This window comes from Rhizorhabdus phycosphaerae, assembly GCF_011044255.1.
GTDB classification, from domain to species: Bacteria; Pseudomonadota; Alphaproteobacteria; order Sphingomonadales; family Sphingomonadaceae; genus Rhizorhabdus; species Rhizorhabdus phycosphaerae.
In genome coordinates this window covers 56,453-111,354 of record NZ_CP049107.1, presented here as the reverse complement: position 1 = coordinate 111,354, position 54,902 = coordinate 56,453, and the positions used below count along the sequence as shown (strand labels likewise).

57 protein-coding genes and 2 other RNA genes (2 of these 59 running past the window's edge) are annotated in these 54,902 nt (G+C 66.0%); 22 read left to right on the top strand and 37 right to left on the bottom strand.

The features are described from left to right. Positions 1-132: the final stretch of a CCA tRNA nucleotidyltransferase gene (locus G6P88_RS00580; protein ID WP_165321351.1), read on the top strand. 1,074 nt of this gene lie to the left of the window's left edge; the window shows 132 of its 1,206 coding nt (coding positions 1,075-1,206); the start codon falls outside the window, past its left edge; its stop codon occupies positions 130-132. Here G6P88_RS00580 and G6P88_RS00575 read toward each other — a convergent pair. Beyond that, positions 108-1,862: a putative bifunctional diguanylate cyclase/phosphodiesterase gene (locus tag G6P88_RS00575; RefSeq protein ID WP_226946666.1), complete on the bottom strand. Its 1,755-nt coding sequence runs from the start codon at positions 1,860-1,862 to the stop codon at positions 108-110. The two genes, G6P88_RS00580 and G6P88_RS00575, sit on opposite strands and share 25 nt — an antisense overlap. Positions 1,863-1,940: 78 nt before the next feature. Beyond that, positions 1,941-4,211: a DNA topoisomerase IV subunit A gene (gene parC / locus G6P88_RS00570; RefSeq protein WP_165321349.1), complete on the bottom strand. Its 2,271-nt coding sequence runs from the start codon at positions 4,209-4,211 to the stop codon at positions 1,941-1,943. 188 nt (positions 4,212-4,399) lie between these two features. Here parC and G6P88_RS00565 point away from each other — a divergent pair, with 188 nt between their 5' ends. Both G6P88_RS00565 and G6P88_RS00560 read left to right on the top strand, forming a co-directional pair. Then, positions 4,400-6,328: a M61 family metallopeptidase gene (locus G6P88_RS00565; protein WP_165321348.1), complete on the top strand. Its 1,929-nt coding sequence runs from the start codon at positions 4,400-4,402 to the stop codon at positions 6,326-6,328. 182 nt (positions 6,329-6,510) lie between these two features. Next, on the top strand, positions 6,511-6,711 hold the full coding sequence (locus G6P88_RS00560; protein ID WP_165321347.1) for a hypothetical protein: 201 nt from the start codon (positions 6,511-6,513) through the stop codon (positions 6,709-6,711). A 71-nt stretch (positions 6,712-6,782) separates the two neighbouring features. Here G6P88_RS00560 and G6P88_RS00555 read toward each other — a convergent pair whose 3' ends face one another. From G6P88_RS00555 to purC, 3 genes are all read right to left on the bottom strand, one after another. Continuing rightward, positions 6,783-7,592, bottom strand: coding sequence for a ferredoxin--NADP reductase (locus tag G6P88_RS00555; RefSeq protein ID WP_165321346.1), 810 nt, complete (start codon positions 7,590-7,592; stop codon positions 6,783-6,785). 215 nt (positions 7,593-7,807) lie between these two features. Next, positions 7,808-8,479 carry an RBBP9/YdeN family alpha/beta hydrolase gene (locus G6P88_RS00550; protein ID WP_165321345.1) on the bottom strand — a complete coding sequence of 224 codons (672 nt, stop codon included), beginning with the start codon at positions 8,477-8,479 and terminating at the stop codon, positions 7,808-7,810. Between the two features lie 148 nt (positions 8,480-8,627). Continuing rightward, the gene (purC, locus tag G6P88_RS00545) at positions 8,628-9,404 is read right to left on the bottom strand and encodes a phosphoribosylaminoimidazolesuccinocarboxamide synthase (RefSeq protein ID WP_165321344.1); all 777 of its coding nucleotides are present in this window, start codon (positions 9,402-9,404) and stop codon (positions 8,628-8,630) included. A 202-nt stretch (positions 9,405-9,606) separates the two neighbouring features. Between purC and G6P88_RS00540 the strand changes: the two genes are divergently transcribed. From G6P88_RS00540 to argC, 7 genes are all read left to right on the top strand, one after another. Further along, positions 9,607-11,553 carry a potassium transporter Kup gene (locus G6P88_RS00540; RefSeq protein WP_165321343.1) on the top strand — a complete coding sequence of 649 codons (1,947 nt, stop codon included), beginning with the start codon at positions 9,607-9,609 and terminating at the stop codon, positions 11,551-11,553. 71 nt (positions 11,554-11,624) lie between these two features. Next, the gene (locus G6P88_RS00535) at positions 11,625-12,044 is read left to right on the top strand and encodes a PaaI family thioesterase (protein ID WP_165321342.1); all 420 of its coding nucleotides are present in this window, start codon (positions 11,625-11,627) and stop codon (positions 12,042-12,044) included. Then, positions 12,044-12,427 (top strand): PaaI family thioesterase, encoded by a 384-nt coding sequence (locus tag G6P88_RS00530; protein ID WP_165321341.1) that lies wholly within the window; start codon positions 12,044-12,046, stop codon positions 12,425-12,427. The genes G6P88_RS00535 and G6P88_RS00530 overlap by 1 nt, the downstream gene beginning before the upstream one ends. An 8-nt stretch (positions 12,428-12,435) precedes the next feature. Then, positions 12,436-13,824 carry a leucyl aminopeptidase family protein gene (locus tag G6P88_RS00525; protein WP_165321340.1) on the top strand — a complete coding sequence of 463 codons (1,389 nt, stop codon included), beginning with the start codon at positions 12,436-12,438 and terminating at the stop codon, positions 13,822-13,824. Between the two features lie 130 nt (positions 13,825-13,954). Next, positions 13,955-14,284: a MarR family winged helix-turn-helix transcriptional regulator gene (locus tag G6P88_RS00520; RefSeq protein WP_165321339.1), complete on the top strand. Its 330-nt coding sequence runs from the start codon at positions 13,955-13,957 to the stop codon at positions 14,282-14,284. Between the two features lie 73 nt (positions 14,285-14,357). Then, the gene (locus tag G6P88_RS00515) at positions 14,358-15,173 is read left to right on the top strand and encodes a C40 family peptidase (protein WP_226946665.1); all 816 of its coding nucleotides are present in this window, start codon (positions 14,358-14,360) and stop codon (positions 15,171-15,173) included. Continuing rightward, positions 15,170-16,111, top strand: coding sequence for an N-acetyl-gamma-glutamyl-phosphate reductase (argC, locus tag G6P88_RS00510; RefSeq protein WP_165321337.1), 942 nt, complete (start codon positions 15,170-15,172; stop codon positions 16,109-16,111). The genes G6P88_RS00515 and argC overlap by 4 nt, the downstream gene beginning before the upstream one ends. Positions 16,112-16,320: 209 nt before the next feature. Here argC and mltG read toward each other — a convergent pair whose 3' ends face one another. From mltG to G6P88_RS00480, 6 genes are all read right to left on the bottom strand, one after another. Next, positions 16,321-17,292, bottom strand: coding sequence for an endolytic transglycosylase MltG (gene mltG, locus G6P88_RS00505; RefSeq protein ID WP_165324809.1), 972 nt, complete (start codon positions 17,290-17,292; stop codon positions 16,321-16,323). A 31-nt stretch (positions 17,293-17,323) separates the two neighbouring features. Continuing rightward, positions 17,324-18,589 (bottom strand): beta-ketoacyl-ACP synthase II, encoded by a 1,266-nt coding sequence (gene fabF / locus G6P88_RS00500; RefSeq protein ID WP_165321336.1) that lies wholly within the window; start codon positions 18,587-18,589, stop codon positions 17,324-17,326. 135 nt (positions 18,590-18,724) lie between these two features. Next, positions 18,725-18,961: an acyl carrier protein gene (locus G6P88_RS00495; protein ID WP_165321335.1), complete on the bottom strand. Its 237-nt coding sequence runs from the start codon at positions 18,959-18,961 to the stop codon at positions 18,725-18,727. Positions 18,962-19,076: 115 nt separating this feature from the next. After that, complete coding sequence (fabG, locus tag G6P88_RS00490; protein WP_165321334.1) at positions 19,077-19,817, bottom strand: 3-oxoacyl-[acyl-carrier-protein] reductase; 741 nt, start codon at positions 19,815-19,817, stop codon at positions 19,077-19,079. Positions 19,818-19,932: 115 nt separating this feature from the next. Further along, complete coding sequence (gene fabD / locus G6P88_RS00485; RefSeq protein WP_165321333.1) at positions 19,933-20,868, bottom strand: ACP S-malonyltransferase; 936 nt, start codon at positions 20,866-20,868, stop codon at positions 19,933-19,935. 74 nt (positions 20,869-20,942) lie between these two features. Then, a complete protein-coding gene (locus G6P88_RS00480) occupies positions 20,943-21,635 on the bottom strand; it encodes a hypothetical protein (RefSeq protein WP_165321332.1) in 693 nt (230 codons plus the stop codon). Positions 21,636-21,874: 239 nt separating this feature from the next. Between G6P88_RS00480 and rpsF the strand changes: the two genes are divergently transcribed. The 3 genes from rpsF to rplI are packed head-to-tail and all read left to right on the top strand — an operon-like array spanning position 21,875 to position 23,140. Then, positions 21,875-22,282 (top strand): 30S ribosomal protein S6, encoded by a 408-nt coding sequence (gene rpsF, locus G6P88_RS00475; protein WP_165321331.1) that lies wholly within the window; start codon positions 21,875-21,877, stop codon positions 22,280-22,282. A gap of 15 nt (positions 22,283-22,297) precedes the next feature. Beyond that, complete coding sequence (rpsR, locus tag G6P88_RS00470; RefSeq protein ID WP_165321330.1) at positions 22,298-22,522, top strand: 30S ribosomal protein S18; 225 nt, start codon at positions 22,298-22,300, stop codon at positions 22,520-22,522. Between the two features lie 15 nt (positions 22,523-22,537). Beyond that, the gene (gene rplI / locus G6P88_RS00465; RefSeq protein WP_165321329.1) at positions 22,538-23,140 is read left to right on the top strand and encodes a 50S ribosomal protein L9; all 603 of its coding nucleotides are present in this window, start codon (positions 22,538-22,540) and stop codon (positions 23,138-23,140) included. Positions 23,141-23,249: 109 nt separating this feature from the next. Here rplI and G6P88_RS00460 read toward each other — a convergent pair whose 3' ends face one another. Further along, positions 23,250-23,690: a globin domain-containing protein gene (locus G6P88_RS00460; protein ID WP_165321328.1), complete on the bottom strand. Its 441-nt coding sequence runs from the start codon at positions 23,688-23,690 to the stop codon at positions 23,250-23,252. A gap of 94 nt (positions 23,691-23,784) precedes the next feature. Here G6P88_RS00460 and G6P88_RS00455 point away from each other — a divergent pair, with 94 nt between their 5' ends. Further along, positions 23,785-24,219: an Rrf2 family transcriptional regulator gene (locus G6P88_RS00455; RefSeq protein WP_165321327.1), complete on the top strand. Its 435-nt coding sequence runs from the start codon at positions 23,785-23,787 to the stop codon at positions 24,217-24,219. 15 nt (positions 24,220-24,234) lie between these two features. Here the strand turns inward: G6P88_RS00455 and thiD are convergent, their stop codons facing one another. The 5 genes from thiD to G6P88_RS00430 all read right to left on the bottom strand — a co-directional run bounded on the left by thiD (position 24,235) and on the right by G6P88_RS00430 (position 31,016). Then, positions 24,235-25,038 (bottom strand): bifunctional hydroxymethylpyrimidine kinase/phosphomethylpyrimidine kinase, encoded by an 804-nt coding sequence (gene thiD, locus G6P88_RS00450; protein ID WP_165321326.1) that lies wholly within the window; start codon positions 25,036-25,038, stop codon positions 24,235-24,237. A gap of 5 nt (positions 25,039-25,043) precedes the next feature. Beyond that, the gene (glmM, locus tag G6P88_RS00445) at positions 25,044-26,381 is read right to left on the bottom strand and encodes a phosphoglucosamine mutase (RefSeq protein ID WP_165321325.1); all 1,338 of its coding nucleotides are present in this window, start codon (positions 26,379-26,381) and stop codon (positions 25,044-25,046) included. A 138-nt stretch (positions 26,382-26,519) separates the two neighbouring features. Continuing rightward, entirely contained in the window at positions 26,520-27,833 is a 1,314-nt protein-coding gene (locus G6P88_RS00440) for an amidohydrolase family protein (protein ID WP_165321324.1), read from the bottom strand. Further along, positions 27,830-29,215, bottom strand: a complete 1,386-nt coding sequence (locus G6P88_RS00435; protein ID WP_165324808.1) for an amidohydrolase — start codon at positions 29,213-29,215, stop codon at positions 27,830-27,832. The genes G6P88_RS00440 and G6P88_RS00435 overlap by 4 nt, the downstream gene beginning before the upstream one ends. A gap of 19 nt (positions 29,216-29,234) precedes the next feature. After that, a complete protein-coding gene (locus tag G6P88_RS00430) occupies positions 29,235-31,016 on the bottom strand; it encodes a peptide MFS transporter (RefSeq protein ID WP_165321323.1) in 1,782 nt (593 codons plus the stop codon). Positions 31,017-31,289: 273 nt separating this feature from the next. Here G6P88_RS00430 and G6P88_RS00425 point away from each other — a divergent pair, with 273 nt between their 5' ends. From G6P88_RS00425 to G6P88_RS00415, 3 genes are read left to right on the top strand one after another with little or no spacing between them, the layout of a single operon-like run. Beyond that, the gene (locus G6P88_RS00425) at positions 31,290-31,871 is read left to right on the top strand and encodes a nitroreductase family protein (RefSeq protein WP_165321322.1); all 582 of its coding nucleotides are present in this window, start codon (positions 31,290-31,292) and stop codon (positions 31,869-31,871) included. A gap of 42 nt (positions 31,872-31,913) precedes the next feature. Next, entirely contained in the window at positions 31,914-32,261 is a 348-nt protein-coding gene (locus tag G6P88_RS00420; RefSeq protein WP_165321321.1) for a GntR family transcriptional regulator, read from the top strand. Between the two features lie 50 nt (positions 32,262-32,311). After that, positions 32,312-33,250 (top strand): L-threonylcarbamoyladenylate synthase, encoded by a 939-nt coding sequence (locus tag G6P88_RS00415; RefSeq protein ID WP_165321320.1) that lies wholly within the window; start codon positions 32,312-32,314, stop codon positions 33,248-33,250. 12 nt (positions 33,251-33,262) lie between these two features. On the opposite strand, the gene msrA is transcribed toward G6P88_RS00415, so the two are convergent. Next, complete coding sequence (gene msrA / locus G6P88_RS00410; RefSeq protein ID WP_165321319.1) at positions 33,263-33,808, bottom strand: peptide-methionine (S)-S-oxide reductase MsrA; 546 nt, start codon at positions 33,806-33,808, stop codon at positions 33,263-33,265. A 139-nt stretch (positions 33,809-33,947) separates the two neighbouring features. Here msrA and G6P88_RS00405 point away from each other — a divergent pair, with 139 nt between their 5' ends. Further along, positions 33,948-35,054 carry a mechanosensitive ion channel family protein gene (locus G6P88_RS00405; protein WP_165321318.1) on the top strand — a complete coding sequence of 369 codons (1,107 nt, stop codon included), beginning with the start codon at positions 33,948-33,950 and terminating at the stop codon, positions 35,052-35,054. Here G6P88_RS00405 and G6P88_RS00400 read toward each other — a convergent pair. The 12 genes from G6P88_RS00400 to G6P88_RS00345 form a co-directional block, all read right to left on the bottom strand. After that, positions 35,051-36,679, bottom strand: a complete 1,629-nt coding sequence (locus tag G6P88_RS00400; RefSeq protein ID WP_425594484.1) for a M28 family metallopeptidase — start codon at positions 36,677-36,679, stop codon at positions 35,051-35,053. The two genes, G6P88_RS00405 and G6P88_RS00400, sit on opposite strands and share 4 nt — an antisense overlap. Before the next feature lie 81 nt (positions 36,680-36,760). Beyond that, an RNA gene (gene rnpB / locus G6P88_RS00395) (RNase P RNA component class A) lies at positions 36,761-37,132 on the bottom strand. Positions 37,133-37,192: 60 nt separating this feature from the next. Continuing rightward, positions 37,193-37,426, bottom strand: a complete 234-nt coding sequence (locus G6P88_RS00390) for a hypothetical protein (protein WP_165321316.1) — start codon at positions 37,424-37,426, stop codon at positions 37,193-37,195. 75 nt (positions 37,427-37,501) lie between these two features. Then, entirely contained in the window at positions 37,502-38,203 is a 702-nt protein-coding gene (locus tag G6P88_RS00385; RefSeq protein ID WP_165321315.1) for an N-acetylmuramoyl-L-alanine amidase, read from the bottom strand. A 61-nt stretch (positions 38,204-38,264) separates the two neighbouring features. Next, entirely contained in the window at positions 38,265-39,116 is an 852-nt protein-coding gene (locus G6P88_RS00380) for a CheR family methyltransferase (RefSeq protein ID WP_165321314.1), read from the bottom strand. Continuing rightward, the gene (cheB, locus tag G6P88_RS00375) at positions 39,107-40,186 is read right to left on the bottom strand and encodes a chemotaxis-specific protein-glutamate methyltransferase CheB (protein ID WP_226946664.1); all 1,080 of its coding nucleotides are present in this window, start codon (positions 40,184-40,186) and stop codon (positions 39,107-39,109) included. The genes G6P88_RS00380 and cheB overlap by 10 nt, the downstream gene beginning before the upstream one ends. Positions 40,187-40,252: 66 nt before the next feature. Beyond that, positions 40,253-40,621 (bottom strand): response regulator, encoded by a 369-nt coding sequence (locus G6P88_RS00370; protein WP_165321312.1) that lies wholly within the window; start codon positions 40,619-40,621, stop codon positions 40,253-40,255. 75 nt (positions 40,622-40,696) lie between these two features. Continuing rightward, positions 40,697-41,128 (bottom strand): chemotaxis protein CheW, encoded by a 432-nt coding sequence (locus G6P88_RS00365; protein WP_165321311.1) that lies wholly within the window; start codon positions 41,126-41,128, stop codon positions 40,697-40,699. A gap of 1 nt (position 41,129) precedes the next feature. Continuing rightward, positions 41,130-43,574: a chemotaxis protein CheA gene (locus G6P88_RS00360; RefSeq protein ID WP_165324807.1), complete on the bottom strand. Its 2,445-nt coding sequence runs from the start codon at positions 43,572-43,574 to the stop codon at positions 41,130-41,132. Between the two features lie 80 nt (positions 43,575-43,654). Further along, a complete protein-coding gene (locus tag G6P88_RS00355; RefSeq protein ID WP_165321310.1) occupies positions 43,655-44,083 on the bottom strand; it encodes a ferritin family protein in 429 nt (142 codons plus the stop codon). 206 nt (positions 44,084-44,289) lie between these two features. Further along, a complete protein-coding gene (locus tag G6P88_RS00350) occupies positions 44,290-44,916 on the bottom strand; it encodes a histidine phosphotransferase family protein (RefSeq protein ID WP_165321309.1) in 627 nt (208 codons plus the stop codon). Positions 44,917-44,991: 75 nt separating this feature from the next. Further along, positions 44,992-45,357 (bottom strand): M67 family metallopeptidase, encoded by a 366-nt coding sequence (locus tag G6P88_RS00345; protein ID WP_247710559.1) that lies wholly within the window; start codon positions 45,355-45,357, stop codon positions 44,992-44,994. A gap of 41 nt (positions 45,358-45,398) precedes the next feature. Here G6P88_RS00345 and G6P88_RS00340 point away from each other — a divergent pair, with 41 nt between their 5' ends. Further along, entirely contained in the window at positions 45,399-46,355 is a 957-nt protein-coding gene (locus G6P88_RS00340) for an RluA family pseudouridine synthase (protein ID WP_165321307.1), read from the top strand. A 96-nt stretch (positions 46,356-46,451) separates the two neighbouring features. After that, positions 46,452-47,357: an RNA polymerase sigma factor RpoH gene (gene rpoH / locus G6P88_RS00335; RefSeq protein ID WP_165321306.1), complete on the top strand. Its 906-nt coding sequence runs from the start codon at positions 46,452-46,454 to the stop codon at positions 47,355-47,357. A 47-nt stretch (positions 47,358-47,404) separates the two neighbouring features. Here the strand turns inward: rpoH and G6P88_RS00330 are convergent, their stop codons facing one another. Continuing rightward, on the bottom strand, positions 47,405-48,208 hold the full coding sequence (locus tag G6P88_RS00330) for a transporter (RefSeq protein ID WP_165321305.1): 804 nt from the start codon (positions 48,206-48,208) through the stop codon (positions 47,405-47,407). Positions 48,209-48,337: 129 nt separating this feature from the next. Here G6P88_RS00330 and G6P88_RS00325 point away from each other — a divergent pair, with 129 nt between their 5' ends. Together G6P88_RS00325 and mtgA are read left to right on the top strand one after the other, a co-directional pair. Beyond that, positions 48,338-49,771: a hypothetical protein gene (locus G6P88_RS00325; protein ID WP_226946662.1), complete on the top strand. Its 1,434-nt coding sequence runs from the start codon at positions 48,338-48,340 to the stop codon at positions 49,769-49,771. Between the two features lie 12 nt (positions 49,772-49,783). Then, complete coding sequence (gene mtgA, locus G6P88_RS00320; RefSeq protein WP_165321303.1) at positions 49,784-50,479, top strand: monofunctional biosynthetic peptidoglycan transglycosylase; 696 nt, start codon at positions 49,784-49,786, stop codon at positions 50,477-50,479. Between the two features lie 74 nt (positions 50,480-50,553). Here the strand turns inward: mtgA and G6P88_RS00315 are convergent, their stop codons facing one another. The 6 genes from G6P88_RS00315 to G6P88_RS00290 form a co-directional block, all read right to left on the bottom strand. Then, positions 50,554-50,892: a YbaB/EbfC family nucleoid-associated protein gene (locus G6P88_RS00315; protein ID WP_165321302.1), complete on the bottom strand. Its 339-nt coding sequence runs from the start codon at positions 50,890-50,892 to the stop codon at positions 50,554-50,556. Beyond that, the gene (locus G6P88_RS00310) at positions 50,889-52,622 is read right to left on the bottom strand and encodes a DNA polymerase III subunit gamma/tau (protein WP_165321301.1); all 1,734 of its coding nucleotides are present in this window, start codon (positions 52,620-52,622) and stop codon (positions 50,889-50,891) included. The genes G6P88_RS00315 and G6P88_RS00310 overlap by 4 nt, the downstream gene beginning before the upstream one ends. A gap of 56 nt (positions 52,623-52,678) precedes the next feature. Continuing rightward, an RNA gene (ffs, locus tag G6P88_RS00305) (signal recognition particle sRNA small type) lies at positions 52,679-52,776 on the bottom strand. Positions 52,777-52,863: 87 nt separating this feature from the next. After that, positions 52,864-53,199: a 2Fe-2S iron-sulfur cluster-binding protein gene (locus G6P88_RS00300; protein ID WP_165321300.1), complete on the bottom strand. Its 336-nt coding sequence runs from the start codon at positions 53,197-53,199 to the stop codon at positions 52,864-52,866. Next, positions 53,196-54,320 carry a cysteine desulfurase family protein gene (locus tag G6P88_RS00295; RefSeq protein ID WP_425594464.1) on the bottom strand — a complete coding sequence of 375 codons (1,125 nt, stop codon included), beginning with the start codon at positions 54,318-54,320 and terminating at the stop codon, positions 53,196-53,198. The genes G6P88_RS00300 and G6P88_RS00295 overlap by 4 nt, the downstream gene beginning before the upstream one ends. After that, a protein-coding gene (locus tag G6P88_RS00290; RefSeq protein ID WP_165321299.1) for a cysteine desulfurase family protein crosses the window boundary here: on the bottom strand, positions 54,278-54,902 show its 3' portion. It continues 434 nt past the right edge of the window; the window shows 625 of its 1,059 coding nt (coding positions 435-1,059); its start codon lies off the right edge, out of view; the stop codon is at positions 54,278-54,280. Before G6P88_RS00290 ends, G6P88_RS00295 begins: the two co-directional genes overlap by 43 nt.

Here is a 54,902-nt window from a genome sequence, read left to right as displayed (position 1 = left end):
CCCGGGCCTGTCGTCGCGGCGACCCTGCAGCGAATCGAGCGGCAATGGATCGAAGAGGATTTTCCTGACGGTGAGCGCGTGACGCTACTCGCGCGCCAAGCGGTGGATCAGAGCTTGCGCTCGCGCCAATAGGCATAGGCCCGGTCGGAGGGCAGCGGGCGGGCAAAATAATAGCCCTGGGCCACATCGCATCCAAGACCGATCAGGGTTTCGACCAGCTGCTCCGATTCGACGCCTTCGGCGGTCGTGGTCATGCCGAGCGCCGAAGCGAGGCCGAGAATCGCGCGCACGATGGCGACCGAGTCGCGATCGACCAGCATCGGCGCGATGAAACTGCGGTCGATCTTGAGGACGTCGATCGGCAGCTTCTGGAGATAAGCGAGGCTCGAATAGCCGGTCCCGAAATCGTCCATGGCGATCATCACGTCGAGGTCATGGATCGCGCGAAGAACCGTGGCGATGCCGGAAGGGTCGCTGACGATGCAGCTTTCGGTAAGCTCGATCTTGAGCCGGCTTCCGGCGATGCCGCTTTCGGCAAGCGCGGCCTGGACTGCGGACACGACATCGTCGCGCTGAAACTGCACCGCCGACACGTTGACCGACATGTGGACGGGCAGCTGCATCCCGGCCATCCGGTCCCATTCGGCAAGCGTCCGCGTGGCGGCGCGCAATGCCCAGCGCCCGAGCTGGACGATCAGCCCGGACTCCTCGGCGACCGGGATGAACTCGGCGGGCGATATCGGCCCCTTTTCCGCATGGTCCCAGCGGGCGAGCGCCTCATATCCGACGACCTTGCCCGTCGCGAGCTCGATCAGCGGCTGAAAAGCGAGCGTCAGCTGGTCCCGCTCGATCGCACGCCGCAGCTCGGTCTCGAGGCTGAAGCGCTGGCGCGCTGCGGTGCTGTCGCAGGCCTGGTAGAGTTCGGCATGGCCCGACCCCTTGGCGCGCTTCATGGCGAATTGCGCGTTGCGGATCAGGTCCTCGGCATCGTCGATCGCCGACGCCATCATCGCCACGCCGACGGCGCAGTCGATCTTGATCTCGAGCTCGCCCAGGCGGATCGGCGTCGCGAGCGACGCCTGGATGCGGCGCGCCGCGCGCATAGCCTCGGAGGGGTCGTCGGCCACGCTGAGCAGCACCGCGAATTCGTCGCCCACCAGCCGGGCCAGTACGTCGCCGGCGCGCAGCGTGGACACGAGGCGGCGGGCGACGGTGATGATCAGTTCATCCCCGGCGAGCGAACCCACACCTTCATTGACCCGGCTGAAACGCGTGAGGTCGATCAGCAATATCGCGAACTGGCGCCCCTCGGTCTCGAAGTTCAGCATCGCATTCTCGACCTGCTCGGCGAATGCCGCGCGATTCGGCAAGCCGGTCAGGCTGTCGCGCAGCATCTGCGTGCGCAACGAACGCTCGCCCTCGACCTGCTGGGTCCGATCGATCAGCGACAGGATGCACCGCGGCACGGGCGAGTCGCCTCCGCTCAGACGCACGAGCCGAACCGCGAAGTGGCGACCGCTGATGCCGTCGCCTTCCTGCATGTCGAAACCGCGTTCCCGCTCATCGGACGCCAGGAAATCGCGAATCTCGGGTACCAGCGGCAAACCGATCCCCGGGCAGAGTTCGCGTGCGCTGTCCGTCGGGGGCGGACTGGCCCGCCGCCCGGCAAGCTCCAGGAAAGACCGGTTTCTCGCCAATATGCTGGGCTTGCCCTCCGCCAGGCAGAGCAAGGCGATCGCGATCGGCAGCGTGTCGATGAACTCCTGCTGCGCCGCCGTGCGCGGCGTATCCAGCAGTTCCTGCAGCGCGGCCGGGAACATGGTTCCCGGGGCGGCGGCATCGCCACCGGGGGCCTCAGCCACCTCTTCGCTATGGGTTTTTGCCGCCCGCATGGTGGATCGGCATTAACAGCGCAGGGTTAATGCTCTGTTTCCGAGGCCTTAAGCCTTTGTCCACCCTTGGGGACGGAAGCGATTGTCGCGCGGAAAGCCGACCGGCGGCATCCGGCCGGCCGCGCCGCGCGCCGCGCGCCACGGAGTCAGGTCGCTCTCGGTGCGGGTCCGCCCGGTCTCACCGCCCATCGTCCAGCTGAGCCCGTCATCGAGGCGGAAGCTGATAGCGTCGGACAATCCGCCATCCTTGTAACGCTGGATCGCGACGCCCTGTCCGCGGCCCATGCGCGGCAGTTCGGACAGGGGGAAGACGACCATCTTCCGGTTGTCGCCGATCGCCGCGACATAGTCGTCGGTGGGCGCGATGGAATGAACGACCTTCAGCCGCCCGCCTTCACGAAGATTGACGACCTGCTTGCCCTTGCGGGTCTCGGCAGTCACATCGGCCATGTCCACCACGAAGCCCTTGCCGTCTGCGGCCGCCAGCAGCAGCTCGGCCCCCGGCCGCGCCGCCAGCAGCGCAATGATGCGGGCATCGGCTTCGATGTCGGCGAACAGCCGGACCGGTTCGCCAAAGCCCCTGCCCCCAGGCAGCTTGTCGGCGGGCAGCGTATGGAATCGCCCCTGGTCGGTCGCGAGCAGGATGCGATCGGTGGTCTGGGCACGGATCGCGTGATCGGGGCCGTCGCCCTCCTTGAACTTCACCGCAGCCACCGCCGCATCGTCCAGATGGCCCTTCATCGCCCGAATCCATCCCCGCTGGGAGAGGATGACCGTGACCGGCTCCCGCTCGATCATTGCCTCGAGCGGGATTTCGCGCGCCGGAGCGGCCTCCGACACCGACGTGCGCCGCGCGCCAAGCTTCGTTTCGGGTCCATAGCGCTCGCGCATTGCCGCGAGATCGCGCTTCATCCGCGTGCGCTGGCGTGCCGGGCTGGCGACGAGCGCATCGAGTTCCTTCGCCTCGGCGTCGAGCGTATTTCGCTCGCGGCGGATTTCCATCTCCTCGAGCTTGCGCAAGCTGCGCAGCCGCATGTTGAGGATCGCTTCGGCCTGACGGTCGTTCAGGCCGAACTCCTCCATCATCACCGCCTTGGGTTCGTCCTCCTCGCGGATGATCTGGATGACCCGGTCGAGATTGAGATAAACGATCAGATAGCCGTCGAGCAGTTCGATCCGGTCGGCGATCTTCGCGAGCCGGTGCTGCGAGCGCCGCACGAGCACCTCGAACTGGTGCTTCAGCCAGGCGGACAGCGCCTGCTTCAGGCTCATCACCATCGGTGTGCGATGTTCGTCGAGCACGTTCAGGTTGAGCGAGATCCTGACTTCCAGTTCGGTCAGGCGGAACAGGCTCTCCATCAGCATGTCGGGATCGACCGTCCGGCTGCGCGGTTCGAGAATGATGCGGATATCCTCGTCGCTCTCGTCGCGAACGTCGGCGAGGATCGGCAGCTTCTTTTCGTTCACCAGCTCCGCGATCTGTTCGATCAGCTTGGACTTCTGGACCTGATAGGGAATCTCGCTGACGACGAGGTGCCAGCCGCCCCCCTTCTCGTCGATCCGTTCGATACGCGCGCGGACGCGGAACGCGCCGCGCCCGGTCGCATAGGCCTCCGCGATCGACGCGGCGCTGTCGACGAGAATCCCGCCGGTGGGGAAATCCGGTCCCTGAACATATTGCAGGAGCTCGGACGTCTCGGCTTCGGGCCGGTCGATCAGATGCACGCAGGCGTCGACCAGTTCGGCAACATTATGCGGGGGGATCGAGGTCGCCATGCCGACGGCGATGCCGCTGGCGCCATTGGCGAGAAGATTGGGGAACAGCCCGGGGAAGATCTCGGGCTCTTCCTCCTCGCCATTGTAGGTCGGTCGGAACTCGACCGTGCCCTCGTCGAGTCCGGCCATGAGGTCGCCGGCCGCCGTCGTCAGCCGCGCCTCGGTATAGCGCATCGCCGCCGCATTATCGCCGTCGACATTGCCGAAATTGCCCTGGCCGTCGACCAGCGGGTAGCGCAGCGAGAAGCTCTGGGCGAGGCGGACCATCGCATCATAGACCGACTGGTCGCCATGCGGATGATATTTGCCGATCACGTCGCCGACCACGCGCGCGCATTTCTTGTAGCCGGCGCTGGGGTCCAGCCGCAGCAGGCGCATCGCCCACAAAAGCCGCCGATGGACCGGCTTCAACCCGTCGCGAACATCGGGGAGCGAGCGCGCCGTGATCGTCGACAGCGCATAAACGAGATAGCGGTCGGACAGGGCGCTGTCGAAAGGCGTGTTGCGGATGCTGTCGTCGGGTAGCTCGGCGATATCGGTCATTGCGTTGCTGTAGCGGCTAAGGGGCACGGGGGGAAAGGGCCTTGCGCGGCTCCATCACAAGCTTCGACAGCATCCGCTGATTGGCAGCCATCGCTGTTTTTTTATGTGTCCGCGCGCCCGACGGGGTGACGAACCATGGCCCAGGCGGCATGTTGAACCCGATCAGGAACCACGGATTACTCCCCGCGATGCGTCTTTACCGCAGAATTGCCCCGCCGATCCTTCTCTCCCTCGCCGCCGTCGCGGCCCCCGCCGCCGAAAACAGCCGGCCGCAACCTCTGCCGATCGAGCGCCATCTGCCGGCACCGCGTGACGTCGCCTACCCGGGGACGCTCGCGCTCGAGGTCGACGCCACCGATGTCGCACGCGGCGTGTTCGCAGTGCAGGAGCGCATCCCGGTCGACAAGCCCGGCACGCTCTATCTTCTCTATCCGCAGTGGCTTCCCGGCAACCATGCGCCGCGCGGTCCGATCGACGACATCGCCAACCTCCGGATCAGCGCCGGCGGCAAGCCGCTCGACTGGAAACGCGACCCGGTCGACGTCTATGCGATCGCGGTCGACGTGCCTCCCGGCGTTTCCAGCCTGGACCTGAGCTTCGACTATGTCTCGCCGGTCAGCACCAGCCAGGGCCGCGTGGTCATGACCCGCGAAATGCTGAGCCTGCAGTGGAACCTGGTCGCCTTCTACCCCGCAGGCTATTTCACGCGCGGCATCCAGGTCGCGGCTTCGGCGAAGCTCCCGTCCGGCTGGGGCTATGGTACTGCCCTCACCCCCGACACCGGCGAAACCGATGGCTGGGTTCGCTTCAAGCCGGTCGATTTCGAGACGCTCGTCGACAGCCCGATGCTTGCCGGCGCACATTTCCGACAGGTCATGCTCAGCCCGAAGGTTCGGCTGAATATCGCAGGCGACAGTCCTGCCGAATTGCGCGCCAGCGACGAGCAGATCGCTCTGCACCGCAACCTCGTCGATCAGGCGGTCCGCCTGTTCGGCGCCGAACATTATGACCGCTACGAATTCCTGCTGTCGATCACCGACCGGCTGGGCGGTATCGGCCTCGAGCATCAGCGCTCGAGCGAGAATGGCGTGGCGACCGGATATTTCACGCGCTGGGACGAGCAGACCGCGAGGCGCAACCTGCTTCCTCACGAATATGCCCATAGCTGGAACGGCAAATATCGGCGCGGCGCCGACCTTTACACGCCGGATTTCAATACGCCTATGCGCAACTCGCTGCTCTGGGTCTATGAAGGGCAGACCCAATATTGGGGCTATCTGCTGCAGGCGCGTTCGGGACTGGTATCGCCCGACGACACGCTGGCCGCCTTCGCGATGATCGCCGCTCAGTTGGACAACCGCCCTGGCCGCCGCTGGCGGCCGCTGATCGACACCACCAACGATCCGATCATCGCTGCCCGCCGTCCTCAGCCCTGGACGAGTCTGCAGCGATCGGAGGATTATTATGCGGAGGGCATGCTCATCTGGCTGGATGCGGACATGCAGATACGGACGTTGACCAAAGGCCGGAAATCGCTCGACGATTTCGCACGGGCCTTTTTCGGCATGCGCGATGGCGACTGGGGTACCCTGCCCTATACGCTGGACGAGGTCGTCGCGACGCTCAATGCGATCGTCCCCTATGACTGGCGGGAGTTCCTCAGCAGCCGGGTCGAGCGCCGACGCGACCATGCGCCGCTCGACTGGATCGACCGCGGCGGATACCGCCTCGTCTATACGCGCACGCCCACCAGCTATTGGCGGACCGAAGAAAGGCGGCGCAAGATCGCCGATTATAGCTATTCGCTCGGCCTCGTGATCGATTCCGCGGATCGAAGCATCGAACAGGTGATGTGGGACAGCCCGGCCTTCGCGGCGGGCCTCACCAACAATGACAATATCGTCGCGGTCGAAGGCGAGGCGTTCGACGCCGGGCGCCTGACCGCCCTGATCGACGCTGCCGTAACGACGAAGAAGCCGATCGAGATGATCATCCGGCGCGGCGACCAGTATCGCGTCGTCAGCATCCCCTATTTCGGCGGCAATCGCTATCCGCGCCTCGAGCGGACGGGTTCGCGATCGGGATGGCTCGACGACCTGCTCAAGCCGAAGGAATAGCGGTCGGACGATGCGCGGGACGTCATCGCGCGCATTGCACCAGAAGCAGGAAAGCGTCGCGCAGAACAGGCCCGGACCACTGTTTTCTTGCAAATATGCAGGTTCGACAATGGTCTAATTGGAAAGCGCCTGCCCGCCCCCTATTGCCCCCGCTCTTCAAGTGGAATGGGTGTTGCGTCGACGTGATCATCGTAGAGGGTGCCGACGACGGCGAATATCTGCGCTGGCGCTATTGGGAAGCGATCAACGCCGCGCGGAACGCCGGCTCACGCGAAAGCCGCGACCGACATATGCGGGTCGCCGAAAGCTACCGGCTGCAATCGCGCGAGGCGGGCCTCGATCTGCCAGAGCCGAATATGCTCGATATACCGGACCCGCTCTGAAGCGCGATGATTGCGAAATCGGGCCTCGCGTCCGCCACCGGAAGCCGGCGGCGAACGCATGACCGGGCCGATCAGCCGACGAAGGCCTTTTCGATCACATAATCCGCCGGCTTGGCGTTCGAGCCTTCCTCGAAGCCCAGGCGTTCCAGAATGGCGGAACAGTCGCGGATCATGTCCATGCTGCCGCACATCATCACCCGGTCGGTCGCCGGGTCGAGGCGAGGCTCGCCGTCGACCCCATCGAACAGCCCGCCATTTTCCATCAGCGTGGTGATACGCTGCTGGCGCGGGAACGGCTCACGGGTGACGATGGGCACATAGCGGAACTTCGCAGCGGCCTCTTCCTCGACCAGCGGGTCGCCAGCCAGGCGGCTTTCAAGCACGTCGCGGAAGGCGAGGTCGCTGAGATGGCGAACGCTGTGAACGATGACGACCTGCTCATAGCGCTCATAGATATCGGGATCGCGCATGATCGACAGGAAAGGTGCCAGGCCGGTGCCGGTGGCCAGCAGGAACAGTCGCTTGCCGGGGGTCAGTGCATCGGCGACGAGCGTCCCCGTCGTCTTACGCGCGACATAGATCTCGTCGCCGGGAATGATATGGCGCAGGCGCGAGGTGAGCGGCCCGTCCTCGACGGCGATCGAGAGAAATTCGATCTCGTCGGCATAAGAGGGGCTCGCGATCGAATAGGCGCGCAGCAGCGGCCGCGCCTCTGTCGGAAGACCGATCATCACGAACTCGCCCGAACGGAAGCGCAACGAGGCGGGCCGATCGACAGCGAAGCTGAAGAGATGTTCGTTCCAATGCTTCACCCAGAGGACGGTCTGGATGTTGAAGGCGTCGTTCGGGGCGATCTTCACCGCTTCCGTACGGCTGCTCATTACGTCGTTCCTTTCAAACCCGCTGCTTGCCGATCCTTGGCTCAGGACGCGTCCCATAGAGCCCAAGGGCCATGCTTGCCACACCCCTTTTCATTGGGTGCGCCACAGCTAATCTTGTCACGGGTCAGCATTGCTGTCGCAACGCCTCGCCCACTTCTCCGGAGTTGGAAATGGGCGAGGCGAGGCGCCGTCCCCGGCGAGAGTCTCGTCTCGACTCAGGGACGAATTGCGGACCGCCGGTCGAGCCACGGCGGCGGCGCGCAAGAGCGTTCGAGATCGGCGGCGCGGACAGGATGGCGCGATGTGCCCGGGCCGATCAGGCCCAGGAACTGGTCGAGCAGTTCCTCCCCTTGCTGCCAGCGGCCGATCCCGTCGATCGGTCGGAAATGCCCGCATCCCGGCATGCGCGCGAAACCGCATCCCCATTGCCGGGCGAGACTGAAGCCTCGGTCCGTGCCGAGGTGCGGATCGTCGTCGCTGGCGACGACGAGGCCGGGGAAAGGAAATATATCGTTGGGCAAGGGCAGGAAATCGTCGAGCCGCCTGTCCTCCCCATTATGGGGATCATTGGGTGCGACCAGAAGCGCGCCGACGATCGTGGCCTCGCTCTCCATGCTCATGAGGCTCGACCAGGCGGCCACCGCCAGGGCGCCGATGCCATGACCGACGAGGAAAAGGGGGCCGGGCACCGTCCGTACGTGCCGGTCGAGCCAGGATACGAGCGCGTTTCGGCGCGGTATGCGCGCGTGACCAAGATCGACTTTCTGGCAATCGAGCCGCCGACGGACCCAATCATCCTGCCAATAGTCGCCGGGTCCATAATCGAAGTCCGGCAGCAAAAGCACTGTCGGCTCCGACGGCGCATGATCGAAACGGTCGGCCGGCATGCAAGCCTCCACGACTCGCCCTGTGGTTCAGGGCTTCCGTAGCGGCACGGTATCTCTATCGGAGTAGTTGTAAATCAGCCTGCGGCCAGCCGCACCGGGCGTGCGCCGAAACGGGAGCGGCCCATTCCGGGCCGCTCCGTAGCACGCTTCACTTACCGCGGTTCTTGCGGTGGCTCTCGAGATCCAGGATCATGTTCTCGCCTTCGGGCATCAGGCCCAGCCGGCGCGCAATCTCCTGATAGGCCTCGACTTCGCCGCCCAGATCCTGGCGGAAACGGTCCTTGTCGAGCTTTTCGCCGGTCGCCATGTCCCACAGCCGGCAGCCGTCGGGACTGATCTCGTCGGCGAGAATGACGCGGCTATAGTCATTGTCCCAGAAGCGGCCGAATTCGAGCTTGAAATCGACCAGACGGATGCCGATGCCGGCGAACAGGCCGCACATGAAATCATTCACGCGGATCGCCATATCGGCGATGTCGTGCATCTCTTCCTGGCTGGCCCAGCCGAAGCAGGCGATATGCTCATCGGCCACCATCGGGTCGCCGAGGGCGTCGTCCTTGTAATAATATTCGATGATCGTGCGGGGCAGCTGCGTCCCCTCCTCGATACCGAGCCGCTTGGTCAGCGATCCGGCCGCGACGTTACGCACGACCACCTCGATCGGAACGATCTCGACCTGGCGGATCAGCTGCTCGCGCATGTTCAGGCGGCGGATGAAGTGCGTCGGAACGCCGATCGTCCCGAGCATCGTGAAGATATGCTCGGAAATACGGTTGTTGAGGACGCCCTTGCCGTTGATCGTACCCTTCTTCTGCGCGTTGAAGGCGGTGGCATCGTCCTTGAAATACTGGATCAGAGTGCCGGGTTCTGGGCCTTCATAAAGAATCTTGGCCTTGCCTTCGTAGATCTGGCGGCGGCGGGTCATCGATTAGGGCCTCCGGGGGGCACGGGAAATAGAGAAGCCCCGGAGACAACGTCGATTCGGACGCGCCACCGAGGCAGTTCGAAAAAGCCTTTACAGCGATTGCCGATGGCAAGCAATCAATGCGTCGCCCACCAAAGATTCTGCGTGCATTCGGCGGTGCAGGCTCCTAATCGGCGCGAATCTGCCGCTTTGGGGCATGGACATGCGAAATGACGTTGCCAACGTCGAGGATGCGACCGGAAACAGCCGGCTGAGCAGGAACGACAAGGCCGCCTTGACGCTGGGCGCACTCGGCGTCGTCTTCGGTGATATCGGCACCAGCCCCATCTACGCCTTTCGGGAGGCGCTGTCGCAGGCTGCAAATGACGGCATCGTCGCAGGCGAGATACTGGGCGTGCTCAGCCTCGCCTTGTGGGCGCTGATCCTCGTCGTGACCTGCAAATATGTCCTCTTCCTGATGCGCGCCGACAATAATGGCGAGGGCGGCGTCCTCGCATTGATGGCGCTGGCTCAGCGATCGACGCGCAAGCGCCGGACGTTCGTCCTCGCCCTGGGCGCGATAGGTGCGGCGCTCTTCTATGGTGACGGGGCGATCACTCCCGCGCTCTCGGTGCTGTCTGCGGTGGAGGGTCTCAAGACGATCCCCGGCTTCGAGCACGCCATTTCCCGCGGCACGATCATCGTCATAACCTGCTCCATTCTCATCGCATTGTTCCTGATCCAGTCGCGCGGAACCGCCATCGTGGGGCGGCTCTTCGGTCCGGTCTGCCTGGTCTGGTTCGTCACGATCGGCGCGATCGGACTGATCCACATCGCCGACGAGCCCGGCATTCTGCTGGCGCTGTCACCCCATAATGGCGTGCTGTTCATGGCCAATCATGGCGCCACGGGCCTGTTCGTCATCGGTGCGGTGTTCCTGACCGTCACCGGTGCGGAAGCATTGACCGCCGACATGGGGCATTTCGGCGTCCAGCCGATCCGGACGGGATGGCTGTTCATCGTCTTCCCCGCGCTCGCCCTCAACTATCTCGGCCAGGGCGCCTTCGCGCTGAATGCGCTCGAGCAGGCAGCCGCCCGCGGCACCGAGTTCACCAATCAGGACTGGTTCTTCCTGATGGCGCCCGGCGCAGCGCGCATCCCGCTGGTGCTGCTCGCGACCTGCGCGACCGTCATCGCCAGCCAGGCGGTGATCACCGGCGCCTATTCGCTGACCCGGCAGGCGATCCAGCTCGGCCTCCTGCCGCGTCTGAAGATCAGCCAGACCTCGGCGACCGATGCCGGCCAGATCTATCTGCCCGCGATCAACAATTTCCTGCTGGCCGGCGTCCTCATCCTGGTGCTCGGCTTCGGCTCGTCATCGGCGATGGCGGCGGCCTATGGCATCTCCGTCTCGGGCACGATGGTGGTCACCACCTGCCTGGGCTTCCTGGTCGTACGGCGGACCTGGGGATGGAGCCTGCCGCTGACCCTCGGCGTGATCGTGCCGCTGCTGTTGCTCGACATCTTCTTCTTCGGCGCCAACGTCCTGCGCATCTATGAAGGCGGCTGGGTGCCGCTGATCATCGCGCTCGGCGTGGCGGTGCTGATCGCCACCTGGGTGCGTGGCCGCAAGCTGCTGCTGTCGATCGATCAGAGCCAGTCGATCGAACTCGACGAACTGGCCCGAATGCTGCGCGCCCGCCCGCCCGAGCGCGTGCCGGGCATGGCGATCTTCCTGTCGTCGGACATGGAGGCGGCTCCCAGCGCGCTGCTCCACAACCTGAAGCACAACAAGATCCTGCACGAGCGCAACCTCGCCCTCACGATCAACACGGTCAACACCCCCGCCGTATCGCCGGCGAAGCGGCTGGACATGACCAACATCGACGAGAATTTCACGCGCGCGGTGCTCAGCTACGGCTTCATGGAGAGCCCCGACATACCGCGGGACCTCGCCTTCGCGCTGCGCCATGGCGACAACAAGCTCGAGCCGATGCAGACGAGCTACTTCATCGGCCGGTCCACGCTGCGTCCATCCAAGCATAGCGGCATGCCCTTCTGGCAGGATTTGCTGTTCATATTCCTGTATCGGAACGCGTCCGATCCCACGGATTTCTTTCGCATTCCGGCGAACCGGGTCGTCGAACTGGGATCGCAGACGACGATCTGACCGGGGGATCGGCTCGCCTCCCCGTCACGCGGGGATTGCGTCGGACCGACAAGGCCCTATGCCATGGCTACATGTCTGACACTCTCGATCTCAGCCGGTTCGAGCGGATGATGGCCGGCCATGCCGGTCAGCTCGGCCTGCGCTACGTGGCCCATGGCGACGACTGGGCGGAACTCGGCTTCGACTACAAGCCGTCGCTTGCGATGAACGCAGAAAATGGGGTGCTCGCCTCCGGCCCGATCATATCGCTGATCGACAGCGCCTGCGGCTTCTCCATCGCCGCGAAGATCAAGCGTATCCGGCCCATGGCGACGCTCGACCTGCGGATAGACTATGTCCGCGCGGCACCGCCGGGCCGTGCGATCACCGCGCGGGCGACCTGCTACCGGGTCGCGCGGAACGTCGCCTTCGTCCGCTGCCTGGCCCATGACGGCGATCCCGAGGATCCCGTCGCCCATGCGCTTGCCACCTTCTTCTTCACGGGCGACTGATGAGCTTTACCTCCCCTTATGCGAACATGATCGGTGCGCGGCGGAACACCGCGACGGGCGAACCGATCATCACCATCGGCTGGCATGACGAGATCGAGGGCCGACCGGGCTTCCTCCACGGCGGCGTGATCGCCGGCCTGCTCGAAATGGCCTGCTATGAGGCCCTCAGCCAGGAATTGCGGGATCAGGCGGCGATGCCGCGCCTCAAGCCGATCAACATCGCCGTCGATTATCTGCGGGGCGGGCTGATGACCGACACCCATGCCGTCGCCCAGGTGGTCCGCGTGGGCAAGCGCGTCGCCAATGCCAGCGCCGTCTGCTGGCAGGACGACCGGTCGAAGCCGATCGCGACGGCCCGCATGCACATCCTGCTCGACCGCTAGGAACCACCATGACCGATTTCGCCGCCCTTCTTCAGGCCGATCGCGGCCAGACCGCCCATGCATTGGTGCCGGTCACGGTCGATGGCCTCGACTCATGGCTGCTCCGCCAGTCGCCTGCCGCCCGCGCCCTGTGCGCCGCCGCGCAGTTCCGGGCCAAGCCGGGGGAAATTGCCATCCTCCCCGGTCGGCAGGACGACGACTGGTCGGTCGCCTATGGAGTCGCCAAGACGCCCGGGCCCTGGGACATCGCAGCAGTGACGGCCAAGCTCCCAGCCGGAACCTATCGCATCGACGGCGACGGGCCAGGCGCCGGCGCCCTGGGCTGGTTGCTGGCCCAGCATCGGTTCGACCGCTATCTGTCCAAACCCGATCCCACACCCGCCCGCATCCTGTTGACCCGCGACCTCAAGGGCATGGCAGAGACTCTCGCGCTGGCCGAAGCGGTGGCGCTGGTCCGCGATCTGGTCGATTCGCCCGCCCAGGACATGGGGCCTTCCGAACTGGCCGACGCGGCGGAACGCGTTGCCCGCCGCTACGGCGCAGAGTTCCGCGTGACGCAGGGGGACGCGCTTGAGCGCGACTATCCGATGATCGCGGCGGTCGGGCGCGCCGCAAGCCGTGATCGCGCGCCCCGCTTGATCGAGTGCGAATGGGGCAATGCCGCCCACCCCCGGGTGGCGATCGTCGGCAAGGGTGTCTGCTTCGACTCCGGCGGACTCGACCTGAAGCCCTCTTCGGCGATGCTGCTGATGAAGAAAGACATGGGCGGCGCCGCCCATGCCCTCGCCCTCGCCCAGCTGGTGATGGAGGCGAAGCTCCCGGTCCGACTCCATCTGCTGATCCCCGCCGTGGAAAATGCCGTTGCCGGCAACGCCTTCCGTCCGGGAGATGTCCTGCGCAGCCGCAAGGGTCTGTCGGTCGAGATCGGCAACACCGATGCCGAAGGGCGTCTCGTGCTCGGCGACGCGTTGACGCGGGCGGGCGAGGACAAGCCCGTGCTGATGGTCGATTTCGCGACTCTGACCGGCGCCGCACGCGTAGCCCTCGGTCCCGATCTGCCTGCCCTGTTCTGCAACGACGATCCGCTGGCGGCCGATCTTGCAGCGGCGGCGGTGGCGGTGGCGGACCCGCATTGGCGCCTGCCGCTGTGGTCGGACTATGCCGACATGCTCAAGTCGGGCGTGGCCGACATCAACAATGCCGGGGAAGGCGGGATGGCCGGCGCCGTCACGGCCGCGCTGTTCCTGCAGCGCTTCGTACCGGACGGCCTGCCCTGGGCGCATTTCGACACATTCGCCTGGCGACCCGCACCAAAACCGGGCCGTCCGAAGGGCGGCGACGCGCTGGGCCTTCGCTGCGCTTTTGCCCTTTTGAAAGCGCGATTTAGCGAAGACTGAGCCAGAATGGACTGCTCCGACGACAAAAGGGGTCACCGCGTAAATCGGCGGTGAAACGAAAGCGTCATGGGCGCGTTCTCAGCGCAGGGACCAACCCGGATCCTGCCCTGAGGAACGAGACGAGCACGATATGTCCGATAACCAGCTCTCCCAATGGATGCGCGCTCTGGTCGCCTATGTCCGTTCGGGGCAGCCCGACCTGACCAATCGCCAGATGGCCCTTTTGCTCATCAGCTATATCACGCCGGGGCCCCACACCGTGCGCGGATTGGCGCAGCAGCTCGGCGTGTCGAAACCTGTGATAACGCGCGCCTTGAACACATTGGGGTCGCTCGGCTATCTGCGCCGGGAACGCGACGATAATGACCGTCGCAACATCTTTGTCGCCAAGACGGAAAAAGGGGCTGCCTTCCTCGATGCCTTCGGAAAATCCATCGACATCGAGAAGATGGGAGGCTGACACCACCGCCGGTCACACGCCACCGCTCTCGACCTTCAGCCTCGCGGGTCCGACGCAGCTTATCGACAAGCGGGTGAACGCCTGCCGGCCGGACATCGCCGATGTCGCCCTCGCCGGCCGGCTGTTCGCGCCGCATTATGCGGCTCCGCTGATCCGCTCGGCCACGGCCACCGCGTTCATGCGGCAGGCCCCCTCGAACGCCGCAGAAGCGGTGTCGCAGCTTCTGCCCGGCGAGGGTTTCGCAGCGCTTGAAATCGCCTCCGGCTGGGCCTGGGGCTATTCGCTCCACGACCATTATGTCGGCTATGTGCTGGCGGATCTGCTGGGTACGCCGACCGAGCCGACCCACCGGGTTTCGGTCCGCGAGGCACTGGTCTTCGCCGATGCTTCGATCAAGTCGCCGGTGATTGCCAGCCTGCCCCTTTCTGCGTGCATACAGGGGACCGTTGACGGCAGCTTCCTGCGAACCGAGCAGGGCTTCATCCATCTGCACCACCTAGCGCCCGTCGGCGACTGCGTTCCCGACCCGGTGGAAGTCGCGGAACTCTGCCTAGGCATGCCCTATCTGTGGGGCGGGCGCGGCGGCGGTGGGATCGACTGCTCCGGCCTGGTGCAGATCTCGCTGGCTGCGGCCGGACATGCCGCGCCCCGCGACACCGACATGCAGCGCGACACGATCGGCTCGAGCCTTCCCGAGGACGCCCCGCTGATGCGCGGCGACGTCATCAGCTTCCCCGGCCATGTCGGCCTGATGGTCGACGACAGCCGCCTTATCCATGCCAACGCCCATTGGATGGGCGTCGTGATCGAGCCGCTGGCCGACGTCGTCGCCAGGCTCAAGCCCAACCATGACCGGCCGATCCTGAGCCGGCGGAGACTTGCATCATGACCGCGAAGGTCTTCATCGACGGTGCCGCCGGCACCACCGGGCTCGAAATTGCGGACCGGCTCGCCGGGCGCAGCGATATCGAGATCATCACGATCGCAGAAGAACGGCGCAAGGACCCGGCCGCCCGCGCAGAGGCGCTGAACGGGGCCGACGCGGTCGTGCTGTGCCTGCCCGACGATGCTGCGCGCGAAGCGGTCTCGCTCATCTCCAATCCCGATACCCGCGTGATCGACGCGTCGACCGCGCACCGCACCGCCGAGGGCTGGGCCTATGGCTTTGCCGAGCTCGACCCGGGCCAACGGGAGAGGCTCGCCGAGGCACGGCGCATCTCGAACCCCGGCTGCTACCCCACCGGCTTCCTGGCGCTCGTTCGCCCGCTGGTCCGCGCCGGCCTGCTGCCTGCCTCGACGCCGCTGTCGGTCAACGCCGCCTCTGGCTATTCGGGTGGCGGCAAGGCAATGATCGCGATGTACGAGGATGCGGCGTCCGCCGACGCCACCGACAGCGCCTTCCGGGCCTATGCGCTCGGCCTCGGCCACAAGCATGTGCCCGAGATGCAGCGCCATGCCGGGCTCGATCACCCGCCGATCTTCTTCCCCTCGGTCGCGCGCACCTATCGCGGCATGCTGGTCGAGGTACCACTCCACCTGCACCTCATCCCCGGTCGCCCGAGCGGCGCCGCGCTCCACGACACGCTGGCGGCCGCCTATGAGGGCAGCCAGATCGTCCGCGTCCACGAGGATCGCCCCTCAGCGCTGTTGATCGAACAGGCGGCGGGCACCGACCGCCTCGGCGTCTATGTCTATGCGGACGAAAAAGCCGGCCAGGCCCGCGTGGTCGCGCTGCTCGACAATCTCGGCAAGGGCGCCGCCGGCGCCGCCGTCCAGAACCTCAACATCGCGCTGGGCCTGCCGGAGGCGACGGGTCTGCGGCTGTAATCCCGTGTTCGTCAAAACGGAAAAATGGGGACAGCATACTAATTTTGGGCAGAGCTCACGGCGCGCTGTTGAGGAACGAGGCGTCGCCACAGCAGAACTGAACCGCGATAGCCAAACTGCGGTTCGCTCTAAATAGTATGCTGTCCCCAATATAAGCCAAATATAAGCCAGGTAGAGCGGAAGAGGATTCACCCTCGCCTCTACTCCACTCACATCTCGCCGCGGGCTCTCCGGATCGCGTAGTAGCGCTGCACGTTCGCATTGTGCTCGGCCAGCGTATTGGCGAAGATGTGGCCGCCCTTGCCGTCCGCGACGAAATAGAGCGCGCTGCTCTTGGCCGGGTCCAGAACCGCTTCGATCGCGGCCTTGCTCGGGTTCGCGATCGGACCTTCCGGCAGGCCGGCCGAGGCATAGGTGTTGTAGCCGTTGACTGCGCGGAGTTCGGACTGGCGAATGCGGCGGCCGAGGGGTTTGCCCCTGGTGATCGGGTAGATGACGGTCGGGTCGGCCTGCAGCTTCATTCCCTGCCGCAACCGGTTGGAATAGACCGAGGCGACCATCGGCCGTTCGGAGGCAATGCCGGTTTCCTTCTCGACGATCGAGGCGAGGATCACCGCGTCGCGCTTGCTGGTGACCGCCGTGGTCGGCTTGCGGCCTTCCCAGGCTTCGTCGATCGCCTTGCGCATCGCCATCTGCATCCGCGCGAGAACCGCCGCACGCGGCTCGCCCGCCTCGAACGCATAGCTGTCGGGCAGCACCGAGCCCTCAGCGGGCGTGTCGATGGTGCCGGTCAACAGCGGCTCGGCAAGCAGCCTTTCGCGAACCAGGATCGAGGGCATGCCCTCGGGGATGGTGACGAGATGCTGCACGGGGGTGCCGTGCTGAAGAATGTCGAGGATCTGGAGCCCGCTCGCTCCGGCCGGAATGGTAAACTCGCCCGCGCGGACCGGTTCGTCCGAGCCGAAGCGGCGGGCGAAGCGGAGGAAGTTGGTGGTCGAGCGGATCGCGCCCGCCTTTTCCAGAGCGCGGGCCGCAGCCGCCAGCGTATCGCCCTTGCGGACGACGACGCTGGCTTCCCTGGTCAGGGGGCCCTGCCCCCACCAGTCACGCGAGATCCACGCTGCGGCGCCGCCCGCCAGCAACGCCAGGACCACGACCAGCACGAGCAGCCGGCCGATGATCGAAGGCTTGCGGCGGCGGGCCACGACCGGATCAGTCCTCGATGGCGCGCATGATCAGGCTGGCGTTGGTGCCGCCGAAGCCGAAGCTGTTGTTCAGCACGGCCTTCACCTTGCGCTTCTTGGCCTTAAGCGGAACGAGGTCGAAATCCTCGAGGCCGTCGCTCGGATTTTCGAGGTTCAGCGTCGGCGGCACGATCTGGTCGCGCATCGCGAGGATGCAGAAGATCGATTCGACCGCGCCGGCACCGCCCAGCAGATGGCCGATCGCCGACTTGGTCGAGCTCATCGACACGGTCTTGAGCGCATCGCCGAACAGGCGGCGCACCGCGCCCGCTTCGAGCTCGTCGCCGAGCGGGGTCGATGTGCCGTGGGCGTTGATATAATCGATGTCCGACGGCGTCAGGCCCGACTTCTTGAGCGCCATCGCCATCGAGCGATAGGCCCCCGACCCTTCCGGATGCGGTGCGGTGACGTGATAGGCGTCGCCCGACAGCCCATAGCCGATCACCTCGGCATAGATCTTTGCACCGCGCGCCTTGGCGTGCTCATATTCCTCGAGCACGACGATGCCGGCGCCCTCGCCCATGACGAAGCCGTCGCGGCCCTTGTCATAGGGGCGCGACGCCTTTTCGGGCGTGTCGTTATAGGCGGTCGACAACGCGCGCGCCTGGGCGAAGCCGGCGATGCCGAGCGGGCAGATCGCGCCCTCGGCGCCGCCTGCCACCATGATGTCGGCATCGTCCATCGCGATCATGCGCGCGGCGTCGCCGATCGCATGGGCACCGGTCGAGCAGGCGGTGACGACCGCATGGTTCGGACCGCGCAGGCCATATTTGATCGAGACCTGACCCGAGATCAGGTTGATCAGGCGACCATGGACGAAATGGGGGCTGACACGGCGCGGGCCCTTTTCATGGAGAACGATCGACTCGCTCTCTATGCCGGGCAGGCCGCCGATTCCCGAACCGATCGACAGACCGGCGCGGTAGCTCAGCTCTTCGCTCATGTCGGTCAGGCCGGCATCTTCGAGCGCCTGGCCGGCGGCGTCGATGCCATAGACGATGAACGGATCGACCTGCCGCTGCACCTTATGGTCGACGCGCTTGCCGGCGTCGAAGCCATAGGGATGATCGGCAGGCTTGACCTCGCAGGCGATCGTGCACGCCTGATCGCTCGGATCGAAGCGGGTGATGCGGGCAGCGCCCGACTTGCCGGCGATGATGTTGCTCCAGGCTGTTTCGACATCCGCGCCCAGCGGCGTGACAAGGCCCAGACCGGTTACGACCACGCGACGCATGGCAATCTCCTGCATATCCTCTTGAACGGCAAAGCGGCCCCCCGTCCCATCGGTTTGCCCGGGGTCGGGGAGCCGCCGAAAGCTCTCGGCTCGATCACCTGCCCCGGACGATCATTCGGCCGGCGGGCGGGTGGATCAGCCCTTGTGGCTGTCGATATAGTTGATGGCGTCCTTGACGGTCGCGATCTTCTCAGCCGCATCGTCGGGAATCTCGACGCTGAACTCTTCCTCGAACGCCATGACCAGCTCGACGATGTCGAGGCTGTCCGCGCCCAGATCGTCGATGAAGCTGGCCTCTTCGGTCACCTTCTCGGCTTCGACACCGAGATGTTCGACAACGATCTTCTTAACGCGCTCAGCGGTCTCGCTCATATTCCAAACCTTCCTTAGGGTCTCTGTCGCCTGCCCTAACGGGGGGCGACTTTGCTTGCAAGCATGCATTGAAGACGCCGGACCGCAATTGGCCCCGCTATCTTCAGCTCATGGCTCAGATCATGGCCATCCCGCCATTGACGTGCAGCGTCTGGCCGGTGACGTAGGACGCCTCCTGGCTGGCGAGATAGACGACGGCCGCAGCGATGTCGCCGCCCTCGCCCAGCTTTCCGGCGGGGATCTTGGTCAACAGCGCCTCTTTCTGCGCTTCGGGCAGCACATCGGTCATCGCGGAGGCGATGAAGCCGGGCGCCACGCAGTTGACGGTGATATTGCGGCTCGCCAGTTCCTGCGCGAGCGCCTTGGACATGCCGACCAGGCCGGCCTTCGACGCGGCATAGTTCGCCTGCCCCGGATTGCCGGTGGTGCCGACGACCGAGGTGATCGTGATGACGCGGCCATGGCGCGCCTTCATCATCGGCTTGGCGGCGGCGCGGATCAGGCGGAAGGCCGCTTCGAGGTTGACCGAGATCACCTGATCCCACTCCTCGTCCTTCATCCGCATGACGAGATTGTCGCGCGTCACGCCGGCATTGTTGACGAGAATGTCGAGCTTGCCGCCCAGCGCCTCGACCGCACGCGGAACGAGGCCATCGACCGCTTCGGCATCGCCGAGGTTGCAGGGCAGCACGACCGTGTCGCCGCCGATCTCGGCCGCGACGGCGTTCAACGCCTCTTCACGCGTACCCGACAGCGCGACGCGGGCGCCCTGCGCCGCGAGCGCCTTGGCGATGGCCGAGCCGATGCCGCCGCTTGCGCCCGTAACAAGTGCCGTGCGGCCCGAAAGATCGAACATGTGCATCGCCTTTCTATCTTAAGCTGGTGCGGCATGCCGCAGGATGACCGAGCGTGGCGGTCGCGTTGCGCGCTCTCTACCTCCGCCCGAGGGCGGGTGGCAAGCCGCGCACCCGTCAGAGGCTTGCAGCCAGCGCCTCGATATCCGCCATGGTGACGACGCTGATCGCTGCGGCCTTGTCGGTGATGTCCTTGACCATCGGGCCGACGACCTTGCCGCCGAACTCGACGAACTGCTCGACGCCGGCATCGGCCATGGCGGCGACGCCCTCGCGCCAGCGGACCGTGCCGGTCACCTGCTCGACCAGCAGGCGGACGATCTCCGCCGGATCAGAAACCGGCGCGGCCAGGACATTCGCGAAGACCGGGACGAGCGGCGCCTGCACCGCGGTCTTGCCGAGCGCTTCTGCCATGGCATCGGCGGCGGGCTGCATCAGCGCGCAGTGGAAGGGCGCCGAGACCGGCAGCAGCATCGCGCGGCGTGCCCCCTTGGCCTTGGCGATCTCGATCGCACGCTCGACGGCATCCTTGTGACCCGAAACCACGACCTGGCGGTTGCTGTTGTCATTGGCCGCCTGGCAGACTTCGCCCTGCGCCGCCTCTTCGGCGACGGCCTTGGCACCTTCGAAATCGAGGCCGAGGAAGACGGCCATGGCGCCGACGCCAACGGGCACGGCCGCCTGCATCGATTGCCCGCGCAGCTTCAGCAGCCTTGCGGTGGTCGACAGGTCGATCGCCTCTGCGGCGCAAAGCGCGCTATATTCGCCCAGGCTGTGCCCGGCCACGAACGCGGCCTTGTCGGCCAGGCTGATCCCGCCCTCCTTCTGAAGCACGCGCAGCGTCGCGATGGCATTGGCCATGATCGCAGGCTGGGCATTTTCGGTCAGGGTCAGCTCGTCGGCCGGCCCTTCGACCATGAGCTTGAACAGATTCTGGCTGAGCGCGTCGTCGACCTCCTGGAAGACCTCACGCGCGACGACGCTGGCATCGGCGAGCGCCTTGCCCATACCCACGGCCTGGCTGCCCTGACCCGGAAAGATGAATGCTCGCATGGACGGCTCTCCTCGCTAAGGCCGCCGCCACTAGGAAAGCTTTATCGCAGTGGCAAGCGCAAAGCCTTGCCCGGTCAGCCCGAAAGCCGACCGAAGGGCAGCAGTTCGCGCGCAAGCTTCTGGGTCGCACGGTCGTCTCCGGCCTTCAACGGCACCAATATGGCGATGGCCGCATTGCGGAAGATGCGATCGAGCGGCGCGCTGACCGTAGCGACACTGGCGGCTTCGGCCAATTGCCGGCCGCGCGCGTCGCCGGGATCGATGGCGAGCCGCAGCAGCGCGGCAAGCCCCGGATAGAGGGCGCGACCGCCACCGAGCGCCACGGCGCGATCCATCAGGCCGAAGCCGGTCGCCTTCTTCGCCCCGATGGCGATGCCGGCCATCATCGCGCCCAGATCAACCACCGAATCCAGATGCCAGGTTCCGACCGACGCGACAGCTTCGGCGTCGCGCGGGTTGGCGGCGGCTATCGCCTCGAACGACTTGCGCGCGGACAGCGCATCGCTTCTGCTACGGGTCAGCTTGGCGCGATAGCCAACGGCCATCGCCCGGGTGAGGCGGGCATCCTCGTCGCCCGGCTTCGCCAGCAACTGCTTGCCCGCAAGCGACTCCGCCTCGGCGATCCGTTCGAGCGCCACCCCCCTGTCGCGTGTCCGGAACGCCGCCTCGACAAGCAAGTCACGCGCGCCGGCAGCCTGCACGGGGCCGGCAAGAGCGGCGCCTGCCACGGCGACCGCGATCGACAGGCCGATCGAAAAGGACGCCATCTGCACCTCCTATAGTCCATGCTCATGCGCGACTCGCTCAACATGCGGACGCTACACCGGTTCCGCCGCCGGCCTGCGTCCTTTGTGCGCGCTTGCCTTTCTCCGGCATTTCCTTCATAGGCGGCGCCAACCGGGGCGGGAGCCAGTCTCTCCGCCCCCGTTGCTTTTGGAAGACAGCCGGAGGGGCGTTCGTGATGGGCACGGCGTCAGCGATCGGCCAAAGGAAGGAAGTCGCGAACATGGCTCTGTACGAGCATGTGTTTCTCGCGCGTCAGGATCTGGCACAAGCCCAGGTCGACGCGCTGGCGGAAGCCGCCACCAAGATCGTCGAGGACAATCAGGGCAAGGTCACCAAGACCGAGACCTGGGGCCTGCGCAGCCTCGCCTATCGCATCGCGAAGAACCGCAAGGCGCATTATGTGATGCTTCACATCGATGCCCCCGCCGGCGTCGTCGCCGAGTTGGAGCGCCAGACCGCGATCAACGAAGACGTGATCCGCTACATGACGATCCGCGTCGACGAGCTCGAGCAGGGCCCGTCCGCGATGATGCGTCGTGGCGAGCGTGAAGGCCGTCGTGGCGACCGCGAAGGCGGCCGTGGCGAGCGCGGCGATCGCCCGCGTCGCGAAGACCGCGAAGTCGCGTAAGGAGGGATAGAAACCATGGCACGCGCATTTTTCCGCCGCCGCAAGAGCTGCCCCTTCTCCGCGAAGGACGCTCCCCGGATCGATTACAAGGACGTTCGTCTGCTGCAGGGCTTCGTTTCCGAACGCGGCAAGATCGTCCCGAGCCGCATCACTGCGGTGTCCGCCAAGAAGCAGCGTGAACTCGCCAAGGCGATCAAGCGCGCCCGTCATCTCGGGCTGCTTCCCTACATCGTCAAGTAAGAAGGGACCGCCAACATGGACGTGATCCTGCTCGAGCGCGTAGAAAAGCTGGGCCAGATCGGTGACGTCGTCACCGTGAAGGCGGGCTTCGCGCGCAACTATCTCCTGCCCCGCAAGAAGGCGCTCCGCGCCAACGAAGCGAACAAGAAGGTCTTCGAAGCCAACCGCGCGCAGATCGAAGCCGACAACGCCAAGCGCCGCGAACATGCGGAAACCGAGGCGAAGACGCTCGACGACAAGTCGGTGACCCTGATCCGTCAGGCATCGAACACCGGCCAGCTCTATGGTTCGGTTTCGGCCCGCGACATCGTCGAGGCGCTCGCCGAGGACGGCGTCAAGGTCGCCAAGTCGGGCGTCGTGCTCAGCCGCCCGATCAAGACGATCGGTCTGCACGAGGTGAAGATCTCGCTGCACGCGGAAGTCTCCCGCATCGTCAAGGTCAACGTTGCCCGTTCGCCTGAAGAGGCCGAGCTGCAGTCGCAGGGCGTCGACGTCATGGCCTCGATGTTCGAGCGTGACGAAGCCGGCTTCACCGAAGCCTATGACCCCAACGCCGAGCCTGGCGAGATCGCTGCCGACCTGGTCGACCAGCCCGCCGAGGATTCGGCCGAGGCCTGATCGCTTCGCCGAACAGAAAAAGGGCCGTCCGGAGCGATCCGGGCGGCCCTTTTCTTTTGTCTACACCAAGGAAGAAGGCGGACGCCCGCAGGCATCCGCCACTCGACGATCACGCTGCCTGATAGAGCTGCTTCTCGCGGCCGGTCAGGATTTCCGCCAGGAACCAATAAGCCTCGCCCCAGGCGCTGAGGATGTTGTCGTCCACCGCGTCGCCGAGGACATCCTTGATCGCGGGCAGGAGCGCTGCCGCCACCAGCGGATAATGTTCGGCCTTCACGCCGGTCTCGACATGACGCTGAGCCATCCGCTCGACCGCCTGGCCGAGCACACCCAGATTATCGACATTCTTCGCATAGGCGAGGATCGCCGCGGCAAGACGCTTCGGCTGCTCGCCCGACTCCTGTGCCGCCTCATCGAACAGCGCCTTCACTTCGGGATCGACGAACAGCCGCTCGTACATGCGCGTCGTAATCGCGACGCCATGCTGCTGAAGCGCGGGTGCAGTCGCTTTGACGATGGCGATGGTTTCGGGAGAAAGCGTGGTGGTCATGATTACCCCTTTAAAGATGCAATAGCGATGCATCTATACCGCAGGCGATAAAGATGCAATTTGAATCTATCTTTAACAGCCGGTAAGGAGAGGCATGCGCCTCTCGCTCCACACCGATTATGCCCTCCGGACGCTGATCCACCTCGCGACGCATGACGACCGGCTCTGCTCGATCGCCGAGATCGCGCGCGCTTATGCGATTTCCGAGAATCACCTGATGAAGGTGGTCAACATGCTCGCTCGCGCGGGACTGGTCCGCGCGACGCGGGGTCGTGGCGGCGGGCTTGCGCTGGCCCGGCCGGCTACCGAAATCCGCATCGGCGAGGTGGTTCGGCATGGCGAGAAAGACCTGCCGCTGGTCGACTGCGCCTCGTGCAGGATAGCCCCCGCCTGCGGCTTGTCGGGCGTGCTGGGGGAGGCCTTTGGCGCGTTCATGGCGGTGCTGGACCGCTACACGATCGCCGATGTCGCGAGCCGGCGCGGCGATCTGGCGCGGCTGCTCTCGCTGGAGCCCCTCGTCGAGGCCTGACGCCACAAAGCCGGCTCAGGCCAGCGCGCGATGCCCCATGGGGCCATGGCCGCTGCCAAGGCCCGGCGCATGTTCCAGCGCCGTCCGCACGAAGCGACGCGCGCGCTCGATCGCGGCATCAAGGGCAAGTCCCTGTCCGAGCCCGGTGGCCACGGCGCTGGCCAGCGTACAGCCGGTGCCGTGGTCGTGGATCGTGTCGATACGGTTCGCGCTCCACCGGTGGATGGCATCCGGCCCCGCACCATCGAACAGCAGATCGGTGAGTTCGCCCGGACCTGTCTCCGCACCCGTCGCCAGAATCGCCCCGCAGCCCAGACGCTCGATTAATCCGGTTGCAGCCGTAGCGACCGATGCCTCGTCCGACAAAGTCAGACCCGCGAGCGCGCCCAGTTCGTCCAGATTGGGGGTCGAGAGCGTCGCCCGCCGCATGAGGTCTCCGAACACCGCGATCGTCTCAGCGCTGGCCAGACGGCTGCCGCTGGTGGCGATCATGACGGGATCGAAGACGACCGGCACGGCGGCGAGGTCCGGTCGGCTGAGACGCTCGGCGACGCGCGCCGCGGTATCGGGCGATCCGATCATGCCGATCTTGACCGCGTCGATGCCGATGTCGAACGCCACCGCATCGATCTGCGCGATCACGCTGCCGGCAGGAACCGGATGGACGTCGGTCACGCCCAGCGTGTTCTGCGCGGTGATCGCGGTGATCGCCGTCATCGCATGGCCACCCAGCAGGGTGACCGTCTTGATGTCGGCCTGAATGCCGGCGCCGCCGCCGGAATCGGATCCGGCGACGATCAGGATGCGGGCGACCGCCATGTCGATCAGGCGGCCTTGCGAACCGCGTCGCAGATCTGATCGACCATCGCCTCGACCAGCTTGCTGTCTTCGCCTTCGGCCATCACGCGGATCAGCGGCTCGGTGCCCGACTTGCGGATGACGAGCCGTCCGCTGCCCTCCAGCTTTGCCTCGGCATCGGCGATCGCCGCCTGGACCTTCTCGTCCTTGAGCGGCTCGCCTCCGACGAAGCGGACATTCTTGAGCAGCTGCGGCAGCGGATCGAACAGGTGGAGCAGGTCGCTCGCCGGCTTGCCGCTCTCGACCAATTCGGCCAGCACCTGCAACGCGGCTACGAGCCCGTCGCCGGTGGTCGCATGGTCGGACATGATGATATGACCCGACTGCTCGCCGCCGACGTTGAAGCCCTCGGCGCGCATCGCCTCGACGACATAGCGGTCGCCGACCTTGGTCCGATGCAGCGACAGCCCCTGCCCCTGCAGGAAGCGCTCCAGTCCGAGGTTTGACATGACCGTCGATACGAGCCCGCCGCCACGCAGCTGGCCGCGCCGATGCGCGCCGCTGGCGATCAGCGCCATCAGCTGGTCGCCGTCGACGACCCGTCCGAGATTGTCGACGACGATGAGCCGGTCGGCGTCACCGTCGAGCGCGATGCCCAGGTCGGCGCGCGTCTCGGCCACCTTGTCCTGCAACGCCTTCGTATCGGTCGAGCCGCATTTGTCGTTGATGTTGGTGCCATTGGGGCTGACCCCCATCGAGATCACGTCAGCGCCCAATTCCCACAAAGCGAGCGGGGCGACCTCATAGGCGGCGCCATTGGCGCAATCGACGACGATCCGCAGCCCTTCGAGGCGAAGATGCTCCGGAAAGCTGGACTTCACCGCATGGACATAGCGGCCGCGCGCGTCCTCGACGCGGCGTGCCCGGCCGATCTCGCCCGGCGCGGCGAGCTTGACCGGCGCATCGAGCAGCCCCTCGATCGCGATCTCGTCGGCGTCGGACAGCTTGTAGCCGTCGGGGCCGAACAGCTTGATGCCATTGTCGGCGAACATATTGTGGCTTGCGGATATCATGACGCCCAGGTCGGCGCGCATCGACCGGGTGAGCATCGCTACCGCCGGCGTCGGCATCGGGCCGAGCAGCACGACGTCCATCCCGACGCTCGTGAAACCGGCGACCAGCGCTGATTCCATCATATAACCCGACAGGCGCGTATCCTTGCCGATGACGACGCGATGCCGATGCTCGCCCCGGACGAAGTGCGCGCCTGCCGCCTGCCCAACACGCATGGCGATTTCGGCGGTCATCGGGCTCTCATTGGTCCGCCCGCGAATGCCGTCGGTCCCGAAATATCTACGCACCATGCAACACCCCCCAAGTCCAAGCCGCCGCTAGATGCGCCGATTCCGGCAGCGTCTCAAGTCCCCGCACGGAGACGGGAGGACGGCCATGGCACAGGCCATGACCGCCTTTCCCTTGTCCGCAACGCCTATCGCCGTGCCTCAGCGCTCATAGGCCTTGGGCAGCGCCTTCTCGACCGGATCGAGATAGCGATCGCGCAGCCGGGTCTGGCGGCTAACCGTAGGTTGGGCCACACCGTCGATGAAGATCGCCGTGGGATGTGAGGCCAGTTCGAGCGGGTCGCCGCTCCAGACGACCACGTCGGCCCGACGGCCGGCGCGAAGCGAGCCGATCTCTCCGTCCATGCCGATCGCCGCTGCCGGCTTTGACGTGATCGAGGCGAGTGCCGCGCCCCAGTCGAGCCCCTGCGCGCCGGGCATCCTGGTCAGCGCAACGAGATTGCCCGCATATTGGGGCAGGAACGACTCATACGGCCCTTCCGATATGTCCGCGTTGGAGATCGCCACGGTGACGCCCGCCTTGGCGAGCCGCCCGACATTGGACTGGGTCGAGGCGATCGACTCGAACTTTTCGGGCAGGTCGATCAGCGCCGCCGCGATGACGGGCACCCGGGCGGCCGCGATCTCGCTCGCGACCATCCATCCCTCGGTCGCGCCGACCAGCACCAGCCTCAGCGCAGGATATTGCTTCTTCAGCGCGAGCACCGAGCGGATGTCCGAGGCGCGCTCGACATGGACGAGCAGTGGCTGGGTACCGCGCAGCACCGGCACCAGCGCTTCGGCATCCTGCCGCGTGATCAGCGCATCCTTGCTGGCGAAGTCGGCGCTGGACGGATTCGCCGCGGCCCCGAGTGCCGCCTTGAGCAGCGCATAGGCCGCCGGGCGACTGCCGCCTGCGGCATGCATGCCATCCTCGCCCATCTCGACATATTGGAAAGCGCGCGGGCGCGTGACCGGATCGGGATCGGTGCCGAGGTCGATCACAGCGCCCTGCCCCGCGAACATCGTATTGCCGGTCGAGGGGATGACGAAGGCGCGCGTGATCCCGGCCGACCGCTCGGTTCCGATGCGCTGGCCATTGGGATTGACTGCGGTCGAGATATCGAGCGCAGCCGAGAAAGGCGACTTGTCGGCGCTGAGGTCGTTGACCTCGGACATGCCATAGCCCTCCATCACCCCGAGCGTGCTGACGCCCGCGACGATGCCGGGCGACACCCATTTGCCCTGGGCGTCGATTACCGTGGCACCCGCCGGGACGGCCACGCCTGCGCCCGCCGCGACAATGCGGCCATTGGCGATGACGACGGTGCCGTTCTCGATCGGCTGCGAGCCGTCACCAATGGCGACGGTGCCGCCGGTGATGGCGATCGTCTCGGCCAGCGCCGGGAGTGAGGAGAAGGACAGAGCAGCGCAGAGCGCGCCACCGAGGCCGCGAAGCAGGGAAGCCCTCGTCATTTCACATCTCCCTCGCCGGGCTGGCCCAGCTCGAAGTCGCTCACCGGACGGAGCTTCGGATCATAGGCGTCGTACAGCATCGCCCCGTCGACCCAGACCTTCTCCGGCCGCGTGTAGACGCTGAGCGGATTGCCGTTCCACAGCACGACATCGCCCATCTTGCCGGGCTTCAGGCTGCCCGTCTTGTCAGCGATGCCCAGCGCCTTGGCGGGCGCGATGGCCAGCCATGTCCAGGCCTGCTCGTCGCTGATCTGGAAACCGGCGCGACGGCCCGAGGCGAGCGCCTTGGCGACCTCCTGGTTGAGCCGCTGGATGCCATTCTGGTCGTCCGAGTGGATCATCACGCAGGCACCGGCATTGTGCAGGATCGAGAGATTCTCCGGGATGCCGTCATAGCTTTCCATCTTGAAGCCATACCAGTTGGCCCAGACCGCGGCGCAGGTGCCGTTCGCCTTGAGAAGGTCGGCGATCTTGTAGGCTTCGACGGCGTGGTGGAAGGCGGTCACCTTGTAACCGAACTCCTTCGCCATATCGAGGACGATGCCCATCTCGTCGGCACGGTAGCAGTGGTTATGGACGAGGATCTCGCCATCGAGGACGCCGCGCAGCGTATCCATCGCCACGTCGCGAGACGGCGGCTCGCCGCCCTTCTCCTCATATTTGTCCCACTTCCGCTTATATTCGGTCGCCTTGATCCAGGTCTGGCGATCGACCGCGACATTGCCCATGCGGGTCGAGGGCTCGCGTCCCTTGCCGCCATAGACGCGCTTGGGATTCTCGCCGCAGGCCATCTTCAGGCCATAGGGCGCGCCGGGGAACTTCATTCCCTGCACGGTGCGCGCATAGACATTTTTGAGCGTGACCGAGCGGCCGCCAAACAGGTTCGCCGACCCCGGGAGGATCTGCAGCGTCGTCACGCCGCCATTGGCCAGCGCGCGGCTGAAGCCCGGATCCTGCGGCCAGACGCTATGCTCGGCCCAGACCTGCGCGGTGACCGGCGCGGTCGCCTCATTACCGTCGGAATGCGCCTCCACGCCCGGCGACGGATAGTCGCCGAGATGGCTGTGCACGTCGATGATGCCGGGGGTGACCCACTTGCCCTTGCCCTCGATCAGCTTCGCGCCCGCTGGGATGGCGAGATCGGCGCCGCCCACGCCGACGACCTTGCCGTCGGCGAGCAGGACCGTGCCATTCTCAATGCGGCCGCCCTCGCCGTCATAGACGGTCGCATGGACGATCGCGGTCGGCACGCCCGGGTAGGGCTTGTAGGTCGACGGGAAGGGATCGTGATCGAACGCCTTGCCCTTGCCGGGAGGAGGCGCGTCCGAAGACGCGGACTTGGGTGCGGCACCGCCCGAACAGGCGGTCAGCACCAGCGCCATAGCGGCGCCGTAGAGGAACTTATTGGACACCGTGCATCCACTTCTTGATGACCGGAGAGAGAAGGAACAGCACCACGCCGATGCCGATCGAAACGAGGCCGATGGTCTGGAAGACACCGGCATAGGTGTCGAGGCTGACCTTGAGGTTGGTCACCTGACCGCCCACCGTTTCCACGCTGGCGACCTGCGCGACCATGCCGGCGACATATTGCGCGCAGCTGATCGACAGGAACCACAGGCCCATCATGAGACCGACGACGCGCGCGATCGACAGCTTGGTGATCATCGACAGTCCGACCGGCGAGATGCACAGCTCGGCCATCGAGTGGATCAGGTAGAGCAGCGCCAGCCACCAGACCGACACCTTGAAGTCGGGTCCGGCATAGGCCGTGCCCCAAACCAGGGCGAGGAAGCCCAAGCCCACGCCCGCCAGCGCGATGGCGAACTTGACCGGGATCGACGGCTCTATGCCGCGCCGGCCGAGCGCGCCCCACAGGATCGACGTCAGCGGCGCCAGCACGACGATGAAGAAGGCGTTGAAGAACTGCGTCTGCCCTGCGGTCATGGTGAAGAGACCGAAGATCGAGAGGTCGGTGTTGCGGTCGGCGAAGAGCGTCAGCGAAGACCCCGCCTGCTCGAACAGCGTCCAGAAGACGACGTTGAAGACGATCAGCACGATCGCCGCGACCATCATCTGAAACTCGACCTTGTTGCCGACCTTGAGCGCCCAGAGCGGGATCAGGACGACCGAGGCGAGGAAGGAGGCGAACAGCACCTTGCCCATGATGGGCAGGCCAAGAAGATAGCCGACGATGCCGCTGCCGGCGGGCGTCGCGGTGCTGTTCATCAGGTTGACGAACAGGAACCAGCCGACCGGGACAGCCGCGATCGCGCCGATATAGATCAGCAGCGAGCGGTCCTTGTCCTGCCCCGGTGGCGGATCGCCATAGCCGTCGAGCTTGTCGCCGGCGAACTGGATGAGCGCCCAGCTGATCATCATGCCGATCGCGGCCAGACCGAAGCCTGCCCACCAGCCCAGCGCCACCGCGAGGAAGGGGCACAGGATCTGTGAGAAAAGCGAGCCGAGATTGATCCCCATGTAGAAGATCGTGAAGCCCGCATCGCGGCGCCGGTCGCCCTGTTCGTAGAGCGCGCCGACGATCGTCGAGATGTTGGGCTTGAAGAAGCCGTTGCCGACGGTGACCATGGTCAGCGCGACCAGCATCAGCATCGTGTAGAAATTGTCGCGATCGGCGTCGGCCTTGAAGCCGCCCTTCGCCACCGTGCGTGCGACGCTGCCATCGGGGGCGACGAGGTCGACGCTGCCGTCCTCGCGGCCCTTGATCGCCAGCTGGCGATTGCCGTCGACGACGAACTGCTGCTTGGCGTCGTCGATCACCACCTCGTAGCGGGCGTTGTCGATCATCGCATAGGGCTTGGCCGTCGGACCGCCGAAGCACAGCGTCAGATAGCCGATCGACATCAGGATCGCGCCGAACTTCACCGACTTCTTCGAGCCGAGATAGCGATCCGCTAGCAGGCCGCCGACGAGCGGCGTCAGATAGACCAGCGCCGTGAAGCCGCCGTAGAGGCCGTTGGTGGTCTGGTCGTTGAACAGGAAATGCTGCGCCAGATAGAGCGTCAACAGCGCCCGCATGCCATAGAAGCCGAAGCGTTCCATCGCCTCGGTGGAGAAGAGCCGCGCCAGCTGTCTGGGGTGGCCGAACCAGGTGTCGCCGTCCGAGCGGCTCACCTGTCGCGAGGCCGGCTCGGTCGTCGCGTCTGCGTCGGGATTGACCATGAAGTGCTTTCTGTTTTCGGCCCTCGGGGAGCCTTGCGTTATCGGCGCACGGCGCTTCACTCTCCCTCTCGCCACAGGCCCCTTGCCTGTCGCACCCGTCCCGCTCCGTCGTCGACGGATCGGACAGGCGCCTGATGCGACAAGCTTTTCGCTCGCCGCCGGGCGATCAGGCCGTCCAGCGCTGCGCGGCCTTCATGGATGTCAACAGTAGCGGCGAATCCCGCCCTGTGAAGCCGATTGTTGCAATCGACACCAGCTGATAGACCGCGCACCATGTTCAACGACCTGTCTTCGCCCGCCGCTCTCCTCGCCACGCGCCGCTCGGGCAAGCCCCGCGACATGGTGGCGCCCGGCCCTGACGAGGCCCAGCTTTCCGCCATTTTGAGCGCCGCGATGCGCGTACCGGACCACGGCAAGCTGGCGCCCTGGCGTTTCGTGATCGTCGAGTCCGATCGCCGCGAGGCTTTCGCCGACATGCTCAAGTCTGCCTATCTCGCCGACAAGCCCGGCGCGGGACGCCTCGAACTCGAAGCGATGGAGCAGTTCGCGCGCCAGGCGCCGACGCTGGTTGCGGTCCTTTCGACCCCGGTGGAGAGCAGCAAGATTCCTTTGTGGGAGCAGGAACTGTCGGCCGGCGCGGTCTGCATGAACCTGCTGGCGGCCACCCACGCAGCCGGGTTCGTCGGCAGCTGGCTCACCGGCTGGCCTGCCTACAGCGCACAGGTGCTGCAAAGCCTGGGAGGCCGCGCAGGCGACCGGATCGCAGGTTTCCTCTTCCTCGGCACCCCGTCGCGCGATCTGGAAGAGCGTCCTCGCCCGGCCTATGAAGCTGTCGTTTCGACGTGGAAAGGCTGATTGCCATTGACGCGCCATGCTGTGTTAGCACAGTGTGACGCTATGAGCAGCCAGGACCGTCCCGTCTATCTCCGCCTCCGCGACATCATCGCCGAGTCCATACTCGACGGGACTTATGGCGATGGCGACGCCCTTCCGTCGGTCCGGGTCTTTGCTGCGCAGCATGGCGCCAATCCGCTGACGGCGGCCAAGGCCTATCAGGGCTTTCAGGACGAGGGCTTCGTGACGGTCAAGCGTGGTGTCGGCATGTTCGTCGCCGAGGGCGCGACAGCCCGCCTGCGTGAGGAAGCGCGGACCGCCTTCCTGCGCGACGAATGGCCGCGCGTCGTCCGCACGATGCGGCGCCTGCACATCGACGCCGCCGACCTGCTCGACCGGGTCGAGGGCTGAGCCGCAAGGGGCTTGCCCGCCACCGCCGGTCGCTATAGCGCGACCTGTGCATGGAAACCCGCATCATCCCTGCCGACGAAGCCGGAATCGCAGCTGCCGCTGAGGCAATCCAGCGCACGCGCCCGGTCGCAGTTCCTACCGAGACGGTCTATGGACTGGCCGGTGATGCCACCAACGGCGATGCCGTCGCGGCGATCTACGCCGCCAAGGGCCGCCCCAGCTTCAACCCACTGATCGTTCATGTCGACGGCATGGACATGGCCGAAACCGTCGCGACCTTTTCGCCGCTCGCGCGGCGGTTGGCCGAGGCCTTCTGGCCCGGCCCCCTGACCCTCGTCCTGCCGCTCGCCGAGGACGCTCCGGTCGCGCGGCTGACGACCGCCGGGCTGTCCACTGTTGCTGTCCGGATGCCTGCGCACCCCGTCATTCGCGCACTGATCACCCGATGTGGCCATCCGCTGGCGGCACCGTCCGCCAATGCCAGCGGCTCGATCAGCGCCACGCGTGCAGAGCATGTCGCGCAGTCGCTGGCTGGCCGGATCGAACTGGTCCTCGACGGCGGTCCGACCGAGGTAGGGATTGAATCCACCATCGTCGCGGTCGAGGAGGACCGACTGCGCCTGTTGCGTCCGGGCAGCGTGACGCCGGAGATGCTGACCGAAGCTGGCAGCGTTTCAGTGTCGACAAGCGACAACGGCACGATCGAAGCACCGGGACAGATGGTCAGTCATTATGCGCCGTCGAAGCCTGTCCGCCTGAACGCCATGGAGCGACGGCCGAACGAATATCTGATCGGCTTCGGGCCGGTCGCGGGCGACACATCATTATCGCCGGACGCCAACCTCACGGAAGCCGCCGCGCGGCTGTTCGACGTGCTTCATGTGGCAGACGCCGCCTCCGCACCGGCCATTGCCGTGGCGCCGATCCCGGCCAGCGGGCTCGGCATCGCGATCAACGACCGGCTGCGCCGCGCGGCAGCCCCGCGCTGAGACGTCCGGCGCTCAGACCTTCGCGCCGTCCTTGAGCCGTGCCGCATAGCTCTTGCGGAACTTCGCCAGCTTGGGCGCCACCACCATCACGCAATAGCCATTGCTCGCCCCTTCGCGGGCAAAATACTCCTGATGATAGTCCTCGGCGACATACCAGGGTGCGTCGGGCTCGATCCGCGTCACGATTGGAGCGGGCCAGTCGGCCTGCGCGCGGGTGATGGCAGCCTTGGCCTCGGCCTCCTGCTCGGGCGAATGGGGGAAAATCGCCGAGCGATATTGCGGGCCGACGTCGTTGCCCTGGCGGTTCAGCTGGGTCGGGTCGTGGACGTGGAAGAAGATGTCGAGCAGTTCGCCATAGCTGATGACGTCGGAATCGAAGGCCACGCGGATCGCCTCGGCATGGCCTGTGTCGCCATTGCAGACCTGCTTGTAGGTCGGATTGGGAACATGCCCGCCGATATAGCCGCTTTCAACCGACTCCACTCCAATGATGTCGTCGAACACTGCTTCGACGCACCAGAAGCATCCTCCGGCCAGCGTCGCGATTTCCTTCGCCATGATTGATCTCCGTATTTGGCTGTAGAGATAGGGCATCTAGCCACCGTTGCAACGACGACCGTTCGCGGCGAGCCGTGGAACAGCGGGGATCGGCCGAGGAACCGATGTGCGGCGGCGTCATTGGTCGAATATGGAAGAAATGTTGATTGGCCATTTGGCCTTCCCGCCCAGGCTTGCCGCGCTGGTGGCGGATCTGATCGTGCTTGCGCTTGCAATCCTCGTCGCGACCGTCGCCCATCGGCTCATCCATGCACTGCTCGTCCGGGTCGCCGGACGCACGCGCAACGGCGCGGACGACCTGATCGTCGCCCGTATCCGCGAACCCGCACGCTGGATGTTCGTGCTCGTCGCGCTCGGCATGGTCCAGCCGGCGCTGCACCTGCCCGACTGGGCAGCCCGGCTATGGATTCAGCTCACCGGCTTCGCCATTCCCGGCCTGATCGGCTGGCTCGCCGTCGCGCTCGTTCGTGCGACGAGCGACATATTGAGCGCGCGGCACGACCTGACGGCCGAGGATAATCTGGAGGCGCGTCGGCGTCAGACGCGTCTCGTCATTCTCGTGCGGATCGCGATCTTCCTGATCCTCTTCCTCACCATCTGCATGATGCTGCTCAGCATTCCCGGCGTGCGCAATGTCGGGGTGACTCTGATCGCTTCGGCCGGTCTCGCCGGTCTGGCCGTTGGCGCTGCGGCGCAACCCGCGCTCAAGAACCTGATCGCGGGCATCCAGCTCGCCTTCACCGAGCCGATCCGCATCGACGACGTGCTGATCGTCGAGGGCGAATGGGGCCGGGTCGAGGAAATCCGCCTGACCTATGTCGTCGTCCGCATCTGGGACGATCGCCGGCTGATCGTGCCCGTGTCCAAGTTCCTCGAGGAGAGCTTCCAGAACTGGACCCGCTCCACTTCGGCGTTGATGGGGTCGGTCATCCTCCATCTCGACCCCGCCACCGATTTCGCGCGGTTACGCGCGAAAGCCGGCGAGATCGTAGAGGCCAATGCGCGCTGGGACGGCCGCTTCTGGAACCTGCAGGTGACCGAGACCGCGCCCGAAGCTGTCCAGGTCCGCGTCCTCGTGACCGCGCGCGATGCCGGCCGCGCGTTCGACCTGCGCTGCGACGTGCGCGAGGCGCTGCTGACCTTCATCGCCAGCGAGATGCCCGAAGCCTTCCCACGCCGCCGGCAATTGCCTGCCGGCGCGCTGGAAGTGCGTTCAGCAAAGGCTGAGGGGACCGTTGCGGCCTAGCGGCGCACGGCCTCGCTTGCGTCGCGCACCGCCTTGAATTCCGAGCCGGTCTTCCAACCCGGCCAGCGCCGCGATCGGGCCAGCTCGTCGCCGATGATCGCCATCGCCTCGATATCCTGCACCGCCCCGTCCAGATTCCAGTCCGGGCCCCAGGCATCACAGGCCTGATGGTAGCAGTCGCCAGTGTAGCGATCGATCCAGGCTTGGCCGGCCGCGGCGCCGCCCTGCTCCAGGTCGGACGCCCCGGCGATGCCCATCATCAGCAACACCGGCACACCCCGCTTGGCGAAAGGGAAATGGTCGGCGCGATAGAAGAGTCCCCGCTCGGGCAGGCTCTCGGGCGTCACGCGGCGGCCCTGGGTCGCGGCGACGCGGGCGAGATCGTCCTCCAGCGTCCCCTGCCCCTTGCCGACCAGCACGACGTCACGCGCACGGCCTGCCGTCTGGAGAATGTCGATATCGAGCGTCGCCACGGTCTTCTCGAGCGGGTAGATCGGATTGGCCGCATAATATTCGGATCCGAGCAGGCCGCGCTCTTCGGCCGTCCAGGCGGCGAAGAGCACCGACCGTTCAGGACGCGGCCCAGCGGTCATGCCGCGTGCGATCTCGATGAGCGCCGCGATGCCCAGCGCGTCGTCATTGGCTCCGGCCCGGTAGATGCGCCCCTGCGCATCGGGCTTGCCCGCACCATAGGCGTCCCAATGCGCGCCGTACATCACGGTCTCGTCGGGTCGGCTCGCGCCTGGCAGGCGCGCGAGGACATTGTGGCTCATGACCTGCTCATGCGCCACGGGCACGTCCGCATCGAAGCGCAAGCCCTTCAACTCGATCGGCTTGAAGCCCGACGAGCGTGCGTCGCGCGACAGCCTGGCGAGGTCGAGGCCCGCCGCGGCGAACAACGATTCCGCCGCCGGAGCCGCTAGCCATCCCTGAAGCGCCACGCTCGTCAGGTTCTCCGGCTTGCGCACGATGTCATAATTCTCGCCTCCGGCGCTGATCGCGACGTTCCAGCCATAGCCGGCCCCTGCCGTGTCGTGGACGATCAGCGCACCGATCGCGCCCTGCCGCGCAGCCTCTTCGAACTTGTAGGTCCAGCGGCCATAATAGGTCATCGTCCGGCCGCCGAACTTTCCGGCAACCGGCTCCTTTGAGCCAGCCGCGAAGTCGGGATCATTGACGAGGAAGACGACCACCTTGCCTTTCAGGTCGACGCCCTTGAAATCGTCCCAGCCGCGCTCGGATGCCTTCACGCCATAGCCCACGAACACGACCGGGGCTGCCGCGATCTTCGCGACGTCATCGGGACGGACCGTCGACAGATGGACATTGCCGCCCTGGGTCAGGGCGATCTCCGCCTTGGGCGTCGCGAAGCGCAACAGACGCGGGGCACCCAGCTTCGTATGGAGCAGCGGGACCTGCTGGACCCACTGGCCATCCTTGCCGCCGGGTTCCAGCCCCAACGCCTCGAAGCGAGACACGAGATAGCCGATCGTCCTGTCCTCCCCGCGCGTTCCCGGTGCCCGCCCCTCGAACAGGTCGGAGGCGAGGGTCCGGACGGTCTGCGTCAACCGGGCCGGATCGATGGCCGGAGCGGCAATGGCGGTTTGGGGGACGGCGGCGAGCATCGCCAAAGCGGCGACGATGGAATGAATTATGCGCATGGGCCGATTGTAGGCTGCAGCAGCGCCCGCGCAAGGGTGGGAGAAGGTGCCAGAGGATCTGTAAGCCGGGTTCTGTCCACCGGCCGGAGCCGGATGGGCGATCATTCCTCTAGGACCGCGCTTGCACGCGGCCTCCAGCAATCAACCCGGACGACCGGGCGGAGTAGCCCATGCGCCGTCCCTATTCGATCTTGCTCCCGGTGGGGTTTACCATGCCGTTCCCGTTACCGGGCCCGCGGTGCGCTCTTACCGCACCCTTTCGACCTTGCCCGAAACCCTCGCGGGTCCGTCGGGTGGTTTGCTTTCTGTGGCACTGTCCCTGGGGTCGCCCCCGCCGGGCGTTACCCGGCACCGTCACTCCTTGGAGCCCGGACTTTCCTCCCCGCCTCGCGGCGCGGCGATCGCCCGATCCTCTGGCACGGCGCGTCCGATAGCGGGTTGTGTCGGCAGGCTCAAGCGGATGCAGGGAGCGCGCGATCAGGGCTTGTTGCGCGTATCGAACCGGGCCTCGCCCACCTTGTCGATATTCCGCCGCAGATATCGCTGCAGAAAGAATGTCCCGACGAACAAACCGAACAGGATCAGAAACAGCGCGATGTTCCAAAGCGTCTGCCCCGGCTCCTGAAATTCGGCCCAGAGCGGCAGCAACACCACCAGCATGGCCAGCGGACCGGCGCCGATCTTCCAATGCTGTTCTTTCGTCCGTTTCATGAACTGCCCCCGCAATCTCCAGCACAGCATAAACCAGCGCCAAATCCCGGCAACAGCTCGGGCTCGGGTCACCGATCAGGCGGGGGCGTTCGCGATCGGCTCGCGGTCGAGCAGCAACCGCAGCAATATCGCCCGGCATTCCCCATCGGCAATGCCGTCGACCGTCTCGGGGCGGAAGCGGCGCTGGAAGGCGGTGACGGCGGCAGGGCCGTCGCTGACATCATAGCCGAAGCGCTCCAGCGCCAGCAGAAATCCGCCGGGCGTCCAGTGCGGGTCGGCGAGGTTCTTGCGCGGACGCGGCACGGCGAGGCCCAGCCGGGCCAGCAATTCCCAGTCGAACAGCTCGCCCGGGTCCTGTTTGCGGGCGGGCGCGACGTCGGAATGGCCGACGACATTGGCCGGCTCGATCCCATATCGTTGGACGATATCGGCGACCAGCGGGACAAGCGCATCCATCTGGCTGGCCGGAAAAGGCCGGTAGCCGAATTCGTGGCCGGGGTTGACGATCTCTATCCCGATGCTCGCCGAATTGACATCGGATATGCCGCGCCACAGCGCCTTGCCGGCATGCCAGGCGCGCCGATCCTCGCCGACCAGACGCATCACCTGCCCGTCCTCGGCAACCAGATAATGGCTCGACACCTTGGCCTCGGCATCGGTCAGCCGCGCGATGGCCGAGGCCGCGTCCTGCATCCCCGTATAGTGGAGCACCAGCATCGAGACGGGCAGCGTCCGCTCGTCATGGTTGGGCGAGGGACAATCGATGATCGCGTTCATCCCCACCGATTAGGCGTTGGCACGCACGGCAGCAATGCCCGTCAGTTGGCAAAGCCGCCGGTCAGGCGGCATCGGCCCTCGACTGCCCGCCGAAGGACGCCGGGCGATAGACCATCTGCATGTCGGGATCATGGACGAAGCGGCCGGAAAACCCCGAGGCCGTCTCCCCCGCTCCAAGCAGCAGCGCGCCATCGGGGGCGATCGCCAGCGACAGTCCGTCGAGCAGCTGGCGCCGCCGATCCGGCGAGAAATAGAGCAGCGCATTACGGCAGAGAATGATGTCGAATCGCCCTCCTGCAGGCGGCGGCCCGAGCAGATTGTGCCGCCCGAAGGTGACCATCGCGGCCAGGTCCGCCTTCACGCGCCAGCCCCGGTCGAGAACCGGATCGAACCAGCTCACCAACTTGCGGATCGGCAGGCCGCGCTGAACCTCGAACTGCGAATAGAGCCCGATGCGGGCATGTTGTATGGCGGCGCGCGAGATATCGCTGCCGAAGATTTCGACCCGCCAGCCGGCCCATGTCTCGGCCTGTTCGCCGAAGAGCATGGCCAGCGAATAGGCCTCCTGGCCGGTCGAGCAGGCGGCGGACCATATCCGGATGCGGCGCTCCGCTGCACGGTCGGCCCTAAGACGCGGCAACAGCGTTTCGGCGATCTGCCCGAAGGCGCCTGCATCGCGGAAGAAACTGGTCTCGTTGTTGAGCAGCGCGTCGATCATGTCGAGCGACAGTTCGGCGTCCGTCCCTTTGTCGATGATGCAGGCCAGCTGGTCGATGCTGCACAGCCCGCGATCGCGGCAGAAAGGCGACAGCGTGGTGCCGATCCGCCAGAAGCGTTCGGGTGCCAGACTCTGCCCGGTCGCCTGCTCGAACCGACCGGCGATGATCTGTGCCGCGCGGAGGCTTACTTCCATGCTGCGGCCGCTTCCCGGGCGCAGACGTGGCGCGCCAGATCCTCGGGCGGCAGGACGAGCGAGGCGAAACCCGCCTGCGCGACCGAGCCCGGCATGCCCCAGACGACCGAGCTGGCCGAATCCTGCGCGAGTATCTCGCCGCCCGCCTTGACGATCGCCTCCGCCCCGATCGTCCCGTCACGGCCCATCCCGGTCAGGACAACGCCGACACCGTCGCCGCCGAACATCTGGGCGACAGCCTCGAACATGGGATCGACCGAGGGCATGCACCGGCTCGGTGCCGGCGTGGCATCGATCTGGATGACGATGCGCGAGGCTTTGCGCGCGAGCCGGATATGCCCCTCGCCCGGTGCCACCAGCAGCTCGCCCGCGACCAGCGGCGCGCCGTCGACGGCGACCGACGTCGGCCGGCCGGCAATGTCGCGCAGCTGGGCCGCAAAATAGGGCATGAAGGGTGGCGGCAGGTGCTGCGTGATCAGGATCGGCGCGCGGAAGTCCGGCGTCAGCCGACGCAGGAAGGCCGACAGCGCATGCAATCCGCCGGTCGACGCACCGATGGCAAGACAGGCGATGTGCCCCGTCCGCAGCTGCCGCAGCGGCACGATCGGTGCAGGGACGGCCGGACGCTGGGGCGTGTCGCGCACGCGCCCCTCGCACCTGCCCACTCGCGGCGGAGCATGACCGATGCGGAGCAACGCATCGACGAACTTCTGCGCGAATTCGCCGGCGAAATTGCCCGCCGTAGGCTTCAGCAATGTGTCGGCGGCGCCAAGGGTCAGGGCACGGACAGTCGCCGAGGCCCCGGCTTCGGCGGCCGACGAAACGATCAGCACGCGCGCGCCGTCGCTCGCCGCCAGGATTTCGGGCAAGGCGGTGAGCCCGTCCTTGCCGGGCATTTCGACGTCCAGGACGACGATGTCGATATCCTGGCCGCCCAGAAAGTCGATCGCATGGTCTGCGGTGGGCGAAGCGCCGGCGATATCGAATTCGGGACGCCCCTCGAGCAGCCGCGCGAGCACCGTCCTGGCGACCAGCGAGTCATCGACAAGCAGGACGCGGATCGGCCGCACGGGGGCCGGGGCCGGATCCGGTGGCCCCGAACGCACGCTACCGGTGAGCCCAGCGCGCACCATCGATCAGGCGACGCCCACCAGCTGCAGCTTGCTTTCGAGCGTCTCGCGATCGAACGGCTTCATCATATATTCGTCCGCGCCGGCCTCGATCGCGGCCTTGATGTGCGCAAGGTCGTTCTCGGTCGTGCAGAACACCACCTTCGGCCGCGACGGCAGGTCCGCCGCCCCCAGCGAGCGCAGAAATTCCATGCCGCTCATCACCGGCATGTTCCAGTCGAGCAGGATGACGTCGGGCAAGGTGCCGACGCTGCATCGGTCGAGCGCCTCTCGGCCGTCGCCTGCCTCCTCCACCGAGAAATTCAGGGCTTCCAATATGTGGCGGGCGACCTTCCGTATCACCTTGGAATCGTCAACCACGAGGCAGGTCTTCATGTACCGTCTTCCATCCTGGATAGCCTTTGGCGACAGCTTAGGGCGATCGGGGTAAGCGTGGCGTTAACGGCCGGATCAGGCGGCGAGGTCGAGCGGACCGGCGATGATCGTAGCGACGTCGATCAGCAGCAGCGGCTCGCCGTCGAGTTCCAGCGCGCCTTCGGTGTGCGAGGCCCAGCCGGGCGAAAGCAGCGCCCTGGGGGCCGCAGGGGCGCCGTCGATGACGACCACGTCGTCCACGTCATCGACCAGCATGGCATAGAGATGGCCGTCAACATGCACGATCACCGCCTGGTCGCCATGATCTGACGCGCGGCGCTCGCCCAATGCGGGCAGCGGGTCAATGACGGTCAGCACGCGGCTGCGCAGCGCGAAGAGGCCGCGGACATGCGGGGGGGCGCAGGGAACGGACGTGATCTCGGTGACCTCGACGACCGATTCGACGCACGCCGCCGGCAGCAGGGCGCGCTGTCCGCCGATGGCAATGATCAGATAGAGATTGTGCATGTCAGGCGCTCCGTCGGTTCCAGTGCCGCCGCAGCTGCGCGGCGAGCCCGACGCGGTCGTAGCGCCACAGGCTATCGGGGGAGGCGCCGCGATCGTCGGCCATCGGCCGCAGCTTGAGGATCGGCGCGTCTCCGGTCACCGGGGCGGGCGCGCCGTCGGGCAGGATGATCAGGTCGGCTTTGCCATCGGCCGCCTCACGGTCGAAGACGACATTGTAGCCTGCCCCCTCGACGAGCGGCGCCAGCACCTGCCGCGTCCAGGGATCGTCATCGGACAGCAGGCAGACCGGGCGCTCGTCCGGCGCCGGCTCCCCGCCCAGCCCCTGAGAGAGCCCCTGCGAGAAGAGCCAGAAGGCGTCGATGAACTCGACCGGCTGATCGTCGATCAGCATGACGCCGGCGATTGGCCCCGGGACGACGCTGGGCTGCAGGTCGATCGCCACGGGGACGATGTCGATCACCACGTCGATAGCATAGGCCAGCTCCTCGGCGCCGTCGCGCATCCGCAACACGCGGAACTTGGTCTCGACGATCGGCGCCCCGCACGAAAGCATCGGCAACAGGCGCCCGTCCATGTTGAGCCGCATGCGTCCCGCACTGTTGCTTACCGATGAGGCGAAGCAATCCTCGATCCGCTCGACCAGCGCGAGGGGGATGCCGCGCTGGACCCCGTCGAGATCCCGGAACAGCAGCACGGGCACCACGCCGCTGTCCGCCGCTTCCTCCTCGGGCTCCTCGGCGGCGAGTTCCACCACGGCGGCACCATCGCGCAGCACCCCCGCTCGCTCGGCAATCCCGGCGACGTCGAGCAGCAGCATCGGCCGGCTGTTGTCGGGCAAGGTGGTGCCGCCATAGACTCCGCACGCCATCACGACCGGCGCGGCCGGCTTCACCACCAGTTCCTCATGATCGTGTACGGCCTCGACCGCGAGCGCGTAGCGGGCGCCCCCCGAAAGCTTGACGACGACCAGATTGGCCTGATCGGCGCGAGGCGCCAGGCCAAGCACCGCACCAAGCGACACGACGGGCAGGCGCTGCCCGCGAATATGGACGATGTCCGCTCCGCCGAGCCGCCCCATCCGCACCGCCTGGCCGCCGATCCGGACGATCTCGTCGATCGCGGAACGCGGAATCGCGAAATGTTCGCCACCGCTGCTGATCGTCAGCGCGGGGATGATGGTCAGCGTCAATGGCACGCGAAGCGTGATGCGGACGCCGAGCCCAGGCCGGCTGTCCAGCTCGATCAGCCCACCGATCTTCTCCACATTCGCGCGCACCACGTCCATGCCCACGCCGCGCCCCGAAATGGCCGTGACGTGGCGGGCGGTGGTGAGGCCAGGCTCGAAGATCAGGTCGATCTTGCGGTCGAGGCTGAGCGCCGCCGCCTTCTCGGCAGGCAACAAACCTAGCATGACCGCCTTCTCGGCGAGCTGCTCGCCGTCGATCCCGCGGCCGTCGTCGATGACCTCGATGAGGATCTGGTTGCCCGCCTGACGCGCGCTCACATGGAGGCGTCCCGCCAGCGGCTTGCCCGCGCGCACCCGACCCTCGGCATCTTCGATGCCATGATCGATGGCATTGCGGACGATATGGGTAAGCGGGTCGCGGATCATTTCGATCATCTCGCGATCGAGCTCGACATCGCCCCCGTCGATCTCCAGCTGCACCTGCTTGCCGAGTTCGGCCGAAACGTCGCGTACCATGCGCGGCAGGGCGGCGAACAGTGTCTCCACCCGCGCCATTCGCGTACGGGTGATGGCATCGCGCATTTCCGCGATGCAGGTCGAGAGACGCTCGAATGCGACCTCGGTGGCCGATTCGGTCTCTCCGTCGCGGAGCCGGCGGGCGAGTTCGTTGCGTGCCAGCACCATATCGGAGACGCCGGCCATCATGCGGTCGAGCAGATCGACCGGGAGCCTGATCGTGCGCGCGACGCTACGGAGCTGCAGCGGCGCCGCTGCGGCGCGCGCGGGCGCTTCCCCCGGCGCCGATGGCGTGATCGCGGCTGCGCGGTCATCGGCGCCTTTTGCGAGGCCCGTGGGGACCTCGACGGCCGCTCTGGCCGGTGTTCCCGGAACGGCAGACGGACTCAGCGCCGCAATCAACAGTTCGTCGTCGCCGTCGGGCACGTGAGCGCCGCTTTCAAGCGCATCCGTGAGCTCGGCGATCCGGTCTATGACATTCAGAACCGCACTCACGAGAGCCGGGTCGGGCCGGCGGCGGTCCGACCGGCAGTCGGCAAGGACGTCCTCGGCGGCATGGCTGAGCCGTTCGAGCCGGGGGAGATTGAGGAAGCCGCAGCTGCCCTTGACGGTGTGAACGAAGCGGAAGATTTCATCGAGCCGGGCGCGGTCGTCCGGCGCCTTCTCCCAGGCGACGATCTCACCCGATAATGCTTCAAGCGTATCGCGGGTTTCCGCGACGAATTCGCCGAGCAGATCGTCCATGTCACCCTTCCCGAACAGATAATCGTTCGGGGTCATGCAGTAAGAGGGTTAAGGTGAGGTTTACGCCTCCCTGCTCGCCCTCAGCGGACGATATAGGCCGCGCTTCCGGGGACGCGCCGCATCATTTCGAGGCGGCAGAGCTCCTCGTGCAGATAGCGAAGGATCGAATGGAGTTCGCGGCGAATGTCGTCGGGCACATGTTCGGCGTCCGCCAGCAGCTTGATGCTCTCGATCAGGCGACGCTCCTCGCGGGCCAGATGCCGGACGACAAGCTGCTCATTGTCGAGCAGACGGCTCGCGAGCTGCAGGAAGATGCGGCGTACAATGCCCGCGACGCTGCCACGGTCCGAGGCACGCCCGCCAAGCCGCTCGACGATCAGGTCGAGGCGCTGGATGATCGTCCGGCGCATATCCATGTCGCGTCCGAATTCGGCATAGCTCGCATAGGAATGAGACTGGGAAACGGCGAGGTCGAGCTCGCGCACCGTATCGTCAAGCGCTATACGCAATCGATTGAGCGATTTGAGCAATCCGTTAGCCAACCTAATTTCCCCGCAGCGTCATGGGAGTTCCCGGCGCCCTCTTCGAAGCGTCATGGTCGCTGTCCGACCCGGGTTCTCTCGATCATGCTGCGCCTATTGGCGCATTTATGTGCGCCAACAATATGGGGGATTTACCTTAGGGTGACCCGCAGTCGGCCGGACCTGAGGGATTTTCAGCGCGGCAGCCGGGCCCCGATCATCAGCAGCCCCTCGGACGGGGTCGAAAGCTGCACCTCGCCGCCCGCCTCTGTCACGAGGAGGTGGACGAGCCAGGCAGCGGCAGCGCGAGCGGAAAGGAGATCGGGGTCGGCCTCACCGAGCAGGGCGTTGCGCAACTCGGCGTCGAGCACGACGCGCGGGCCTTCGGCACGCAGGACGACCTCGCCATTCTCCGCGGCGACATCGAGCTCCCCGCCCCGCACCAGGGCGTCGCCAGCGAGCAGAGCCAGGTTGAGGAGGATCTTGATCGAATCCTTCGGCAGGCTGGGAGCTTCGACCATCCAGCCGAGCTTCACCTTGCCATTGCCATGCAGGCCCTCGATTGCGGTGCGTGCCTCACGCGTATCGATCGCTTCGCCGAAGCCCCCGGCCGCACCGAAGGCCAGCCGGTAGAATTTCAGACGGTTCGCGGTCGCCGCTGCGCTCTCCGCGAGCAGCTCCAGGCAGCGCTCGCGCATCTCGGGATCGGTCTCGTCTGCCAACAGTTCGATGCCGTTGTTGAGCGCGCCGACCGGCGACAACAGGTCGTGGCACAACCGCGAGCAGAGAAGGCTGGCGAAATCGGCCGACCGGTTGACCATGGGAAACGTTCCTCGAGAAAGGCGGACAGGCCGCGTCTTCTGCCTTGCGCACGCATGCAAGGCAATCGCGGAAGTTCATTCCACAAGCAGTTCGACCGGAACGAAGTCTCTGCTGGACGCAGTTCGCCACGCAGTCACCCTGCCCCCCGCGACGATGATCCACAGGCTGCCGGGCTCCGCCGCCGCACGATCGCGTTCCGACGGCGCGGCTATCCCATTGGGGTGCGAATGATAATGGCCAAGCAGATGTAGCCCGCCATGCCGGGCCGCGCGATGCACCGCGATCAGCGCTGCGGGATCGACTTCGAAGCTGGTGCGAGAATCGCCGGCCACGTTGCGGCAATGCTCGACCTGCTCGATCGCCTCGCCCCGACCCAGCAACAGGCCGCAGACCTCGGCGGCAGGGCTCGCCGCCGCCCGGCTGATGATCGCGTCAAGCAACGCCCTTGATATCCGCATCGGCATCGCCACATGCCTAGACGATGACTGGGGGGAAATCGACGCTGACGGCCGTGGTGCCGGACGATGCGGCAGGCTGGCGGCTCGATCGTGCGCTCGCGGTCGCCCTCCCCACCCATTCTCGCGAACGCCTCAAGGCACTGATCTCCTCGGGTCAGGTGTCGACTCCGGAGGGCGTTCTCGTCCGCGATCCGGCGGCGAAAGTCCTGCCAGGGGCGATTTTCGAGGTTCGCGTGCCGGCCCCCGCGCCTGCGCACAATGAAGCGCAAGACATCCCGCTGACCGTGGTGTTCGAAGACGAGCATCTGATCGTGATCGACAAGCCCGCCGGGCTGGTCGTGCATCCGGCCGCCGGCAATCTCGACGGAACCCTGGTCAACGCGCTGTTGCACCATTGCCGGGGCAGCCTCTCCGGCATCGGCGGTGTCGAGCGCCCCGGCATCGTCCACCGCATCGACAAGGACACGTCGGGATTGATGGTCGCTGCCAAGACCGACCCGGCCCATGTCGGACTGGCCGCCCAGTTCGCCAAGCACAGCATCGATCGCCGCTATCGGGCGATCGTCGCCGGCCGGCCGAGGCCAGCCGAAGGAACGGTCGATGCTCCGCTCGCGCGGTCGGCCGCGAACCGCAAGAAGATCGCCATCGTCGGCGACGGACGCGGCAAGCGTGCCGTGACGCATTTCTCTACGATCGAGCCGCTGCGCGCAGCCGCGCTGGTCGAATGCCGGCTGGAAACGGGACGTACCCACCAGGTCCGCGTCCACATGGCGTCGCTCGGCCACCCACTGCTAGGCGACCCGGTTTATGGTCGCAGCCGCCCGGAACATCGGGAGTTACTCAACCGTTTGCAATTCAAGCGTCAGGCGCTGCACGCTGCCCGTTTGGGCTTCTTGCATCCGATCACAAGCGCGGCTTTATCGTTCGATAGCGAAATTCCGGCCGACATGCAGCTTTTGTTCAGCGATTTGCGTTTATAGATGCTATGGATGTTACAGAACGGTACGGAGTGATTCTCCTTATCGACACAGAGGTCAAACGGGCCGCATTCCACGGCCGAAGGGAGTAAGTCGATCATGGCAAGCGGTAAGAACGTGCCCGCCACGATTCCCGCACTGGGCGGTGAGCAGAGTCTCAATCGCTACCTGGCCGAGATCAGGAAATTTCCCCTGCTCACGGCAGAAGAGGAATATATGCTCGCCAAGCGCTTTCACGAGCATGGCGACCCCGAAGCCGCGACGCGGTTGGTCACGTCGCATCTGCGGCTCGTGGCGAAGATCGCGATGGGCTATCGCGGCTACGGCCTGCCCGCCAGCGAGCTCATTTCCGAAGGCAATATCGGCCTCATGCAGGGCGTGAAGAAGTTCGAGCCGGATCGCGGCTTTCGCCTCGCCACCTATGCGATGTGGTGGATCAAGGCATCGATCCAGGAATATATCCTGCGGTCGTGGAGCCTCGTCAAAATGGGCACCACCGCGGCGCAGAAGAAGCTGTTCTTCAACCTCCGCCGGATGAAGTCGAAGCTCGATGCCTTCGAGGATGGCGACCTCAAGCCCGAGGACCTGCGCAAGATCGCGACCGATCTGGGGGTCTCCGAGGAAGAGGTCACCCAGATGAACCGCCGCATGTCGATGGGTGGCGATGCGTCGCTCAACGTCTCGATGCGCGAAGACGGCGAGGGCGAATGGCAGGATATGCTGATCGACCAGGGGCAGTTGCAGGACGAGCGGCTGGCCGACGTCGAGGAGCGTGCGGTGCGGCACAATATGCTGCAGGAAGCTATGGCGGCTCTGAACGACCGGGAAAAGCACATCCTGGTAGAGCGGCGGCTGGTCGACGAACCCAAGACGCTCGAGGAGCTCAGCCAGGTCTATGGCGTCAGCCGCGAGCGGGTTCGTCAGATCGAGGTCCGCGCGTTCGACAAGCTGCAAAAGGCGATGATGCGGATCGCAGGCGAGAAGCGCCTGCTGCCGGCCGGCTGACGATCGGCGGGGCTCACGCCCCGCCCTCGCTCATCTCGCCATGCCGCTTAGAAGCGGCGTGATATCCCAGCATAGATTTCGACATCGGTTGCTGCGTGGTTCAATCCCGCGTTGACGCCGATGTCGAACTGCAAGTCGTCATCTGGCTGCAGTCCCATGGAGAAGCCGGCGACGTGAAATGTCTGGTGACCGGACGGGTCCCGGTCGCGCTCCACCTGATATTCGAGCGTAGCGCTCAGGTGGTCGGACATTTTGTCGGTCAACCCGATGACATTGGCATAGGCCAGATGCCGGCCCGATCGATCCTCGTCGACCGCAGCTTCTACAGATGGCATCAGCGCGAAAGAAAGATGGTCGTTGAGCTCGAACGACATCGGCACTTCCAGGCCTGCCGACCAGTCCCCCGCGCCGATCGCGGCTCCCCCGGTCGGGATGGTTCCCTGCACCATGACCGCCAGAGACGTACCGCTCCCGTCGGGATTCATCATGTTGCGGCGGAAGGCGACGAATATGTCGCCCATGCCGCTTTGCGACCTCGTACCAACGGAATCGCGCTCGAAATGCCGCCCGAAGCTGGTCCAACCGAGCTGCACTTCGGCACGATCGGCCACCCCTCTTCGGACCAGAATATCCCCGAGCGCCAGGTCGGTCGTCCTGTCGGCCACTCCCATGCTATCTCGCGACCAGTCTGCCAGCCCGACCTCGACCGAGGTAGCTCCGACCTCCATGGTACAGGTCGGATTGCCGATCCCAGGACGATCGGGACAATAGTCCCTTTCTGCGGCCGAAAGGGGCGATCCGGTAGCGCCCATCGCCAGCGCCAGACCCGCAATAACTACGCAGCGGACCATGAACTTTCCTTGTCGCTGTGACCTGTTCCACTGACATGTGCGCTGCCACATGTTACTGGCGCGTTCATGACGGGGGAAGACAATACGCCGCGGCGGGCGAGGCGCGGCGATAAGGCTATCGCGCTTTCGATGGCGATCGTCGTCGGCTGCCTGCTGGCCTCGGCGCTGCTCGACGGCACATCCTTCGACGATCTCTGGACACTCTATCTCGCCGATGCCGGCAAGCCGATCGACACGCTGGCCCACCTGCGCTGGTCGCTCGACATTCGCCCCCCGGTTTTCGATGCCTGGGCATCGCTCCTGTCGCGGCTCGGCCTCGATCTAGTCGCGTTGGCGAGGCTCGCCTCGCACGCCCCTGCCCTGATCTTCCTGCTTCTTGCCGGACGCGCCTTCATGCGCCGCCTGCCCGATGATCGACAATTTCACGCGGTCTTCCTGCTGCTCATGCTGTCGACTCCGGCGACCATCCACGCGATCGGCCTCTATCGCGGCGATTTCTGGCAGCTGTCGGGCTTCGCGATCCAGACCATGCTCGCGCGCCACATTCTCTATGTGCAGGAGGATTATCGAAGCCGCAAGGACGGACGCATCGCGATCTTCGGCCTGCTGGCGACGATGGCCGCGATTACGCTCGACTATGGCGGCGCGCTGTTCGGCAGCGTTCTTGCCATGGCGACCATCCTCGCCGCGATGGCACGCGGGCTGCGCCGTTGGGCCAGATCGCTGATCCTGACTCTCGCCCTGTCGGTGGCAGCCGTGGTGGCCTCCATTTCGTGGCAGGCGCCGTCCTGGAGCCGCCATTTCGACCTGTATCAGAACTGGATCGATCTGGAGTCCACCTCCGCCTTCGCGGTGATGACGGGACTGCTGATCGGCACGATCGTGCATAACCCTATCGCAGTCGCTGGCGCCTATGTCCGCCGCGAGAAATGGACGCGGCACGACAGCGGGTTCGCAGCCCTGCTCGGCATCTCGCTCGTGGCAGCGCTCGTGGCGATCCTGCAAATCGATGCGCAGCGCCGTCTGGTCACCAGTTCCAACAGCGCCGATCTTGCGGTCCTCGTCGCTGCGCTGATGGCAACGGCCGGCACCAAGCTGCTCGATAGCAGGTTGTGGACGAACGCTCTGTGTGCGGTGGCGGCTCTGTCCGCGCTCACGTCGATGGCGGTAGGCGGCCTCGGTGGTGCCTGGCAGAACGGAGCGAAGAAGATTGCCCGCATCGTCGAGCAATGCCCCCAGACCCAGGTCTATGCAGCCTCCGGCTGGCGGATCGACGAGGGCAGCACGTCGCGCGCAGCACGTCGGGAAGAACCGGTCTTCGATCTCGGCTATCGGCGGCTGGCGAAGCTGCACGGCTTTCCGGTAACGCTGTTGCGCGAAGGCAAGCCGGTCACGGCTCGTCTAGACCGGTGCCCCGTGCTGCTGTGGGTCGAGCAGGTGCCCCCCTTCGTGCGCCCGAAGCCGGACAAGATCCTCCGAAAGAGCGGGCTGCGGGGATTGGAAACCGCACGTCTGTCGCTGATCAGGACGCATAGCGGGCTTATCCTGCGCGCCGACCGGTGATATCCGGCGGCCATGCCGAAGTCTTCTCGTGCCCGTGCAGCGCTCCGCATTCTCGGTCGGGGCATCCTCTATTTCGTGATCGGCTCGGTCCTTTGGGTCGCGCTCTACCGCTTCGTGCCGCCACCGGTGACGGCAACGATGCTCGCCAATGCGACCGACGGGCGTGGCATCACCAAGGACTGGATGTCGCTCGACGATATGTCGTCGAACATGCCGATCGCCGCCATCGCGGCCGAGGACGGCAATTTCTGCCGTCATTTCGGCTTCGATTTCAAGGCGATGTACAACGCACTGGAGAATAACATCGAGGGACGCCGGAAGATTCGCGGCGGCTCCACCATCAGCCAGCAGACCGCGAAGAACGCCTTCCTCTGGCAAAATGGCGGCTATCTGCGAAAGGTGCTGGAGGCCTGGTTCACCCTGCTAATCGAACTGCTCTGGTCGAAGAAGCGAATCATGGAGGTCTATCTCAACGTCGCGGAGACCGGGATCGGCACCTATGGCGCCAATGCCGGGGCCATGCGCTATTTCCGCCATGACGCATCGCGACTGAGCCGCGCCGAAGCGGCGCGCATCGCCGCGGTTCTGCCTTTGCCCAAGAAGCGGGCTGCCATCGCGCCGACCGGCTATACCCGCCGCTATGGCGACCGGATCGCCCGGCGCATGGGGCAGGTCCAACGATTCGGGCTAGCCGGCTGTCTCAAATGAAAAACGGCGCGAAACGGTCGTCCCGAATCGCGCCGCCTTGAAAAATCGTCTGCCGGGTGTGGCGACGCGGGTCCTCAGCCGAAAGGCATCTTGAAGCCCGGCGGGATCGGCAAGCCCTGGGTCAGCTTCGCCATCTCGGCATTGGAGGCGGCATCCGCCTTGGTCCGGCAGTCGTTGATCGCGGCGACGATGAGATCCTCGAGCATCTGCTTTTCCGAAGGAACGATAAGCGAGTCGTCGATCGCGACGCCAATGATCCGGCCTTTCGCACTCGCGCGGATCTTGACGAGGCCGCCGCCCGACGCACCTTCGACCTCGATCGTGTCGAGCACGGTCTGGGCCTGTTCCATCTGGGTCTGGATCGTCTGCGCCGCATTCTGGGCGGCGGCGATCATCTCTTCGAGGCTTTTCATGATGCGAGACTCCGTGGTTCGGGGGCGCTGTAGTCGATCAGCTCCGCTTCGGGGAAGGCCGCGAAGGCAGCCTTGACGAGTGGCGAGTCGAGGATCGCGTTTCGCGCGGCCTCCTCCTGCGCCTTGGCCTGGGCGAGGAGCGAGGGCTCCCCTGCGTCGGACGCCATCGCGATGGACCAGGTGACGCCGGTCGCCTTGGCGAGCACCTTGCCGAGATCGCCGGCGAAACTGGCGGCAAGGCGCGGATGGCGCGCGATCACCAGTTCCTCACCGGAAAGGCGAACGATCGATGCGTAGTCGTGGAAAAGCTGCGCCAGCAGCGCGTTTTCGGACAGCAGCAACGCGTGCAGCGCCTGGGCTGAGGCCGGCAGCGCGGGTGCCGGGAGCTCTGGTGCCGGGGACTCAGGTGCCGGCTTCGGATCAGGAAGGCTGCTTTCGACGACCCTTACCGGCGGGACCATCATAGCCGACGGTTCGGGCGCGACAGCAAAAGGTGAGGCAGCAACCGCTGAGGCAGGCGCGGGCGCGGGCGCAGCCGAGCCCATGGCCGGGACGGTCGCACGCTCCCCCGTGTCGCCGCTCGCAAGCTTGCGCGCCAGTTCGCCGGGGTCGGGCAACTGGCTGGCGTGCACGACGCGCAGCAGGGCCATTTCTGCGGCCTCGATCGGCATCGCCGCAGTCTGGACCTCGGCATGCCCTTTCAGCAGCAACTGCCAGAGACGGTGCAGGGTCGCGAAGCCGAGGCGGGCGCCCCACTCCACGAAAGCCTCGCGCTCTTCGACCGACAATGCCGGGTCATCGGTGCCGGCGACCTTGGCGCGGGTCACGCCGTGGCAGGTTTCGAGCAGGCCGTGGAGCAGCGCGACCGGCTCGACGCCCAGATCATATTGTCCGCGCACCGCCGCAAGCACTGCGGGGGCATCGCCCGACAGCAGCGCGCCGAAGAGCCGCCTTATCGCTCCGCGATCGCTGAGGCCGAGCATGTCGCGCACCTGAGCCGCCTCGACCTTGCCCGAGCCATGGGCGATCGCCTGGTCGAGGATCGACAGGCCGTCGCGAGCCGAGCCCTCCGCCGCCCGCGCGATCAGGGCCAGCGCTTCGGCCTCTGCCTCTACGCCTTCGGTCGCGACGACCCCGGCGAAATGCGCGGCGAGCTTGTCGGCCGGGATCCGGCGCAGGTCGAAACGCTGGCAGCGCGACAGCACGGTGATCGGTACCTTGTTCACCTCGGTCGTGGCGAACAGGAATTTCACATGGGCCGGCGGTTCCTCGAGCGTCTTGAGCAGACCGTTGAAGGCCGACTTGGACAGCATGTGGACTTCGTCGATGATGTACATCTTGTAGCGCGCCGAAACCGATGCATAGCGCACCGCCTCGATGATCTCGCGCACATCGTCGATGCCGGTGTGGCTCGCCGCGTCCATTTCGACGACGTCGATATGCCGCCCTTCCGCAATCGCGACGCAGGGCTCGCAGACGCCGCAGGGATCGATCGTCGGTCCGCCCTGCCCGTCCGGACCGATGCAGTTCAGCGCCTTGGCGATCAGCCTTGCGGTCGAGGTCTTGCCGACCCCGCGAACGCCGGTCAGCAGAAACGCATGCGCGAGCCGCTCGCGCCGGATCGCGTTGGCCAGCGTCGTGACCATCGCGTCCTGGCCGATCAGCTCTCGGAAATTCTGCGGCCGATATTTGCGCGCAAGAACGCGGTATGGCGTTGAAGATTCGGACATGCCGAGACTTTACCCAGCCGGGGGCCGGTTGTCCCCGTGATATTTGCCGAAGCGAGAGAGGTGGGAGCCGGAACGACCCGATACGAAATCGTTGCGGCTGCTTCCTTCCGGACCTGACCGGGTTGGCGACGGCACCGTCCGCCCGACTCCCGCGGCGCATATGGGGGAGAAGTTGAGACGATGCAAGCCGCCTGCCGTCGACCGCCGCGGTCCGCGCGACGGCGCACCGTTCGCGATGCCGTCAGCGCCCTTGCATGTTCCTGGACCCGGGCGGCATCCGTACCGTCAGGCTGTCGAGCGCCTCGGTCAGGTGAATCTGGCAGGCGAGTCGTGACGTTCGGGTCACATGACTGGCAAGGTCGAGCAAATCCTCTTCCATCTCCGACGCGCGCGGCAACCGGGCGAAGTCGACCGGGTCGACGATGACGTGACAGGTCGAGCAGGCCATCTGCCCTTCGCAGGTTCCCTCGAGCGGCTGGCCATCGGCCTGTGCCACCTCGAGCAGGCGAAGGCCCGGCGCCGCATCAACCTCGCTCCGCCTTTCTCCATCGGCGGACAGGAACACCACCCTCGTCACGCCGCCCAGGCTCCCTGCCGAATGGCCGCTTCACCGATCATCGCCATAGCCCGTCGAACATCCTCCACGCTGGTATAGCGCCCGAAACCGAGCCGGATGCTCGACCGCGCCTGAGCGTCGGTGAGACCGATAGCCTTGAGGACATGGCTGGGTCTACCCGAACCGCTCGCGCAAGCCGACCCGGCCGAAAAGGCGAGGTCGCGCAAGCTCGAGATCAGCCGAGCCGCATCAAGTCCCTCCCGGCGCAGGTTGAGATTGCCGTGCCACCGCGCCTCCGCCGACCCGTTCAATGTCCAACCGGTCCCCAGCGCCTCGATCGCAGCGTCCCACAGGAGCTCCACATGCCTGCGGTCTTCGCCCTGCCGTTCCGCCATGAGGGCGGCAGCGACGCCGAAACCCGCGCAGAGCATAGGGGCCTGGGTGCCCGACCGTCCGGCCGGCTCCTGCCGTCCGCCGTGCAGCAGCGGCTCGAGATCGAGCCCGTCGCGCAGCCAGAGCGCGCCGATCCCCTTGGGACCATGGATCTTGTGCCCCGACACCGCGACGAGATCGCAGCCGTCGGGAATGGCTACCCGACCATAGCCCTGGACTGCGTCGCACAGGGTCAGGGCACCCGCCTTGCGGGCAAGCGCCGCAATCTCGGCAACCGGCTGGATAACGCCGGTCTCGTTATTCACCAGCATCACCGCGACGAGCCCGGTACCGGGCCGGATCGCAGCATCGGCGACTGCCAGATCGACGAGGCCATCCGTCCCGACCGGCAGGACCGTAACTGGCCGCCCGGCAGCACGAGCCGCGTCGAGGACCGCGCTATGCTCGGTCGCGAGGGTCACGATCGGTCCCCGGCTCCCCTTGATCGCCCAGTTGAGCGCCTCGGTCGCACCGCTCGTAAAGGCCAGTTGCCCACCCGGCGGCATCAACGCCGCCACCCGCTCCCGGGCCACTGCGATCGTCGCCGCCGCTTCCCGCCCGGCCTTGTGCGGCGAATGGGGATTGGCGAATTTCTCGCTTAGATAAGGCAACATTGCCTCGCGCACCTCGGGCGCCAGGGGCGTCGTCGCCTGATAGTCGAGATAGATCACGCCGCGCGCGTCCGGGCGCTGGCCGCAACCTTGTGCCATTCGGAGACGAAGCGGTCGATGTCGGCCTCTTCGGTTTGCGGCCCAAAGCTGACGCGAACGACTTCGCGCGCCTCCGCTTCGCTCCAGCCCATCGCTGCCAGCACATGGCTGGGCTTCAGGCTGCCCGACGAACATGCGCTTCCCGCCGAAACCGAAATCCCGGCCATGTCGAAACGGATGAGCTGGGCCGTGGCGGCCACGCCCGGCATTCGATAGCTCGCGATCGCCGGCGCTCGGTGAGCCTCGTCGGCGACCACCATCCCCCCGCCGTCGCGAATGGCAGAATCAAGCCGGTCGCGAAGCCGGGACGCCCGCGCCGTCCATGCAATGCTCTCATCCAGAGCCGCCGCAAAGCCCATTATCGCGGGGAGATTCTCGGTCCCGCCGCGATAGCCCTGCTCCTGCCCCCCGCTCGGCTCGAGCAGGCCCAGATCGCGGACCAGCAGTGCCCCGATGCCAGGCGGACCGCCCAGCTTATGGGCCGATATGCTGACGAAATCGGCGCCCGGCAGGGGCATCTTGCCGGCCGCCTGGGCGGCGTCCATCAGCAACAGGCCCCCACGCTCGGCGATGCGCTCGCGC

What these genes read in the sequence shown, in the direction of transcription:
- parC (WP_165321349.1), bottom strand. Translation starts at nt 4,211, where the DNA reads ATGACCGATATCGCCGAGCTACCCGACGACAGCATCCGCAACACGCCT.
- G6P88_RS00565 (WP_165321348.1), top strand. Translation starts at nt 4,400, where the DNA reads ATGCGTCTTTACCGCAGAATTGCCCCGCCGATCCTTCTCTCCCTCGCC.
- G6P88_RS00555 (WP_165321346.1), bottom strand. Translation starts at nt 7,592, where the DNA reads ATGAGCAGCCGTACGGAAGCGGTGAAGATCGCCCCGAACGACGCCTTC.
- G6P88_RS00550 (WP_165321345.1), bottom strand. Translation starts at nt 8,479, where the DNA reads ATGCCGGCCGACCGTTTCGATCATGCGCCGTCGGAGCCGACAGTGCTT.
- purC (WP_165321344.1), bottom strand. Translation starts at nt 9,404, where the DNA reads ATGACCCGCCGCCGCCAGATCTACGAAGGCAAGGCCAAGATTCTTTAT.
- G6P88_RS00540 (WP_165321343.1), top strand. Translation starts at nt 9,607, where the DNA reads ATGCGAAATGACGTTGCCAACGTCGAGGATGCGACCGGAAACAGCCGG.
- G6P88_RS00535 (WP_165321342.1), top strand. Translation starts at nt 11,625, where the DNA reads ATGTCTGACACTCTCGATCTCAGCCGGTTCGAGCGGATGATGGCCGGC.
- G6P88_RS00530 (WP_165321341.1), top strand. Translation starts at nt 12,044, where the DNA reads ATGAGCTTTACCTCCCCTTATGCGAACATGATCGGTGCGCGGCGGAAC.
- G6P88_RS00525 (WP_165321340.1), top strand. Translation starts at nt 12,436, where the DNA reads ATGACCGATTTCGCCGCCCTTCTTCAGGCCGATCGCGGCCAGACCGCC.
- G6P88_RS00520 (WP_165321339.1), top strand. Translation starts at nt 13,955, where the DNA reads ATGTCCGATAACCAGCTCTCCCAATGGATGCGCGCTCTGGTCGCCTAT.
- argC (WP_165321337.1), top strand. Translation starts at nt 15,170, where the DNA reads ATGACCGCGAAGGTCTTCATCGACGGTGCCGCCGGCACCACCGGGCTC.
- fabF (WP_165321336.1), bottom strand. Translation starts at nt 18,589, where the DNA reads ATGCGTCGCGTGGTCGTAACCGGTCTGGGCCTTGTCACGCCGCTGGGC.
- G6P88_RS00495 (WP_165321335.1), bottom strand. Translation starts at nt 18,961, where the DNA reads ATGAGCGAGACCGCTGAGCGCGTTAAGAAGATCGTTGTCGAACATCTC.
- fabG (WP_165321334.1), bottom strand. Translation starts at nt 19,817, where the DNA reads ATGTTCGATCTTTCGGGCCGCACGGCACTTGTTACGGGCGCAAGCGGC.
- fabD (WP_165321333.1), bottom strand. Translation starts at nt 20,868, where the DNA reads ATGCGAGCATTCATCTTTCCGGGTCAGGGCAGCCAGGCCGTGGGTATG.
- G6P88_RS00480 (WP_165321332.1), bottom strand. Translation starts at nt 21,635, where the DNA reads ATGGCGTCCTTTTCGATCGGCCTGTCGATCGCGGTCGCCGTGGCAGGC.
- rpsF (WP_165321331.1), top strand. Translation starts at nt 21,875, where the DNA reads ATGGCTCTGTACGAGCATGTGTTTCTCGCGCGTCAGGATCTGGCACAA.
- rpsR (WP_165321330.1), top strand. Translation starts at nt 22,298, where the DNA reads ATGGCACGCGCATTTTTCCGCCGCCGCAAGAGCTGCCCCTTCTCCGCG.
- rplI (WP_165321329.1), top strand. Translation starts at nt 22,538, where the DNA reads ATGGACGTGATCCTGCTCGAGCGCGTAGAAAAGCTGGGCCAGATCGGT.
- G6P88_RS00460 (WP_165321328.1), bottom strand. Translation starts at nt 23,690, where the DNA reads ATGACCACCACGCTTTCTCCCGAAACCATCGCCATCGTCAAAGCGACT.
- G6P88_RS00455 (WP_165321327.1), top strand. Translation starts at nt 23,785, where the DNA reads ATGCGCCTCTCGCTCCACACCGATTATGCCCTCCGGACGCTGATCCAC.
- thiD (WP_165321326.1), bottom strand. Translation starts at nt 25,038, where the DNA reads ATGGCGGTCGCCCGCATCCTGATCGTCGCCGGATCCGATTCCGGCGGC.
- glmM (WP_165321325.1), bottom strand. Translation starts at nt 26,381, where the DNA reads ATGGTGCGTAGATATTTCGGGACCGACGGCATTCGCGGGCGGACCAAT.
- G6P88_RS00440 (WP_165321324.1), bottom strand. Translation starts at nt 27,833, where the DNA reads ATGACGAGGGCTTCCCTGCTTCGCGGCCTCGGTGGCGCGCTCTGCGCT.
- G6P88_RS00435 (WP_165324808.1), bottom strand. Translation starts at nt 29,215, where the DNA reads ATGGCGCTGGTGCTGACCGCCTGTTCGGGCGGTGCCGCACCCAAGTCC.
- G6P88_RS00430 (WP_165321323.1), bottom strand. Translation starts at nt 31,016, where the DNA reads ATGGTCAATCCCGACGCAGACGCGACGACCGAGCCGGCCTCGCGACAG.
- G6P88_RS00425 (WP_165321322.1), top strand. Translation starts at nt 31,290, where the DNA reads ATGTTCAACGACCTGTCTTCGCCCGCCGCTCTCCTCGCCACGCGCCGC.
- G6P88_RS00420 (WP_165321321.1), top strand. Translation starts at nt 31,914, where the DNA reads ATGAGCAGCCAGGACCGTCCCGTCTATCTCCGCCTCCGCGACATCATC.
- G6P88_RS00415 (WP_165321320.1), top strand. Translation starts at nt 32,312, where the DNA reads ATGGAAACCCGCATCATCCCTGCCGACGAAGCCGGAATCGCAGCTGCC.
- msrA (WP_165321319.1), bottom strand. Translation starts at nt 33,808, where the DNA reads ATGGCGAAGGAAATCGCGACGCTGGCCGGAGGATGCTTCTGGTGCGTC.
- G6P88_RS00405 (WP_165321318.1), top strand. Translation starts at nt 33,948, where the DNA reads ATGTTGATTGGCCATTTGGCCTTCCCGCCCAGGCTTGCCGCGCTGGTG.
- G6P88_RS00400 (WP_425594484.1), bottom strand. Translation starts at nt 36,679, where the DNA reads ATGCTCGCCGCCGTCCCCCAAACCGCCATTGCCGCTCCGGCCATCGAT.
- G6P88_RS00390 (WP_165321316.1), bottom strand. Translation starts at nt 37,426, where the DNA reads ATGAAACGGACGAAAGAACAGCATTGGAAGATCGGCGCCGGTCCGCTG.
- G6P88_RS00385 (WP_165321315.1), bottom strand. Translation starts at nt 38,203, where the DNA reads ATGAACGCGATCATCGATTGTCCCTCGCCCAACCATGACGAGCGGACG.
- G6P88_RS00380 (WP_165321314.1), bottom strand. Translation starts at nt 39,116, where the DNA reads ATGGAAGTAAGCCTCCGCGCGGCACAGATCATCGCCGGTCGGTTCGAG.
- G6P88_RS00370 (WP_165321312.1), bottom strand. Translation starts at nt 40,621, where the DNA reads ATGAAGACCTGCCTCGTGGTTGACGATTCCAAGGTGATACGGAAGGTC.
- G6P88_RS00365 (WP_165321311.1), bottom strand. Translation starts at nt 41,128, where the DNA reads ATGCACAATCTCTATCTGATCATTGCCATCGGCGGACAGCGCGCCCTG.
- G6P88_RS00360 (WP_165324807.1), bottom strand. Translation starts at nt 43,574, where the DNA reads ATGGACGATCTGCTCGGCGAATTCGTCGCGGAAACCCGCGATACGCTT.
- G6P88_RS00350 (WP_165321309.1), bottom strand. Translation starts at nt 44,916, where the DNA reads ATGGTCAACCGGTCGGCCGATTTCGCCAGCCTTCTCTGCTCGCGGTTG.
- G6P88_RS00340 (WP_165321307.1), top strand. Translation starts at nt 45,399, where the DNA reads ATGACTGGGGGGAAATCGACGCTGACGGCCGTGGTGCCGGACGATGCG.
- rpoH (WP_165321306.1), top strand. Translation starts at nt 46,452, where the DNA reads ATGGCAAGCGGTAAGAACGTGCCCGCCACGATTCCCGCACTGGGCGGT.
- G6P88_RS00330 (WP_165321305.1), bottom strand. Translation starts at nt 48,208, where the DNA reads ATGGTCCGCTGCGTAGTTATTGCGGGTCTGGCGCTGGCGATGGGCGCT.
- G6P88_RS00325 (WP_226946662.1), top strand. Translation starts at nt 48,338, where the DNA reads ATGGCGATCGTCGTCGGCTGCCTGCTGGCCTCGGCGCTGCTCGACGGC.
- mtgA (WP_165321303.1), top strand. Translation starts at nt 49,784, where the DNA reads ATGCCGAAGTCTTCTCGTGCCCGTGCAGCGCTCCGCATTCTCGGTCGG.
- G6P88_RS00315 (WP_165321302.1), bottom strand. Translation starts at nt 50,892, where the DNA reads ATGAAAAGCCTCGAAGAGATGATCGCCGCCGCCCAGAATGCGGCGCAG.
- G6P88_RS00310 (WP_165321301.1), bottom strand. Translation starts at nt 52,622, where the DNA reads ATGTCCGAATCTTCAACGCCATACCGCGTTCTTGCGCGCAAATATCGG.
- G6P88_RS00295 (WP_425594464.1), bottom strand. Translation starts at nt 54,320, where the DNA reads ATGGCACAAGGTTGCGGCCAGCGCCCGGACGCGCGCGGCGTGATCTAT.